Genomic DNA, 57,671 nt, shown 5'->3' with positions numbered 1-57,671 from the left:
GGAAACTTCCACAACGTCCACCATCCAAGCTATCAGCCTAAGCGGGTAAACCAGACAACGCACATTGCCAAAGATCTAGCCCGCTATGGCAGTGGCTATCCGTGGGGGGACAAGCAGATCTTTGTCCAAGTCGCTCGATGGGATATGGGGACCACTGCTCCGGGATCGTCCGGGTCGCCACTTTTTGACCAAAACAATCGGGTTGTCGGTGGACTGACCGGAGGCTACTCATACTGCGGAAATAGGATGTCCGACTACTTTTTTTCGCTGAAAGAGGTCTTTCGGTCGGCTAAGGAGGGAGTAGATGGACCGGGTAAGGAGGGGGCAAAGCTTATCTGTCGACACCTGACTGCCGGCAATACCTCCATCACCGACTGTCCGGGTAGAGAGGAAGGAGGTGGACAGGCACCCAAGTTCAAGCGAATCACTCATATGACCTTTTCGGAGCAGTCGGCCGACCCCTACAAGCAACTGAAAATGATCGATCGAGCCGAGCTCATGGGCTACGAGAGTATCGCTGAGCGGTATGATGTGAATCCGGGTGAAAAGATCACGGGCGTGTATGTGATGCTGGATGTACAGCCCACTCCCCAGATGCGTACCACAAGTGCCCCCCTGACCCTAAAGGTGTATGATGCACTGAGTGCCACACCCAGAGAAGTGGCCTCGGCGATCTTGCCGGACGAACTGCTGAGCGGGGCTGCCCCAAAGCGGATCATACGAGAGGTCTATGTGCCACTGGAGACACTTGCCGTCCCGAATAGCGGGGCGTCCTCGTACTATTTCGCGATCAACACCTCTGCTTTGCCACCGAATATCAACCTGGTCGCACACCAAGGGTCGAGAGAAACAGCTTTTGGTCAAAAAGAGGGAAGGTTCGGCAAAATCAAGGCGACCTTGTGGCTGGATCTAATGGTTGATCGCAAGGACCATGTGCGCTTGGAAGATGCGAAGCACTTTGTGTGCATGCAGTCGATAGCCGAAGATCGGCTGATGCTCATGTTTTCAAAAAGAATGCAGGGAAAGTCCGGGGAACTCAGGATATATACCCTACTGGGACAGCCGGTCTACAGCTGTCCGATCAATCCGGAAGGCACCCCGGGGGGCGGAAGGGTGCTCTTTTTGGACAAGAAACCCTTGGCCGGGCTAGGCGTACTGGTCCTCCAAGTGGAGATAGGGGGCGAACGAGAAAGCTATAGGATAATCATACCTACTACACAAGAAACGAAATGAAAAGAATACTAGCAGTAGCTTTGGTCGGACTTTTGCTGGGCAGTTGTGCCAAGCGAGAACCCACATTTGAGGTCAATGGCACCCTATCCGGTGCGGATGGAGCGACACTCTATCTGGAGCATCGGAGCCTGACCGGAGTGGAGCCGGAGGACTCAGTAGTCCTCAAGGCAGACGGACACTACAAGCTACGAGGAGCCGCACCGCAGTATCCCGAGCACTACCGACTGCGCTTGGGGACAGAGATCATACCCTTTGCGGTTGATTCGATAGAGACTATTACGATCAACGCACCTGCGCAGCGCATGAGCACGGACTATGAGGTGAGCGGTAGCAACCAGTCGGAGCTAATCAAGGAAGTATGGCTGGCAAGTCGGTCGGCCAATAGCCAAGCAAGAGCAGCGTTGGACCGGTACAACAGCGGTGCCGTCTCTTTCTTTGAGTACACAGCACTTCGTGACAGTGTCTTGGCCAACTACAAGCAAGTGGCACTTCGTGTAATCAATGACAACCCCATGTCCCCTGCCGCCTACTTTGCTCTCTTTCAGCAAGTGGACAGTGATCCGGTATTCAGTATCTATGATCCTGCGGATGCGAGGATTTTTGCAGCTATAGCCAATCCCTATAAGGTCTATCGTCCCGATGACCCACGTACCGAGCATCTCTACAAGCTGGCACTCCAAGCCATGGCCGTGGCACGTACTCAGCGTCTCGCCAAAGAGGAAAACGCCAATCCGAGAACCCTAGAGGGTGTGAGTGTGGTCGGCTATATCGACATCAACCTCCCCGATGCTACGGGCAAAACCATCGCACTCTCCAAGGTCGCACAAGGAGCACCCACGGTGCTTTCGTTCACCAGTATGGGCGCCAGTTGGGCTCCGGAGTACAACAGTATCCTCAGATCCTTATTTGACCGATACTCAGGCAAGGGCCTTAGGATCTACCAAGTCGCTTTGGAGCAAGACCAGCATGTCTGGCGCAATACCACGAAGCACATGCCTTGGACCAACGTCATTGATACCAATGGTGCCTACTCGCCGTACATAGGGTCGTACAATATCCAGTCTCTGCCGGCACTCTACCTGATCAACGCACAGGGTGATCTCATACTCCGTGCCTCCGGTGTCGAAGAGCTGGACAAAGCCATTCGTCGCGAACTAAAGTAAATTCACCCAACTGCTACATATAAATAGTACTATGATCTCTTTTTTCAGAAAACAAGACAACGGGCCTACGACAGTCTATGCTGTCAGCCACACACAGTCCATCGGTGGCGAAGACCTGGATGCCCTACGATGGCTATTTGGTGATGCGACACTCGTGGACTCCGATCTGCTCACCGGCTACTATATAGGACCTAGACCCGAGATGATCACGCCGTGGTCGACCAACGCAACGGAGATAACCGAGGTGATGGGGCTGAAACAACGCCTAGGGATCACTCGGATCGAGATGTTTGTGCAAGCTGAGTCGGATACCCCATACGACCGCATGCTTCTGAGAAAATACGATGGCTTTTCGGCAGATGTATTTGAGCGACTGAATCTTGAGAAAGCTCCGATCATAGAGGTCCGAGACATTCGCCAATACAATGCGGAGGAGGGGTTGGCACTCAGTGATGAAGAGATCGACTACCTTATCGGTGTGGCAAAGGAGATTGGACGGCCCTTGACCGATGCGGAGCTCTTTGGCTTTTCACAGGTCAATTCCGAGCACTGTCGCCACAAGATCTTTGGAGGCACTTTTGTCATTGATGGCAAGGAGCAGCCGATGAGCTTGTTTCAGATGATCAAGGAGACCTCGAGGCTCAATCCCAACAACCTTGTGTCGGCCTACAAGGACAATGTCGCCTTCAATGCCGGACCGGAGGTCGAGTTTTTTGCACCCAGACGTGCCGATGCGCCCGACTACTTTGAGACACGCCGAGTGGACTCTGTCCTTTCCCTAAAGGCGGAGACCCACAACTTCCCCACCACTGTCGAGCCATTCAATGGTGCGGCCACCGGTACCGGAGGCGAGATACGCGACCGCCTTGCCGGGGGCAAAGCCAGTATCCCTCTCGCCGGTACTGCGATCTACATGACCCCCTATACACGTCTGGATGGCTCCAAGCAGTGGGAGCAAGCTATCAGCGCACGTCCGTGGCTCTACCAAACTCCACAGGAGCTCCTCACAAAGGCATCCAACGGTGCCTCCGACTTTGGCAATAAGTTTGGCCAACCCCTCATCTGTGGCTCCGTCCTGACTTTTGAGCACACCGAGAGCGATCGCACTTGGGGCTACGACAAGGTCATCATGCTGGCCGGTGGTGTGGGTATGGCTGAGCGTCGCGATGCGCTCAAGGGCAAGGCCGAAAAGGGAGACAAGATCGTCGTCATGGGAGGAGACAACTACCGCATCGGTATGGGGGGCGGTGCTGTCTCGTCGGTCAATACCGGAGTATTCCAGGATGCGATAGAGCTCAACGCCATCCAGCGTTCCAATCCCGAGATGCAGAAGCGTGTCAGCAACGTCATCCGAGCACTTGCCGAGAGTCCCGACAACCCTGTTGTCTCTATCCACGACCACGGCGCAGGAGGACACCTAAATTGCCTCAGTGAGCTGGTGGAGGAGTCCGGTGGAAAGATCTACATCGACAAACTCCCCGTAGGCGATCCCTCTCTCTCGGACAAGGAGATCATCAGCAATGAGAGCCAGGAGCGTATGGGGCTTTTGCTCAAAAGTGGTGACGTGGAGACCATCCAAAAGATCGCTGACCGTGAGCGGGCACCTATGTATGTGGTGGGGGAGGCAACCGGTGATATGGAGCTGGACTTTGTGGACAAGGATGGTCGTCGTCCCTTTGACCTCAAGCTGAGCCACCTCTTTGGTTCTGCCCCAAAGACCATCATGACCGATACCACTCAGGAGCAGCACTTCAGCAACCCCGACCATCTATCCGCTTCCAACCTACTGACTCACCTCAAGGCTGTCCTTAGCCTAGAGGCGGTGGGCTCCAAAGATTGGCTGACCAACAAGGTAGACCGCTCCGTCACAGGCAAGGTGGCACGTCAGCAGTGCCAGGGTGAGCTACAGCTCCCTCTCTCGGATCTTGGTGCAGTGGCACTTGACTTCCGAGGCAAGGAGGGTATCGCCACCTCCATAGGTCATGCCCCACAGGCGGCGCTAATCGATGCTGCAGCAGGGTCCCGCCTAGCCATAGCGGAGGCACTGACTAATCTCATCTCTGCGCCACTCAAGGAGGGTCTCACCTCCGTATCGTTGTCGGCCAACTGGATGTGGCCTTGTCGCAATGCCGGAGAGGATGCACGTCTCTACGAGGCAGTGCAGGCTTGCTCCGACTTTGCCATTGCCCTGGGGATCAACATCCCCACCGGCAAGGACTCCCTCTCCATGACCCAGAGCTACTCCGATGACACCAAGGTACTCTCACCCGGCACACTGATCATATCGGCAGCCGGTGAGGTCACTGATGTCAAAAAGATACCCTCTCCCGTCCTCCGGGATCTCCCCGGCTCCGGGATTATCTACGTGGATCTCTCCTACTGTCCGCGCACACTGGGTGGGTCGGCACTCTATCAGACGTTGGGCAAGATAGGGACCGACGCACCGGACATCATGGATGTGGACTACTTCATCGATGCCTACTCCGCCATCCAGGACCTTGTCCACTCCGAGAAAATACTTGCCATGCACGATATCTCCGCCGGTGGCCTTATCACGGCCCTGCTCGAGATGACCTTTGCCAACACCCATGGTGGCGTACGCATGGAGTCCCACTTCTTGGGAGAGGATACAGATCTACTCAAGGTCCTCTTTTGCGAAAACCCGGGTGTCCTCATGCAAGTGGCCGACCCCGAGAGTGTCGTGGCTGACTTGGAAAAAGCAGGTGTCTCCGCAGAGATCATAGCCCGACCCACCACGGAGCGGCTACTCGTCCTAGGCAACTGCCCATACACCTACGACATTGACCAATTGCGTGAGGCATGGTACGCTCCCAGCAAAGCGATGGAACCCTTCCAAACGACCCCGGAGCAAGCCGAAGAGAGGGCCAAAAACCTATTTGCGCAACCCATACAGTACGCTTTCCCCAAAAACTTCACCGGCAAGATCGACTACTCGCGCTCCGAGCGTCCAACGGCTATACGGGCGGCTATTGTGCGAGACAAAGGCACCAATGGAGAGCGCGAAATGGCCTATGCGCTGTACCTTGCCGGATTTGAGGTCAAGGATGTGCACATGAGCGACCTAATGTCCGGACGAGAGACTCTGGAGGATATCCGGATGCTTGTCTTTTGTGGGGGCTTCTCTCACTCCGACGTTCTAGGCTCTGCCAAAGGCTGGGCCGCAGGGTTTAGGTACAACTCCACTGCTCGGCAGGCACTCACCAACTTCTATGCCCGAGAGGACACACTCTCTCTAGGTGTTTGCAATGGCTGTCAGCTCTTGGCTGAGCTGGGTGTACTCTATGCCGATGGACGAGCATTCAGTATGCGGCACAATGCCTCAGGGAGATTCGAGTCCTCCTTTATTACCCTTGAGATTCCCCAAAATAACTCCGTCATGCTCCACACACTGGCCGGAACCAAGCTGGGCTGCTGGGTGGCACACGGAGAGGGACGCTTCGAGCTCAAGCCCGACCAAGCAGAGTACCACATAGCCGCCAAGTATGCCTATGAGGCCTATCCCGGTAATCCCAACAACTCCGACCTGGCAATCGCTGCACTGACGAGTGACGATGGTAGGCATCTCGCAATGATGCCACATCCCGAGCGGTGCATATTCCCGTGGCAGTGTGGATACTATCCGGAGGGTGACCATGATGTGACACCGTGGCTGGAGGCCTTCCGCAACGCCTACCTCTGGTGCGCTGAGCACAAGTAACCCTATTAGATCTCCCCTAGCACCATCCGGTGCGCAAGAGGGTGTGCCGAAGTAAAGACTTCGGCACACCCTCTCTCATTTTATCTTTTGTCCAAAAGGTGTATTTGCTCGAAAATATCAGGGGAAGCCAATGCGTAAAACAGCCCAACCCCCAAAACACGATTTCGGCTCCTCCTTTTTCTTATGGTACGACCAATTTTTTTCCTTCTATCCGTCGAAGCGATCGCTTCTATCCGTGAAAAGTTTTGCTTCTATCCGTGAAACCGATCGCTTCTATCCGTGAAAAAAAAGAGGCTTTTTGAGAGGTTGAGACACAGATGGTTACGAACCCCAAAAAATAACCTCCATTTTGGCTGTGAGCTACCCCTTGAAAGGTGACTTTTTTTGAGTCTCTGCCGAGGACGGACCTTTTTGGGGTAATCTGTGTATATTTGCGCTGTTTGGATAACATTGGTATGCCCCTATCAACCTCACATACAGACTTTCCGCCCCAGTGGATGCGACGTTACGCCCCGTTGCTGTGGCGCTATCTTTTGCCCTTGGTGGTGATCTCGGTTGTTTGTCTTGGTCTGACTCGGGAAAAAGCACCGGACTTGCCCACGTATGATCTCGAGGCCTTTGAGCGACGAACCCCGTACCGCTATATTGGTTGCTTTAGTAGAGACTTCAATGATCTGAATGCCCTGCAGCTAAAGGCCGCTGGTGTGGTGGGTATCCGTCCGTGCCGGACACGGGAGGAGGTGCGGACGCACAGGGAGCTGGTGCAGGTGACAGATACCAAGGGGGTCACGATTGATGAGCTGACCCACTCGGAACCCTACTTGGTCCCCGCTGCCGCCCGACTCTTGGAGGATATCGGTGATAGCTTTGTGTCACGCCTAGAGCGGGATCGGATGCCACTCTATCGTCTAATCGTGACGAGCGTGACCCGTACAGAGGAGGATGTCCGCTCCCTGAGGCGTGGCAATGCCAATGCCACCACTCACTCGACCCATATGTATGGGACCACCTTTGACCTGTCGTGGAAGCGTTTTGAAAAAGTGGATCCGCAGGATCCTAGGCAGATATCGCCGGATGAGCTCAAGCATGTGCTGGCCGGTGTCCTGCGCACGTACCAGAAGGAGGGGCGTTGCTATATCAAGCATGAGCGTCTTCAGGCCTGCTTTCATCTGACGGTGAGGAGGTAAGGTTTTTTTTGTTTTGGAGGGGTGTAGTAGCACAGTTGTCCGGTTGGATCAACTTACGTCCATTTTGTTTTTCTCGGAGTTGTCTGTAATTCGTTGATTCTTATCTGTTTTGGCCGGTGTTTTCCTCTCTAGGATTTGTCTGTAAGTGGATTGCACATCTGTTTTCTTGTGCATTCTTTTAGTTAATATAGTATATTTGTTGTCCGATTTGGGAAACTTTTGTTGGGCGTACCTCTTTTTTGTTGTTCGCTTTTTTTCTCTTATCGGCATGGGGAAAATCGGGAAACGGCCTTAGTGGCACCGATGGGAAAACCATATAATCCACGTATAATATACATATCAACTCTGCAGGAATGAAACAGAAGACTTACAGCTTCAGCGAAGCTTATGACGCTACCTTGGAGTACTTTCAGGGTGACGAACTCGCGGCTAAGGTGTGGACTTCCAAGTATGCCCTCAAGGACTCGGATAGCACACTTTTTGAAAAAACACCCAAGGATATGCACCATCGCATCGCATCCGAATTGCATAGGATCGAGCAGAAGTATCCCAACCCCCTCAGCTATGAAAAGATCTATGAGCTGATCGATCACTTTCGGTACATCATCCCACAAGGCAGCCCGATGACGGGTATCGGCAACGAAAAGCAGATCGCATCCCTCTCCAATTGCTTTGTGATCGGACTGGATGGAAGTACGGATAGCTACGGGGCAATCTTCAAGATCGATGAGGAGCAGGTACAGCTGATGAAGCGCCGCGGTGGTGTGGGGCATGACCTCTCGCACATCCGCCCCGCAGGATCCCCGGTGAAAAACTCGGCTCTGACCTCTACCGGATTGGTGCCGTTCATGAATCGTTTTTCCAACTCCACGCGCGAGGTGGCGCAGGACGGACGGCGTGGTGCGCTGATGCTCTCTGTCTCGATCAAGCACCCGGACAGTGAGGCATTCATAGACGCCAAGATGGAGGAGGGTAAGGTGACCGGAGCCAATGTGTCGGTCCGGATCACAGATGACTTCATGGACGCAGTCGTGAAGGATGAGGACTATACCCTGCAATTCCCGATAGATGCAGACAAGCCTCTGTACACCAAGACCGTGCGAGCACGTGACCTGTGGAATAAAATCATACACAACGCCTGGAAGAGTGCAGAGCCCGGTGTCTTGTTTTGGGATACCATCATTCGTGAGTCGATCCCGGACTGCTATGCTGACTTAGGCTTTAGGACCATATCGACCAACCCGTGCGGAGAGATCCCCTTGTGCCCGTATGATAGCTGTAGACTACTGGCAATCAATCTTTTTGGGTACGTGGAGAAGCCTTTTACCAAAGAGGCGCACTTCAATATGGAGCTCTTCCGTGAGCATGTGGGCTATGCACAGCGTCTGATGGACGATATCATCGACCTAGAGCAGGAGAAGATCGACAAGATCATTGCCAAAATCGAGTCGGATCCGGAGAATGATGAGGTGAAAGAGACCGAACGTCACCTCTGGGAGAAGATTCGCCGGAAAACACTGATGGGTAGGCGTACCGGACTCGGTATCACCGCCGAGGGAGATATGCTCGCTGCACTCGGACTACGGTATGGCTCGGAGGAGGCAACCGACTTTGCTGAACAGGTGCAGAAGACCCTATGCCTCAGTGCTTACTGGAGCTCGGTGAAGATGGCAGAGGAGAGGGGTGCTTTTGAGATCTATGACCCCAAGCGTGAGGAGAATAACCCGCTGATCCGCCGAATCCGTGAGGCTGATCCTGAGCTGTATGATGAGATGGTAAAGCATGGACGCCGAAACATCGCCTGCTTGACCATCGCTCCTACCGGATCGACCAGCATCATGTCTCAGACAACATCAGGTATCGAGCCTGTCTTTTTGCCCGTCTACAAGCGCCGTCGCAAGATCAATAGTGCCGAAGAGGAGGGAACATCGACCGCAACCTATGTGGATGAGACAGGGGATAGGTTTGAGGAGTTTATCGTCTACCACCACAACTTCAAGACCTGGATGCAGGCCAATGGCTACGACCCCGATAAGGACTACACCTCCGACGAACTGCAGGAGCTGGTCCAAAAGTCACCCTACTACAAGGCGACCTCCAATGACGTGGACTGGGTGGCAAAAGTACGTATGCAGGGACGCATCCAGAAGTGGGTGGACCACTCGATAAGTGTGACGATCAATCTCCCCAACGATGTGGATGAAGAACTCGTGAACACCCTCTACATTACAGCTTGGAAGGAGGGCTGCAAGGGATGTACCGTGTATCGTGATGGATCACGCTCGGGTGTCCTGGTGGCGGCCGAGGAGAAGAAAAAAGAGGAGAAAGAAAAGACCGACCAAAGTGCCAGAACGGATGAGGAGGCTTTTCAACAACTCAAGCGACCGGACGAACTGGATGCCGATATCGTACGCTTCCAAAACAACAAGGAGAAGTGGATCGCATTCATTGGCCTAAAGAATGACAAACCATATGAGATCTTTACCGGGATTGATGACGAAGAGGAGGGACTCAGTATCCCCAAGCGTGTCTCTCGTGGTACGATCATCAAGACTTTTGACAAAGAGGGCCGAAAGCGATACGACTTTGAATTTGCCAACAAGCGCGGCCTGACCGTAACGGTGGCCGGATTGGATACCAAGTTCAACCCTGAGTTTTGGAACTACGCAAAGTTCATATCCAGCGTCCTGCGCTATGGTATGCCCATCGAGCAGGTGATCAACCTCATTCAGGGCCTCGACCTGGACGACGACTCCATCAACACTTGGAAGAATGGCGTGGAGCGTGCACTCAGGCGCTATATGGCATCGGGAACCAAGGCTGCCGGACAGACGTGTCCCAACTGTGGACAGGAGAGCCTCGTCTATCAGGAGGGGTGCTTGATTTGCAAAAACTGCGGTGCGTCCAAGTGTGGATGAGCCGGAGGAGCAATAGCCTCGTAGCAAAAGAGAGAGGGTGTGTCACCGAGTGACACACCCTCTCTCTTTTATTGATTATGCCGAATGGATCAGAAGGTCCACTTCATTGCCAAACTGGGTAGGGCATAAAATTTATTGGATATTGCCGTGTCGTATTGCAGGCGAACCTCTGAGCCAATGGAGAGGTTGAGCGCATCAGGCATGCCTACAAATTGATTGATATTGAGCCAAAACTGTGGTCTCATGAAGAAAATCAGGCTACTTTGCTCTGTCCCTAGGTTGGCACTGCGTACGTTTAGGAAGTTATTGATACTCCATAGACGGTTCCAGCTCGTCCAGCCAAGGATAGAGGAGACCTGGATATTATGGGGCTTGGCGTCCTTGAAGTCGTGGCGATACCCTACAATTGTGCTGAGGGAGAAATCATACTTACTGTGCTTGAAGACGTAGTCCACGCCGGAGGTAATGGCATTGTGGAACGAAGCACTGTTGGTCAACCCTCCGTCGTAGCCCAAGTGAAGTGCTATCGGAGCATCCCAAAACCTCAGGTCACGATAGGCCATTGTCTGCATACGATCCATGCCTTGGCCGGAGATCCCCATATCCATGAGGATGAAGTTTGCCCCCCATGGGTCTTCGGAGTAGTGCACCAAGGTGGACATGACCGGTGTCATGCCTGATAGCTCTTTTTTGTAGAGGTGCTTGCCAAAGTTGTAGTGAAACTGTAGCTCTGTCGTTTTTACCTGTGCCAAAGCGACTCCGCCCCCTAGCAATAGGCAGGCAATGCTTGAGGAAATAAGCGATTTGATGTTCATTGTAGTCTGGTGATCTTATTTGATATTAGCTGACTATGGATGATGGGAGAGGGGTGTATCTCCCCTTTTTCACACGCAAATGTACCAAAAAGTGGTCAGAGTCTTGATGCTTGGTATGGGTGTCTCTTGGGATAAACTCCTCGTGTGTTGATCTGCGAGTGACTCTGTAGCGGAGGACTATAGCTCTTGGTGTGCCAGTCGCTCTTTTGCCAGTTGCTCGTAGGGGGTGCCCGGTGCACCATAGTTGGTATAGGGGTAGATTGAGATGCCTCCACGCGGAGTGAAAAGCCCCTTGACCTCTATATACTTTGGCTCCATGAGCCGGATCAGGTCTTTCATGATGATATTTACGCAGTCTTCGTGAAAGGCTCCATGATTTCGGAAGCTAAAGAGGTAGATTTTCAGACTTTTGCTCTCTACCATCTTGATGTTGGGAATGTAGGCGATGCGTATTTCCGCAAAGTCGGGTTGCCCGGTGATTGGACAGAGACTGGTGAACTCGGGGCAGTTGAACCTCACCCAATAATCCGTGTCGGTGTGTTTGTTGGAAAAGGTCTCCAGCACCTCCGGATCATAGTCTTGGGAGTACTGGTTTTCTTTTGGTAGGAGTAGTGTGAGATGGTCTTGGGAGCGATCTATCTTTTTAGTCATGTGTGGGATGCGCTGTGATAATTAAAAAAAAGCTCAGGAGTCCATAGCACGGAGTCCTGAGCTTTTTAGGTCTTTTTGAAAATAAGTGGGTGTACCTCCCCCGTTTTTGTGGTATGCACTATACCACCACGTTGTCTTGGTATGTGAGGGGTAGGCTCTTTACTTCTTGCTAAAGAAGTCCTTTACCTTTTCATTGGGTACCATTTGCTCTTCAAAAACATAGGCACCTGTCTTAGGGGACTTTACCATTCTGATGACCTTGGAGAAGGTACGTCCTTCACCCTTCTGCAGGGTTGCTACTGTCTTTTTTGCCATGGTTTAGTATCTGATGATCTTGTTTTGAGTGTCTGTTGTTGGCAAGTAGGGGCTTTTCTGCTTACTTGATCTCCTTGTGTACGGTCATGCGCTTGAGGATGGGATTGTACTTCTTGAGCTCAAGGCGTTCGGTCGTATTTTTCTTGTTCTTTGTGGTGATATAGCGGGAGGTTCCGGGGAGTCCACTCTCTTTCATTTCTGTGCACTCTAGGATGACCTGTACTCTATCGCCTTTACCCTTCTTGGACATGGTTCTGTTGTTCTATTGTAAAGTGAATAGTGGACGCTCTCTTTCTTCCCGGGCCAACGTCCCACGTGAGGACGTCCGCCACTTTCTCTATGCGTCAGTCTAGGATCAGGAAGTTGTTGAGGTTTCCTTTTTCGTTGGCGCGGATGAGTGCCGCGTTCAGGCCGATCTTGTTGATCAGGCGTAGTCCGGCAGCTGATACTCGGATCTTGATCCAGCAATCTTGCTCGGGCCAATAAAACCTGCGGTCGAATAGGTTCGCATTGAAGGTCCGCTTGGTGCGCTTCTTGGAGTGCGAAACCTTGTTACCGATGAGTCCTTTCTTGCCCGTGATTTGACAAACTCGTGACATTTTATTTCTCTATTATCTTATTGTTATTCTTTCAATCAGCGGTTGCAAAGGTACCAATATCTTTGCACTTGAGCAACCCTTTTCTCTTTCCTTATTCTGCCGGGGTCTCCTCTGTCGTAGGTGCTTGCTCTACCGGGACTTCGCCAAACGGTTGTGCATCTGCAGGTGCCGGGATAGTCGCCTTCTCCACGTAGTCTGAGATGACGCTGTTGTCTTGTGTCGCTACACTGCGTTGACTGCTGGGTGCCCACTTTGCACAGAGGATACACAGGATGGCCATGACTGCGGCCAAGCCCCAGGTCATTTTCTCAATCGCATTGGTGGTGCGTTGCACACCCATGATGCTGTTGGAGGAGGAAAAACCGGCCGCCAGACCGCCGCCCTTGGACTCTTGGATAATAACCACTAGGATCAAGAGCAAAGCAACGATCGCGATGAGGATGGAAAGGAATATGTACATATCTTAGTTTTAACTGCTAGTTGTTTTTGTCAACAGATACAGTTGGCACGACCTTGATAATTTTCTCAAGGTATGCCACTTGCTCGGCAAAGTAACTATTTTTTTCTGAATAATTCAAATTTAGCGTCTTAAAAATGCGCAATGCTTCTCCGAATTTCCCTTGGCGGATGTAGATCCTTGCGAGGGTTTCTGTGAAGAGTTCTTCGGCCTGGCCCGGTGTGGTGTCGCCATCCGATGGTGGCGGGGTGGGTTTTTCCTCCTCGGTTGGGATCTTTTCGGCGGATTCGCCTTTGGCGAGAAAGGCTTCTATCAGGTCACCGGTGCTTTCGATGGGCTCTTCCGGCACTGTTTCTGCTGCTGTCGGTGGGGTTTGTATCCGGTCCAGCATCTCCTCTACCTCGTGTGCGTCATCCGGATGGTCTTGCAGGAAGTCATCGATGATACTAAAGCTGTCTTGGCTTTTGCCCGCCTCTGGCTCCTGCTTGCGGGGACGTGGTGGGCGGTGGTTGTTGAGGGTCAGGAAGAGCTGTGCCGGATCTGTGATGTAGAGGATCCGTCGGCTCAATTCGCTTGAGTATCGTAGGTCTCCGTTTTTGTGCAGGCAGATCAGGATCAGCCGGTGCAGTGGCTCGCAGTAGGGGTACTGCCGGCTGAGGAGGAGCAGGTCGTCCAAGTGGCTCAGGCTGAGTCCGGAGGGGTCTTCGAGGAGTGAGGCGAGTTCGGTGTAGGTCATTACCAGTTTTCGACTGTTGCGTTGAATATCTGGTTGATCAGGTCCTCAGTCATGCGTGCGGTCAGCTCGTCTTGGACGTCGGAGAACATGAGACTGCTGTCAAATGTCTCAAAGGAAGTGAACTGTCGCTCAAAGCTCTCTTCTTCGTCGACCGTGTTGGTGAATCGGACGTTGATCGTGATGGTCAACTTGGTTTTTGCGGCAAGTGCGTTTTCTTGTACCGCCTCGGCTGTTAGTTCGTATCCGGTGATTTCTCCCTCTATGTTGAGGTCGCCTTGTCCTCCAACTTGTGTTAGGCGTGTGCGTGTCTCAAAACGGTGTTTTAGGTCTTCTGAAAACCTTTGGGCCAGAGGTGGGTAGACGGTTGGTGCGAGGTTCTGAAAGTCATCGATCTTGATGGTTTTGATCCGGGTGTAGTCGATGCTTGCACCGTTGAGCCGGTAGGCGATTGTGCAGCCTCCGATGGTCGGCAGGCAGAGGAGTAGCAATACTCTTACCACGAGGGCTGGGATGGACAGTGTACGCATGGTTATTTTAGTTTGCGGTAGAGGGTTCGCTCGGATATATTTAGGTCCTCCGCTGTTTTTTTGCGCACTCCATTGTTGTGTCGCAGCACCATCTCTATATACTTTTGCTCCATCTCCTCCAGGGTGAGGATGTGTCCATCATCCACGATGTCTTGAAACTCTGCTTCGGCCGCAGTCGTAGCTTTGGTGTTGGACTGTGGGGCTTCTCCGGTGAGTACGACATCGGGTCCCAGGATGGCGGGTCGGGGTGTAATCCCTTGTTGTTGTCCTTGTAGGACGTGGTAGAGGAGCTGTGAGAGGTCGTTGATGCTCATCTTCATCTCCCGCATCATCCCATAGATGGCCCCCATTTGTTGCTGGCTCTCCGAGAAGCCCGGTTCTCCACTTCCACCGATACCAAATGAGCTTTGCCCGGCTGTAATGAGTGCCGGGTGTCTCTGGTCTGCATTTGGGGGGAGCTGGTCGAGGAGTACCTGCTCGGAGATCAGTCGATCCTCAGCGATTACGCTCAATCGCTCGACGAGGTTTTTGAGCTCGCGGATATTTCCCGGCCAGCGGTATCGGAGCATGAGTTGCTCGGCTTCCTCGCTGAGGCGGATAGGGGGCATGTGGTATTTGTCTGCGAAGTCGGATGCAAAAAGCCTAAAGAGGAGGAGTAGGTCTCCGCCTCTGTCGCGCAGTGGTGGAAGTGTGATGGTGACGGTATTCAGCCGGTAGTATAGGTCTTGCCTAAACTTTCCCTGCCGGATTGCCTCCTCCAGGTCCACATTGGTGGCGGCGACTATGCGTATATCGGCTCTCTGTACTTGGGAGGAGCCGACTTTCATGTATTCGCCGGACTCTAGTACGCGTAGGAGCCTTGCTTGTGTGGGCATGGGGAGCTCGCCTACTTCGTCGAGAAATATGGTGCCTCCATTTGCTTCCTCAAAGTAGCCACTTCGCTCCGTTACAGCATCGGTGAAGGAGCCTTTTTTGTGTCCAAATAGTTCGGAGTCGATGGTTCCCTCGGGTATGGCGCCACAGTTGACTGCCACGTAGGGGCCATGCTTGCGTGCGCTGTTTTGGTGGATGATCTGCGGAAAACTCTCCTTGCCTACGCCACTCTCGCCGGTCACCAGTACGCTGACGTCTGTGGGGGCTATGAGGAGTGCCACTTCCACAGCGCGGTTGAGCTCCGGGGAGTTGCCAATCATTCGTTGCCGTTGCTTGGCACGCTGTATTTCTGCTTGCGGGATGCTGTTTTTCATGTCCGAAAGATACCAAATATTCGGGTAACCGAGGAGGGGTGAGGTTGGGTGTGGGGGAAAAAGTTTTTTTCCTGGGAGAAAAACTTGGTGAGGTCGGAGAAAAAGGTGCGCTTGTCCCGGAAAAAGATAAAATCACTGTGTGATTTCTAGAAATCACACAGTGATTTGAATAAACCACTTAGTGATTTGAATAAATCACATTGTGATTTGGAGTTTTTCGTCCGGAGGGTGTGGTTTTTGGACGGTAGGGATGACTTTATCGTCCGTGTGTTTCTTTTTTGGGGCTGAGGGGTGTGGCGTGTGGCTTGTCGTGGGTCACTCGTTGTCCTACATGCGCTCGTCGTCGTCTGTCGTGGTGGAGGAGCTGAGGGTGTTGATGCGGTTGGCAGTGCTGAGTAGCCCTTGTCGTCCGCGGAGGCTGGTGTTGGTGTCGTCGTAGCTTTTTTGGAGGGCGTTGATGCGCTCTTGTATGGTCTCGAATCGCTCGATGAAGCGTTGGGTTCGCTCCAAAAGGAGTGCGACCTGAGTGGTTAGTTCGGCGAAGTTTTTGACTTGAGCGTCTTGTTTCCAGGAGAGTTGTATGAGCCTGAGGAGGACGTAGAGGTTGGCCTCGGAGGTGATGAGGACGTTGGCTTTTTTGGCGTAGTCGATGAGGGATGGGTCGTGTGTGTAGGCGAGTTGGATGGCGGCGGTGTTGGGCACAAACATGAGGATGTACTCGAGTGCTTGTCGTGGTGCCGGGATGTATTGCTGGTATTTGTAGCCGCTAAGCTCCTGTATGTGTCCTCTCAGGCTCTTGGTGTGCCGGTCGAGTGCGTTTTGTCGGTCTTCGTCGTTTTTTGCCTCTATGTAGTCTAGGAATGCTGTGAGGGAGACTTTGGCATCGATGATGACGTCTCTGTTGTCGGGTAGGTGAAAGACGAAGTCGGGGCGGACTATGGTGTTGGTCTCTGTGCGTAGTGTGGGCTGTGTGTCGTAGTGCTTGCCTTTTTGGAAGCCCTCTCGCTCCAGTAGGACTTCGAGCTGTGTTTCGCCCCAGTTGCCTTGTACTTTTGGCTTGAGTCGGAGTGCTTCGGCGAGTGAGTCTGCTTTTTGTCCGATCTCTAGTGATTGCTCGGTGAGTTGCTTGATGGTTTGCTCCAGTCTGGCGGTCCGGTCGGTTTCTTTGGTGGTGGTGTCGGATAGGGATTGTCGGACTTCGCGTATGGAGTCTTGGAGGGGCTGTATGATGGTGGACAGGGTGGTGGAGGTGGTGGTGGTCAGCTCTTCGGCTCGTTGCTTGGTGATGGTCTCGGATAGGACGGTGAATCGATCTTCCATGGCTTTGATCTGTCCGGTCAGCTGCTCTTGCAGGGTGCCTCGGAGGTTGATTTCTCTGTGGTGCGCTTGGTCTTGGTCGATCAGCTGTTGGCTGAGGTGGCTGTTTCGGACGAGAGCCATGAGGTAGAGGATGAGGAGTATTAGGGTGGTAGCTCCCAGGAGTAGGGCTGTGATGGAGATCGGGGTCATGGGTTATTGGATGGCTTGATAGATGACGGACTGGATGTGCTTTCGGATCTTGAGGGTGGAGAGTTTGTTGTTCCACCGCGTGGGTGAGCATCTATTGCTGAGAAAGATGTAGGTGATGTGGTTGGTGGGATCTACCCAAAAGCAGGTGCCGGTGAATCCGGTGTGTCCATAGGTGGATAGGGGGGCTTCCTCGGCGGTATTGCCGGGCTTTTTGGCTCCTCGGTGTCGGTCAAAGCCCATGGCGTATGGGGAGGTGCGGTGTCGTGCTGTGGTGTAGTGGCGGAGGACCTCCGGTGAGCAAAAGTCGATACCTCCGTAGTTGCCACCTCTCGCCAGGAGCTCGACCAGCTTGGCCAAGTCGTGTGCGTTGGCAAAGAGCCCGGCATTGCCGGAGACGCCTCCGAGCATGGCGGCCGCCTCGTCGTCGACATCTCCGTGGAGGACTTGGTGGCGCAAAAATCGATCGTCCTGCCCTTCCGCCACATCGGATAGGGGGAAGTGGACGTAGGGCTTGAAGCAGAGGCGTGTGGTGCCGAGTGGTCGTGCGATCTTGTCGTAAAAGAGGCTGTCCAGTGGCTTGGTGTAGGCTCTCTCGAGGACGTCGCTGAGTAGCAAGAAGTCGAGGTCGGAGTAGCGGTAGCGTCCGGGTCGGAGTGTGGCGTCGCAGATCATCCGGCGTATCATGGACTGTACTTGTGGGCTGAGGTAGTAGCCTTGGGCCATTCGTGTGGGATAGAGGGCTGAGGAGTCGCGGCTGACGAGGTCTTGGCGAAAGTTCCAGTCGGTTTGTGCCCAAGCATTTCGGCCGATCTTGAGGGGGTAGCCGGTGCGCTTTCGTCCGGTGATGAGTGGTCGGTCGTAGGAGGTGGGCTCTAGTAGCTCCTCGTAGAATCGTAGGACGGCCGGTAGGCCGGCGCAGTGGTGGAGGAGGCTCCTGAGTGTGAGGTCTGCCTTGTCGGAGCGATCGGTGTAGTCGAGGTACTTGCGCAGTCGGTCGTCGGGGTGGATGCGTTGCTCGGTCGTGGCTATCATCAGGAGCGGGGTGGTGACAGCGGCTTTGGTGACGGAGGCAGTGTCGTACAGTGTGGTGAGGTCGACCGGTTTTTGGCCGGCCGCATCCTTGGTGCCAAAGGCTTTTTCGTAAATGATGTAGCCGTCCTTGGCGACTAAGACTTGGCAGCCCGGATAGGCTCTTTGGCGTACTCCCTCGGTCGCCAGATCGTCGATGCGACTCAGTACGGTGGCGTCCATCCCGACTTGCTCCGGCGTGCCGTATGCCAGTCGGCTCTTGGTGGTGGTGAGTCCGGTACCTGCCGTGATGTACGGGCTGAGGTCTACCGGAAGCGTGCCCCCAAAGGGGATGGCGCCGGTGAGGGCTTCTCCGAGAGCGGATTGCCCGCCGGCTTTGGCGTCGTAGGCAAAGCAGACGGCACCGGCCAGACTGAGCTCCCGTCCGTACTGCAGAGCGGCGTATGGGGTGGTGAGAAAGGCCAAGACTGAGCGGGTGTCGCTGAGTAGCTCTGTCAGATTTTTGTCCGGTCGGATTTTTTGTCCGGTGACGGCTACGATGACGGTGTCGTACTCTCGGAGCCGGCGGTAGATTGACTGTCGAGTCGCACTGTCGGTGCGTGTGCCGATGGCGAATGCTTTGGTCTCCGGTATTGCTTCTCGTAGCTGTGTCAGCAGGTGCTGGAGTTGGTTGTCGCCGTATCGGAGTAGTGCCAGCCGTGGTTGTCCCTTGAGGGGGAGTAGGTCGCTGTCGTTGCGTGTGAGGGTCATGGCTTGGCGGTAGATCTGTCGGATGAGGTCTTGAGCAGAGGTGGGGTTGAGGTCGGTGGTGAGTTGCCGATCCGATAGGGGTGTCCGATCTGTGGCTCCGGTGAGGTACTTGTAGATCAGTACTTTTTTGGCTCTACGCTCGACCTCCTCGGGGGTGATTTCGCCCGTGTCCAGTGCGTGCATGAGGTCGTCTACGGCTTGGCGTGGGTTTGGCGGTGCCAGTAGGATGTCGCTCCCGGCTCTGAAGACCTCCACGGCTACTGAGCCGCTCCCCACTCCGGCAGTGATACCGCGCATGCCCAGCCCGTCTGTGAAGATGAGTCCGCGGAAGCCCAGCTTGTCTTGTAGCAGATCGGTCACTACGGATCGACTGGCGCTGGATGCTCCGGTGGTGGCTCCAAGTGCCGGGATCTGTAGGTGGGCGATCATCATACCACTGAGTCCGGCTCGGATGTAGGCCTCAAATGGTGGTAGCTCTACTGCCTGAAGCTCTTTGAGACTCTTCGTGATGAGTGGCAGTGCGTAGTGCGAGTCGGCCGAGGTATCACCGTGTCCGGGGAAGTGCTTGGCAGTGGAGAGCACGCCACCCTCCTCCAATCCTCGTGCGTAGGCAATGCCCAGCTTGGAGACTAAGGCTCCGTCGGACCCGAAGCTACGGGTGCCGATCACGGGATTTTGGGGGTTGCTGTTGATGTCGAGCACCGGGGCAAAGTTGATCTGGACCCCCAGCCTTTTGGCCTCCTTGGCCGTTGCCTGTCCGTAAGCATAGGCGAGAGCCTCGTCGTTGGTGGCTCCGAGTAGGATGTTGCGTGGCCACTTGGGCGTCCCGGTCAGGCGCATGGAGAGCCCCCACTCACCATCTATGGCAACGAGCATGGGTATGCGAGCATTTTGGCGCATGTAGTTGGTCAGTCGGAGCTGATCTTGTGGCGTGCCTTTTTGCCAAAGTACACCACCGTAGTCCTCCTGTGTCACCATTCGCTCCCATGCTCTCAGGGAGTGACTGTCGGTCTTTGGCGAGACCATCGGCATGATGAGTTGGGCTACTTTTTGCCGTTGTGTGCAGGTGCTGAGTACTCGGTTGGCGTACTTTTCCGCTTCGCTGTATTGCTTGGGGTTTCGCAGTAGGTTGGGTGTGGTCTGGGCGAGTGCTCCTGTGCCGATGAGGCTCATCAGCAATAGTAGCAGTCGTAGTGGCCTGGAGATCATTTTCGGAGGGTTGGTTGGGCGTCTAGGAGATACTCTGCGATCTGGATGGCGTTGAGTGCAGCCCCTTTGCGGATTTGATCGCTCACGCACCAGAATGAGAGGCCGTTGGGGTTGGACAGATCTTGGCGCACCCGACCGACGTAGACTTTGTCTTTTCCGGAGAGGAAGAGGGGCATCGGGTACTCATTTTGTGCGGGGTTGTCGAGGAGGACGACACCGTTTGCCTTGGCAAAAGCGGCTTGTGCGGCTTGTGTGGTAAGGGGTTTTTCCAGCTCGACCCATATTGCTTCGGAGTGTGCTCTGAGTGTGGGTACCCGTACGCAGGTGGCACTCACCTCAAGGTCACTGTCCATGATCTTTCGGGTCTCGTGGTACATTTTCATCTCCTCTTTTGTGTAGCCGTTGTCGGTAAAGACGTCAATGTGTGGAATGACGTTGAAGAGGAGTTGGTGTGCAAACTTTTGTACGGTCGGGGTCTCGCCTGAGGCGTATTGCTTTACCTGGTGCTCCAGCTCTTCCATCCCGGTTGCTCCGGCTCCACTGGCACTTTGGTAGGTGGCGACGTGTACCTTTCGGATCCGGCTGATGTCGTTGATGGCCTTGAGTGCGACCACCATTTGGATGGTGGTGCAGTTGGGGTTGGCAATGACCTTGAGGGGGTGCTCCAGTGCTGTGTGTGCATTGACCTCCGGCACGACCAGTGGAACCTGTGGATCCATCCGAAACGCACTCGAGTTGTCGATCATGATTGCGCCATACTTGGTGATGGTCTCTCGGAATCGTAGGGATGTACTTGCTCCTGCACTTGCAAAGACTAGGTCGATCCCCTCGAAGTCATCCCCCTCACGGAGTTCTTGGATGGTTAGTTCTTTTCCATTGACAGTGCAATTGCTTCCTGCGCTCCTTGAGCTACCGAATAAGCGAAGGGTGTCGTAGGGAAAATTGCGCTCTTGGATCAGGCGGAGCAGCTCTTGTCCTACAGCTCCGCTGGCGCCTACTATTGCGATATTCATATCTGTGTAAAGTGTGTGGGTGTGTCGGTAAAAGAGACAGTCCTCTCCTCAGGTGTGTGACACGCGGGGAAAGGACTGCCGTTTTATTTGGGGTAAAGTGTACGTTGCTTACTTTTTCTTTCCCTGGTTGGCTACTGCCTCCATGAGTTTTTTGATCTCTTCGGGGTCACCGATGAAGTAGTCTTTGACCAGTTTGTAGCCGTCGTTTTCGTCGAACTCAAAGACATAGGGAATCCCGGTGGGGAGATTGAGGCTGATGATGTCTTCGTCGCTGATGCCCTTGAGTACCTTGACGATACCGCGTAGGCTATTGCCGTGCGCTGCCACGATGACGTCGTCGTGCTTTTTGAGGGATGGGAATATCGTTTGCTCCCAGTAGGGGCGTATGCGTGCGACGGTATCCTTTAGGCTTTCGGTGAGTGGTAGATCCTCGTGTGGCACTCCGGCATATCGTATGTCCTTGTATGGGGAGCGGTCATCGTTGGCATCGAGAGCCTTTGGTGGTATATCGTAGCTGCGGCGCCAGATCAAAACTTGCTCCTCACCGTACTTTTCTGCGGTCTCGGCTTTGTTGAGCCCTTGCAGCATGCCGTAGTGTTTTTCATTGAGTCTCCAGCTCTTCTCCACGGGGATCCAGTCGAGATCCATCACGTCGAGGACGTTGTTGAGGGTTTTGACGGCGCGCTTGAGGTAGCTCGTAAAGGCTTGTGTGAAGTGAAAGCCGTTTTCCTTGAGTTGTTGTCCGGCTTTGCGAGCTTCGCTGATGCCTAGCTCTGTCAGGTCTACATCAGTCCAGCCGGTGAATCGGTTCTCGAGGTTCCACTGGCTTTGGCCGTGGCGTATCAGTACCAGTCTTTTCATGGTGTCGTTCTCTATTTGTATGGTTACTTATCTCTATCTACTATGTAGTCGCATATACCGAGGAGTGTCTCCTTGGCTGGTGATGGTGGCAGTGTCTCGCTGAGTAGGTGCTTGCACTCCTTGATATGGGTGCGCATGACCTTGTCGGCGTAGTCTATTCCGCCACTCTTTATTGCAAAGTTAACAAGAAAGTCGATCTCTTGCTCGCTCAGGCGTTGTTTGCGTAGCAGTTTTTGGGCTTTGGTTGCTTGTGTGCCTTGTGTCCCGAGTGCATGGATCAGGGGTAGGGTGACTTTGTGCTCCTTTAGGTCGTTGGAGGAGGGCTTGCCGAGCTCGGGGCTAGGCAGGTAGTCAAAGATATCGTCCTTGATCTGAAAGGCGATGCCTAGGTGCATCGAGGCTTCGGCCAGTGCATGGAGAGTCCGACCGTCTTGCACCTCTGCTACAGCGGCGCCGGTGATCATGCTGCCCTGCATGAGGGCGGCTGTTTTTTGCTTGATTACCTCCAGATACTGCTCCTCAGTGGTGTCTGCCAGCTGGGATATGTCCAGCTGTAGTAGCTCCCCTTTGCTCAGGTCGGCACCAAGCTCGGCCATCTTGCGTACCAGTAGGGGCAGGTCTAGGTCTAGGGCTAGGTTGAAGGCATGTGACAGGATGTAGTCGCCGAGCAGTACCGCCTTGTGGTTGCCCAGTAGGGCGTTGAAGGAGGCTTCGCCACGCCGTGTCATGCTCTCGTCTACCACGTCGTCGTGGATGAGGGAGGCCATATGTAGCAGCTCCAGTGACACAGCCGCACGGATGACCCGGTCGTTTTGGACCCCATAGCACTCTGCCGTCAGGATGACGATCAGTGGTCTGAGGCGTTTGCCCAAGCCTCGACGCAGGTGAGTCAGTGCCAGTGCGATGGTCGGCACCTCGCTCTGGAGCGACTCGAGGTACAGCTCATCAAATCGCTGCATCGCCTGTGCTGTGTCGGGGGGTAAGGTCGGGAAAAATACTTGTGCCATGCTCTTGTTTCTTGGACTACAAAGTTACGAAGAATAGCGTACTTTTCTCTCGTGGTAGGCCATCATTTGGAGGGGGTCTCTTTGGACTCTTTGGACGAGGTGAGCCCGAGTCGCTCACGGAGCTCTGAGATATTGGGCCGATGCAGGGGCTCATCTGCTTTTAGGGGCTCTTTGATCACGTACTTCATATAGAGTGTGTAGACGATCATGGTGAGTGGTAGGGCAAAGATTAGCCCCAAAAATCCCATGAGCGAGCCCCATACTGTCAGCGAGAGTAGCAGTACGGCCGGTATCATGCCCATTTTTTTGCCCAAAATGGTAGGCGTGAGGTAGGTGTCTTGGAGGAGTTGGGTCAGTCCGAGGATCCCAAAGGCGATCAGGAGAAGGATCCATACGTTTTCGCCTGTCGAGGCCGACTGGAGCATGCAGAGGATGATGATGGGTGGTATCCCAAAGAGCTGCATGTAGGGTACCAGGTTGAGCAGACCAATGAATAGCCCACAGGTGATACCCATAGGCATGCCCATGAGCCAAAAGCCGAAAGCGAGGACGCACCCACAGATGAGTGCTATCAGTCCTTGTCCCTTGAAGTAGTTGGTCACATGCGTGGTCACATTTTGTCCCAGCTCGATGACATAGGGCCTCAACGACTTGGGGAAGAGACGGACGATGCCACGGTTGAGCCGCTCATAGTCCTTGAGGATGAAAAAGAGGTAGAGAAAGAAGAGACCTAGGACGGCAAAACCGGATATGAACGTCAGTGTGCTCGAAAGCACCAGCCATCCACGCTCAAAAAATGAACGGACGTACCCCATGATCTCTTGGATGTCAAATTGCGAAAAGAGGTAGTCTAGGTTGAGTGTCGCGACGACCTCTTGACGGTACTCTCGGGGCACTATACTCAGCAGGAGATCGGGGGTGAAGTAGTCCGTGAAGAGGTTCCAGGCTTTGTTGCCTTCGGAGACAATGGAGGGAATCACCAGTGTGACCACCCCCACAAGGATCCCCACGGCCAGTAGGAGGACCAATAGGATCGAGATGAGCCTACTCCTGACCCTCAGTCGCTTTTGGAAAAAACGCACCGCAGGCATCATCATCACTGCCGTGATCCATGCCAGCCCAAAGGGGATCAGCGCAGAACGGATACCACCGACGACGTAGGCAAAAAGTACCACGAGGGCAAGGGAAAACAGGATGCGGGCAATCCGATCGAGGGTGAAGGGTTTTCTGAAAAAGTCGTCCATTGATTTGGTGGGATTGGTTTGCGTTTCGTTGATCGTAAAGGTACCAAATAATGAGCCTACCCCAAAAAACAACACCTCCTCCGTGGATGATGGACGAACTCAGGGCAAATAGGCGTGAACGACACCTTGGTGCAACAGTATCAATTTTGAGACAAAAAAGTGAGGGTGGTATTTCGTGCGAATTTCATCCACTTCGTGTCGCTTCTTTTTTCCCTATCCGTCTAAGCGATCGCTTCTATCCGTGAAAAGTTTTGCTTCTATCCGTGAAACCGAATGGTTTCATGGATAGAAAATCGGGGTGTTTATAATGGGTTGGGAGTGAGTGGATTGTGAGCCCCCTTTTTTATCCCCTTTTTGGGGGCAAAAAAAAGTGACCAAGGACTTTTTTTGGGGGGGAAAAATGGGGTCAGATAAGTCCGTACTCCACTTGGACACAGATGCGCTCGATGAGGGCGTCCTCGCCATTTGGGTCCCAAGTGGTCTTGAGTGAGGCTCCGAAGATGCTGGCGAAGGTGTTCCAAAATCCGGCCGTAAAACCGCCCAAAAAGGCTTCGATGAGCTGGTAGCTAGAGCTGTTGGTCTCTCTCATGATTAGCTTCATGAGTAGCTTTCCTTGCCGGAGGGTGAGCTTTCGGAGCTCAGGAGAGTATTGCTTGAATAGATCGCGCTCCATGCGCTTGAGGTGCTTGATTTTGTCCTTTTCGGTCGGCAAGGTCTCTATGTACTCATAGGTCTCTTTCAGCGTGGCGGAGACGATCTTGGCATAGGGAAGTACTCGCTTGACATCGTAGACGAGGCGGGTGTAGCGGATCCGCTCCTTTTCGGTCCGGAAGACAATCGGTCGATAGAGAAGCACTTCGCGTAAGCGTATTGTCGGTAGGCTCTCTCCATCGTCTGTCGTGACCGGGACTAGGTAGCCATGGTGGGCTTGACGGCTGAGGCTGTCGGCTCCGGCGATCTCCTGTGCGGAGGCCACCTCTGTGGCCACTTCCCCGAGAAGTATGAATAGGGACCACGCAAAGCACCGTGGTATGTGGTGAAGTAATTGTCGGATCATAGTGCAACGTGTTGCAAGCATTGGCTTGCGATGCTATACGGAGCCCCCTCTTTTTGGGGAAAAGGCCCCATGTGGGGCAAATATAGCTACATGTTGGGAGGTAGTGTCACTTCTTGCACTACGTTATTTTTTTTGAAGTCTCTTTAACAACTTGGCGGGGTGTTGCCAAAAAACAGCAATGAGCACCAAGGCTACATTTAGCCCTACTATGCGCAGCAGGTCACGTAGGGGCCTAAAGTGGCTGACCCTCTCCTCTCCGGGTGCGTAGTAGACTCGGACCGGTATGGAGCGGACCGGTATGTCGCGCCAGATGGCTCGTACCAGGATCTCCATCTCAAACTCGTATTTGCCACTGATGAGCCGGAGGTTGCGCAGTCGTCGTATGGGGTAGAGGCGGTAGCCAGTCTGGGTGTCGGGTAGATGTACGCCGGTGGAGACGGTGAACCAAAAGTTGGAGGTCTTGTTGGCAATGGTGTTTTGGGTGGGCATGTTTTCGGCCTCTATATTTCGTGACCCGACGAGGAGTGCGTCCGGGGTCTCCTCTATGGCTTGGAGGAAGAGTGGAATGTCCTCGGGGTAGTGTTGGCCATCGGAGTCAATGGTGAGGACGTATCGGTAGCCTTGGGCGTATGCCCAGTCGAATGCTGTGCGTAGTGCGGCCCCTTTGCCTCGGTTGACCTCATGTGTGATGACGTGGAGGTCGGGGTATCCCTTGAGGATATCGGCAGTGCGGTCGGTAGAGCCGTCATTGACGACGAGTATGGGCAGTCCTTGTTTTTGGACGCGATCGAGTACGTCTGCCAGTGTGCCACAGTTGTTGTATGTAGGCAGTGCGATCAGTGTTTCGTTCATGGTTGTATGGACGTGAGGTGAGGTCATTTATGGGTTAGATTTCGCCCGATAAAGTACGAAAAAGGTCGCCATTGGACTGAGGATATGGCGCAGTGATGTCGATGACCTCGTGTGAGACGGGGTGTACGAAGGTTAGGCGATAGGCATGCAAAGCAATGGATCCATCCGGCAACGGTCGCCGTGCACCGTACTTGAGGTCACCTCGGATGACAGATCCTATGGCCGATAGCTGTGCTCGTATCTGGTGGTGCCTTCCGGTCAGCAGGGTTACTTCGAGCAGGGTGTAGCGGTCACCATGTCCTACTGTTTTGTACTCGAGTAGGGCTTCTTTGGCCTCTTTGGCACCTGAGGCTGTGGGGTAGGATTTGTTTTGCTTGGCATTTTTGCGCAACCAATGCCTGAGTAGCCCTTGTGGCGGTGTGGGGGCTTGCTCGACTATGGCACGGTAGCGCTTGGTGACTTCGTCCTTCTTGGCAAAGAGGGCGTTCATTCGGGCGAGAGCTTTTCCGGTCTTGGCAAAGAGGACCACCCCCGATACGGGCCGATCCAACCGATGGATCACCCCTACAAATACGTTGCCGGGCTTTTGGTACTTGATGCGGAGGTACTCCTTGACTTTTTCGGAGAGTGGGGTATCCCCAGTCTTGTCGCCTTGGACGATGTCTCCCGGTGCTTTGTTGACAGCGATGAGATGGTTGTCCTCGTAGAGTATCTCTAGTGGTGGTAGAGCTTCAGGCATGGCTGCTCCCTGTCTCTCCTTTACATCTTCATCCCGCCACAGACGTTGAGGACTTGGCCGGTGATATAGGCCGACTCATCTCCGGCAAAAAAGGCCACCACCGAGGCAATATCCTGAGGTGTCCCGGCGCGTTTGAGGGGAATGGCGGCAGTCCAGCTCTTGAGTACCTCATCGGAGAGATCGGCGGTCATGTCGGTCTGGATGAAGCCCGGTGCAATGACGTTGGCACGGATGCCACGGGAGCCAAACTCTTGGGCAATGGACTTGGTGAAAGCAATCATACCGGCCTTGGATGCGGCGTAGTTGGATTGCCCGCTATTGCCATACCTGCCGACCACAGAGGCGATGTTGATGATCGATCCGGTACGTGCTTTCATCATGGAGGGGATGGCGGCTTTGGTGATGTTGTATACGGACTTGAGGTTGCTTCTTAGAACCTCGTCCCAGTCTTCTTCGCTCATCCGTATGAGGAGGTTGTCCCGAGTGATTCCGGCATTGTTGACCAGGATGTCGATCTTCCCAAAGTCCCGGAGTACATCTTGGACAAAAGTCTGTGACGCCTCATAGTCTCCGGCATCGGCGGCGTATGCTTTTGCTTTTTGCCCCATTTGGCTGACTTCTGCTTCGAGGGACTCGGTGTTGGCATTGAGGCTGCGGCCGCTGAAAGCGACATCTGCACCTCGACGGGCAAGCTCTAGGACGATGGCACGACCGATGCCTCGGCTTCCGCCGGTGACGACGGCTACTTTTCCTTTTAGTGTATTATTGGTGTTCATAGTCTCCTTTGTTCGCTGGTGTTTGGTGTTGTTGAGTTATTGTCACTTACACAGCCCATGGCTGATGATGGATCGTACGGTCCGATAGGTTTCGCCGACCGCCTCGTCGGTTTTGCCCAAGTGCCCTCGTATGAAGGGTACTTCGAGTCCTTTCATGCATGCATGTAGGAGTAGAGCGGTCCGCTTGATGTCCAGTCGCTTGAATTCTCCGGACTCTATCCCCTCTTTCAGGATCTGCTCGATGAGGTCTCTCTCGAGGAGATCAAAGCGCAGACGTGCTCGCTCAACGGCGGCAATGTCGTTGAAAAACTCCGCCTCCAGTGAGCCATTCCACCTGACGACATCGTTGACAGCCACTTGCCGACGAGCGATGTACTGCATGAGTTTTTGGATCGGAGAGAGTGGACGGGCCACAAAGGCTTTTAGCTCTTTGTATAGGTTGTGCAGCTCCATCCGGATGACCTCCATGTAGATGTCTTGCTTGGTCCTGAAGTAGGTGTACAAGGTCCGCCTGCTCTTGCCTGTGCTTTGGGCGATGGCGTTCATGGTGGTACCCTTGAATCCCTGCTCGGCGAAGAGTCGGCGTGCGGTCTTGATGAAAGATTGCTTGGTGTTGGCTCTGACGTCTCGTTGCTCCATGAAAGTTACTTTTCTCGAAATACGAGGTTGATAGGTGTCCCACTCAGATCCCATTGCTCCCGGATCTGGTTTTCCAAAAACCTACGGTATGGCTCTTTGATCCACTGGGGTAGGTTGGCAAAGAAGATGAAAGTGGGGATTGCCGCTGTGGGCTGCATGGTGATGTACTTGATCTTGATGTACTTGCCTTTCCACGCAGGAGGTGGTGTGCGTGCAATGATCGGTAGTAGGACGCTGTTGAGCTGTGCTGTGGGGATTCGAGTCTTGCGTTTTTCGTAGATCGCTTGAGCAAAGTCCAGTACTTTCATGATCCGCTGTTTTTCGGTGGCGGAAATGAAGATGATGGGGAAGTCGGTGAAGGGTGCCAGGCGTTCTCGGATCGCATAGATGTAGTGATCCATGACCGCATTGGTTTTTTCCTCGATGAGGTCCCACTTGTTGACGCAGACGATCAGCCCTTTCTTGTTCTTTTGGATGATGGAGAAGATATTGAGGTCTTGCCCCTCGATACCCTTGGTGGCATCGAGCATAAGGACACAGATGTCGCTGTTTTCGATCGCTCTGATACTTCGTAGCACGGAGTAGTACTCTAGGTTTTCGTCCACTTTGCCTCGTCGACGGATTCCGGCTGTGTCTACCAGCGAGAAGCGGTGACCAAACTTGTTGTACTGCGTGTAGATTGAGTCGCGGGTCGTGCCGGCGACATCGGTGACAATGTGTCGATCCTCATCTAGGAAAGCATTGATCAGAGAGGACTTGCCGGCGTTTGGCCTGCCAACGACTGCGATCCTAGGAATGTCCGGCTCGGGGATGTCCTCCTGCAGCTCACCGGGAAGGCTCTCGACAACCTTGTCGAGGAGCTCTCCTGTACCACTGCCGTTGATGGATGAAATGGCAAATGGCTCTCCCAGTCCGAGGCTGTAAAACTCTGCGGCATATAGGCCCATCGCAAAGTTGTCAGATTTGTTGGCGACTAGGATTACCGGTTTTTTGGAGCGTCGTAGCAGGTGAGCCACAGCATCGTCCATCGGGGTGAGGCCGGCTTGGATGTCGACGAGGAAGAGGATCAGGTCTGCCTCCTCTATGGCGATCTCCACCTGTTTGTTGATCTCCGGCTCAAAGGCATCCTCCGAGCGTTCGATCCATCCGCCGGTGTCGACGACCGAGAAGTAGGTGCCGTTCCACTCACACTTGCCGTACTGTCGGTCTCGTGTGGTCCCGGGCTCTTCGGTCACGATGGCTGTGCGGGTCTTGGTGAGTCGATTGAATAGGGTCGACTTCCCTACGTTGGGTTGGCCTACTATGGCCACTAGTCTGCTCTTTGACATAGATTGGGTGCCGGTTTAATCCGGCTTGTATCCAAAGTTTTGTAAAATCGTGTCTCTGTTGCGCCAGTCCTTCTCGACCTTCACAAAGAGTTTGAGGAAGACTTTTTTCTCAAAAAAACGCTCCAGGTCTCGTCGTGCCACAGTGCCTACTTTTTTCAGAGCCACACCTTTGGGGCCAATCAGTATCCCCTTTTGGGACTCTCGCTCGGTGTAGATCACAGCCTCGATCCGGAGGAGGTCCGGACTATCCTTGAAGCTCTCTACGACCACCTCGGTGGAGTAGGGAATCTCTTGCTGATAGTATAGAAAGATCTTTTCTCGGATGATCTCGGAGACAAAAAAGCGTGCCGGACGATCCGTGAAAGCATCTGTCTCAAAGTAGGGCGGGTTTTCCGGCAGTAGCTCCACCACTTTTTGGCGGATGTAGGGGAGACCGGCACCGTGCGATGCGGCTATGGGTAGTATCTCTACGGCATTGGGGAGCGTCTTTTCCCAGTAGTGGATCAAGCGCTCCACCTCTTCGGGGTTGGGGGCAAGGTCTACCTTGTTGATCAGCACGAGGAGCGGGACTTTGGAGTTGCGGACAGCGAGGAGGAAGTCGCTGTTTTTCTCCGGTTCTTCTTGCGTGTCCGTCATGTAGAGTAGGATGTCGGCGTCAGCCAGTGCACTCTTGGAGAAGGAGAGCATCTGCTCCTGCATCTTGTAGGCCGGTCGCAATACTCCGGGAGTGTCGCTGTACACGATCTGTAGGTGCTCCTCGTTTACGATACCGATGATGCGGTGCCGTGTCGTCTGAGACTTATTGGTGATGATGCTCACCTTGTCCCCGACGAGCTTATTCATGAGGGTGGACTTCCCTACGTTGGGGTTGCCTACGATGTTGACAAATCCGCTCTTGAATGCCGTTGTCATCTCAGTATGCCCACTTGAGGTAAATGCTTCCGAATGTGAATCCGGCACCGAACGCTGTCAGAATCAGGTTGTCTCCCTTCCGAATCTGTCGCTCGTAGTCCCACAGGCAGAGAGGGATAGAGGCGGAGCTGGTGTTGCCGTACCGCTCTATATTGAGCATGACCTTGTCTAGGCTGAGGTTCATCCGCTTTGCAGTGGCACTGATGATCCTCATATTGGCTTGGTGTGGGACTACCCAGGCGATATCTTCGTGGCTCAGGCCGTTGCGCTCCATGATCTCTGCGGAGACATCCCCCATCTGGGTCACAGCGGCCTTGAAGACTTGTTGCCCCTCCTGGTACACAAAGTGTAGGTCTTGGTCCACTGTCTCGTGTGATGCAGGACAAGCGGAGCCTCCGGCTTTCATGATCAGGTGAGAGGCGTTGCCGGTGTTGTCGTTGCGCAAAATGACATCTTGTATACCGTTGCCATCGATCGTCGGCTCCAGTACCACGCATGCCGATCCGTCGCCAAAGAGAGGCAGTGTCGCACGGTCGCGGGGATTGGTGATGGTACTCATCTTTTCGGCAGAGATGAGGAGGACCTTCTTGTATAGTCCACTCTCTATGAATCCTCGAGCAATCTGGAGACCATACAAAAATCCCGTACATGCGCCCTGAAAGTCAAAGCAAGGAACCCCGGTTGGGATACCCACCTGATCCGCAATGATCGATGCGGTGGTCGGAAAGGGGTAGTCCGGAGTGTTGCTGGAGACCAGGACTAGGTCGATCTCATCCTTGTGGATATTGGGGTGACGTGCCAGCAGATCCTCCACTGCTTGGACGCCCATGTAGGATGAGCCCTTGGAGGGATCCTTGAGTATTCGGCGCTCCTTGATGCCGACGCGGGTTGTGATCCACTCATCCGAGGTGTCGACCATCTGTGCGATATCTGCATTAGTGAGGGTGTCCTCCGGGACGTAACCACCCACAGCGGTTATGGCCGCTCTTACTTTATTCTCCTTTGTCATGATGTTGTATCTTGGTTCTGTATTGTCCTTTTTTTGACTGTGTGAAGTCCGCTTTTCTCAAAGTGTGTAATTTGTAGAAGCGCAACTATTTCTTGCAAAGGTACCAAAAAGATGGCATTTTTATCCTGAGTGTGTAGTCGATTTTTTGGAGAGTGTGTCCGAGAAGGTGCTTGTACTCAGCCCCCTGCACCGATGGGTACCTCCCGCCTTAGGCCGGGACGATCAGTCGGACGGTCAGATAGCCGATGACCACCAGCCAGATGCAGAGGAGCAGTGCCAGAATGAACGGACGCACACCCGCTTGTCTGAATCGTGACACCTGAGCATCCATCCCAATAGCTGTCATCGCCATCGTGAGCAAAAAGTCGTCACCCACCTTTAGACCGGAGGTCATGGAGCGATAGAGGTCCTGCCAGCCTTGTTGATGTGCCAGGTAGAGTAGACCGGTGTTGACTAGGATAGCGACGACAAAGTAGATAGCGAACCAAGGGAATGAGATCTTGGTACTCTGCTGTTTTTGTAGGGTGGACTCAGTGGAATCTTGCTTGAGGCACAGGGCAAGGAGGAGCAGTACCGGAGCTAGTAGGATGACACGGATCATCTTGGTGATGGTTGCCAGCCCCGCTATCTCCGCTCCCATGCCGGCTCCTGCACCGGCCACGTGTGCCACTTCGTGCAGTGTGGCGCCCGTATAGATTGCCATTTGATGGTCGGACAGCCCTAGCCACCCGCTATGGTACATCACTGGGTACAAAAACATCAGGAGGGTGCCAAAGATCACCACCGTACTTACCGCTATCACGGTCTGGTCGGTACGTGTCCGTAGCACTGGTTCGGCCCCAAGCACGGCTGCGGCACCACATATCGCACTACCGGTGGCGCAGAGTAGTGAGAGTCGGTCATCCATGCCAAGCCAGCGTCCGATCATCCGGCCTAGGAGCAGTACGCTGGCGACCATGATGAGATCGACGACGAGGGCTTGCCAGCCGGCATACAGGACATCGGCAAGGGTCAGCCTGAAGCCGTACAAAATGATTGCCAGCCTGAGAATCTGCTTGCTCGCCAGAGCGAGTCCGGCATGCCATCCTTTCGGGATTCGGTGGTGCACGGAGTTGGCTATGAGCATGCCGAGAAGGATGCCGAGTATGAGTGGGGAGAGCCGGAGTGTGTCGCTAAAGAGAGGGAGTTGGGCAAGGGCATAGGCCACACCTCCCAGGGCTCCGGCGAGTAGTAGCCCCTTGATTTGGCCGGGATTGAGTCGGGTCATGATTTGATCTTGAGTTGCTTTTTGTGTGATTGTGTAATCTAGACAGAGTGCAAATCTAATCAAAATAGCCGGTGCGACCTCTCATCCACACGGCACATTGTCCTCTCTTGTCCACACCTCTCCGTCGAGAGCGTGCGGAATTTGTCGGAGCGTATTCGTTTCTTCTGAGGGACTTTTTTGATATATTTGTGTCGTGACCATGGAGTAACCAACGAAGTCAAAGAAACTATCATACAAAAACCATCACATGAACTACGATCTCATCATCATCGGAGGCGGCCCGGGGGGGTACAACGCAGCCACACTTGCCGCAAAGAATGGGCTCAAGACAGCCCTTTTTGAGAAAAACAAGCTAGGCGGAGTGTGCCTCAACGAGGGGTGTATCCCGACCAAGACCCTGCTATATTCCGCCAATATGTTGGACACCATACGCAGCTCCCAAAAGTACGGCATCACGATCGACGGATCGGTCGGAGCCGACTATGGCAAGATTGTCTCGCGCAAGAATAAAATTGTCCGGAAGCTGGTCTTGGGCGTGACTCAGAAGCTCAAGACTGCCGGAGTGGACGTGATAGAGGCGACAGCCAGGCTTGCCGGCTCCGGCGATGAGGGCATCCGGGTCGAGGCCGACGGACAGATCTACACTGCTCGTGACGTACTACTATGTACCGGGTCCGAGACCTCTATTCCGCCGATCGAAGGACTTGCCGAATCCGGCTACTGGACGAGCCGAGAGGCCCTTGAGGCAAAAGAACTCCCCGAGTCCATCGTCGTGATCGGTGGGGGGGTGATCGGCATGGAGTTTGTGAGCATCTACACCAGCTTGGGTGTCAAGGTGACTGTGGTCGAGATGTTGCCCAAGATATTGGGGCGAATGGACACGGAGATCTCGACTGCGCTGATGCACGAGTACGAGAGGAGGGGTGTCACCTTTTTGCTCAATACACGTGTTGTCAGTGCTTCGCCCAAGGGAATTACGGTGGAGACCGCCGATGGGGAGACCCGGAGCATAGAGGCGGATCGTATCTTGCTCAGTGCCGGACGTCGAGCCATTACCAAAGACCTCGGAGTGGAGGAGCTGGGGCTAAGTCTCCACCGTGGTGCCATCGTGACCGATGAGTACATGCAGACCTCACACCCACATGTCTATGCGGCAGGTGATGTCACCGGTCGCAGCATGCTGGCCCATGCGGCGATCCGTATGGGGGAGGTGGCTGTCCATCACATCCTGGGTCGCAAGGACGATGTGATGCGCTACGATGCCATACCGGGAGTCGTGTATACACACCCCGAGATAGCGAGCGTGGGGGTCACAGAGGACGAGATGATCGAGAGAGGCACAGCATACCGTGTCCTAAAGTTGCCCATGACCTTCTCCGGACGATTCGTCGTCGAAAACGAGGGTGAGACCGGGATATTCAAGGTCATTGTGGACGGTGAGGATCGCATCATCGGGGGACAGATGCTTGGTAATCCGGCTTCCGAATTGATCGTCATGATTGGGATGGCCATCACCGAGCGACTGACACTGGAGGATCTCCGCAAGCACATTTTCCCTCACCCAACAGCGGCAGAGATTCTGCACGAGGTTATCTACGAATAACAGCGTACCAACGTAACTATCCTAGAAAAGGGGGGCGGAATTCATCCGCCCCCCCTTTTTTTCATCCTGTCCCCCCCCTTGGGCAAAATCATACTTCGTATAAGGTTTTGGGGCACATTTTTGGACCATGAGCGAGGCGGGTACTTAGGACATTATTTTTCTCCTTTGGTTGGACTTTGCTTTTTATTCTATCCGTCTAAGTGATCGCTTCTATCCGTGCAAACTTTTGCTTCTATCTGTGAAAAGTTTCGCTTCTATCCGTGAAACTCAAGGTTATCTGTAAGTTTTTGATTTACAGTCTCTAATTGTGTGTGCATTCTCAAAATATTGGGCAACAATCATTTCCAATCGAATTAAAATGAGTATCTTCGTACATTGGATATGTTGTACGTTATCCCAAAGTCAAAAATTACCAATGGACCATTTGACAAAGGAACAACGCCATAAAAATATGGCTGCAAACAAAGGCAAAGGAACCAAACTTGAAATAATGTTTGGGAAATTCCTGTGGAACGCCGGAATAAGGTATCGCAAAAATGATAAGTCGGTATTCGGTAAACCCGATTTTGTCATTAGAGGGCCTAAAATTGCGATATTTTGTGACGGTGAGTTTTGGCATGGTAAGAATTGGGATATTAGAAAGAATGACCATAAAAGCAATTGTGAGTTTTGGCACTCTAAAATCGAGCGAAATATAGAACGCGACAAGGAGGTCAATGAAGAATTGCGCAAACAAGGTTGGAAAGTCTTTCGATTTTGGGAGACAGAAATAACAGCGAATCCTGATGTGTGTTTAAATGAGGTTTTGAATTATATGAATAGAAAATCAATAACTGACGATAAAATAGCCATCACAAAAATGTGTGGCGGAGGAAAAGTTTCGATGCAAATGTACGGACCTCATTCGCTAAATGAGGATGGAAGTATAATTTCATTTGAAGAACAAATGGCGATTGTGTCTCACTACCTGCACAATCAAGGATACAAATACGCTAAGCCATACGAGGTAAAAGCAGAAGGTCTGATAGAGGATATATACAACATTCATCAAAAGAATTCTGACGCACAATGTGTGTCAGATGTTTGTGTGCAGTATTCATTGTTCTCTGATTTGTTTGCCGTCCCGTTCTTACCGATAGAAAAGCCCCAATTTACATTCATTGATTTATTTGCGGGTATCGGTGGATTTAGAATGGCAATGCAAAACCTTGGTGGCAAGTGTGTGTTCTTCCGAATGGTATGTCTAGGCGCAAAAAACCTATCTGTTGAATTATGGTGAAGTTCCGTTTGAGGATATTTTATATAATCCACAAAATCAAAAGTCTATGAAAAATTGGACTCGCAACGAAACAATAATAGCGTTTAATATCTATTGCAAGATTCCTTTTAAAAATAGCAGCAAGATGCACCCAATGATAATCAAATACGCCAACTTGCTTGGTCGGTCTCCAAGTGCATTAAATATGAAAATTGGTAATATTGGACGATTAGATCCAGATTTAAGAAAACAAGGGATAAGCGGATTGATTCATGGTGCAAAAATGGAGGAGGAGGTTTGGAATGAATTTTATGGAGATCCAGACCGTCTTGCCTTTGAAAGTGAAAGATTGCTTTCAGAAATCACAGGTCAAAGTATCGATCAATATGCAGACATACAAATAGATGAACTACCATGTGGAAAAGAAAGAGAAGTACTAGTTAAACAACGAGTAAATCAATCTTTTTTCAGGGCTGCTGTAATGAGTTCATATAACTTTCATTGCTGTATATCAGGGATTACAATTCCTGAATTATTAGAAGCTTGCCATATTATAAATTGGGCTGATGATGCAACACACAGAACCAATCCTAAGAATGGGCTTTGCATGAATGCTTTTTTCCATAAGGCGTATGATAGGTATTTATTGGCAATTACGACAGATTTGAAAATAGAAATATCTGAAAAGTTATTGCAAAACACGGAGGATAAGGCATTTTATACATACTTAAAGGGACTAAACGGGCAGGAAATTATAAAACCTGACAGGTTTTTGCCTCGGACAGATTTTTTGGAAGTACATTACAATAAATACAAGACAAGACAAATATGATGGCATATTGGATTAGATTATTGGCTATGATATGGGAACAGAATAAGATTCAAGATTTGTTTTATCCTATCATAATGATTCTTCGTCAAGAAAAAGACGGAGGCTTCAACTATAAACTGCATGATAAAGATGTTGTTATTCAAACCCCTGAAGGAGATGAGTTATTGAGAATCCCGGCATCAGTGTTCTTAGTGGAAGCCGAAAATTTATTGAAAGCTATCAATGAAAACGATGGAGCATTTGCCGTTCCGAAAATTGAAGCCTTCATGAATCGAATTTATTGCCATTCTTTGAAGGCAAAATCATCGGATAAAACAGACATACGGATTATTTTGCACGACCGTAGAACCAAGATAAACTCCGAAATGGGATTCAGTATAAAATCCCAACTCGGAGGGGATTCAACACTATTAAATGCAAGTAAAGCCACGAACTTTAATTTTAAGATAGAGGGGACTTCTCTTTCTGATGAAGATATTGCAAAAATCAATTCTTTGAATCCAACAAGAAATAAGGTTATAGAGAGATATAAAGCAATAACAAAGAAAGGTTGCAAATTGATATTTGACAAAATGGATAATGCTACATTTCGTAATAACCTCATTATGCTTGATGGAGACCTGCCGTCCATCATTGCCAATTTGCTTTTAGAACAGTTGAATAGTGGTGTATCCACATTGAAAGAATTGGTAGAACAGATTACAGAAACCAACCCTTTGGGGTACGATACAGAACAGGCATCACCTTTTTATGCATATAAAATCAAACATCTTTTGACTTCGGCAGCATTAGGTATGATGCCCACAACTGCTTGGAGCGGAAAATTTGATGCGAATGGTGGTTATTTAGTCGTAAAGAAAGATGGTGAAATTCTTTGTTATCACTTTTACGACCGTAATCGTTTTGAAGACTATCTTTTCTCTAATGCATATCTGGAACGTTCTAGTACATCACGTCATGAATACGCATCAATAATAAAAGAAGAAGACGGTACTCTGTCATTTAAACTCAATTTTCAAGTCAGATTAAAGTAAGGTTATGAAGTTAAGACTATATACTTAATCTACGCAATGTATTTGGCCAACTCAAAGGAGTGAAAAACAACGAAATACTTTATCGAGTGGCATACGCACTGGCGAATCAATCGGGAAATGTTGTGGAGATATACCCACCCCCCCCCACTTACCGGGATACCTGCGCAGGGGCTATACAGGGAACAGTGGTCTTCCCGACAGTTCCCGAAGGGGAGTATCAAGAAAGGGTTTTGGTGAATCTGGTCGGGGAAAGAGAGTGGTATGATCTGCCAATTCTTGAAAAGCATGCAATTAGTATTCTTCCAAACTTATTGAATGGGAGGAGATCGGACGAGCTTCGGTGACTATAAATCCATCTATGGATGGGGAAAAGGTGGTTATCCCATGCGATGGATCAAGAATTAGCAAACACCCTTATTTGAAACTAACGACAACTATGAACAGTGGAGACTTCACGTTCTATTGGGTGCCGGAGGGGTCGTCCGAGAGGTGGTTTATGATGCAAGCTAACCACAAGGCTCTAAACTTCCAGGAGAAGTCATCTATCCCTTGGGATGGATGGTTCATCGGTAGCTATACCCCCCCCCTCAATGGGGCATCCCAATCAAATCAGACTCCCAAAAAGCCTTTATGACGGAAGCACTGAACTCGGAAATCGAGTTATAATAGGGTCTTTTTATTAAGGTCGTATCTAGTTTGTGTCGCTGTTATGCTGATGGAGTAATAAATATGGTTGCAGAAAACATACGTGAATATGGAAAATAATATTCAAGATTTTATTAATAAGGTTTTTGAGAAGTGGAACAAGGGGTATGTCCTCCAAATTTTATAGTACTAATATAGTAGCTTGTACTAGCTAGCACTGTATGATAAAGATATGGTATATTTGTGCCGATTAGAATACTGAGACATTACTGAACTATCATGGCAAAAGAAATAAAAGCACTGACTCCACGAAGTGAAAACTACTCACAGTGGTACAACGATCTAGTGATCAAGGCCGACCTTGCCGAGAATGCGGCGGTACGAGGCTGTATGGTCATCAAGCCCTATGGCTACGCCATCTGGGAAAAGATGCAGCAGACTCTGGATCGGATGTTCAAGGACACCGGGCACCAAAATGCCTATTTCCCGCTCCTGATCCCTAAGTCTTTTCTCAGCAAAGAGGCTGAGCACGTAGAGGGCTTTGCCAAGGAGTGCGCTGTAGTGACCCACTACCGACTCAAGACGAACCCCGATGGCGATGGTGTGATCGTGGACCCGGCGGCCAAGCTCGATGAGGAGCTCATCATCCGCCCAACCTCCGAGACCATCATCTGGAATACCTATCGTGGCTGGATCCAATCCTGGCGTGACCTGCCTCTGCTTGTCAACCAATGGGCCAATGTCCTGAGGTGGGAGATGCGGACACGACTTTTTTTGCGCACAGCTGAGTTTTTGTGGCAGGAGGGACACACTGCGCATGCCACCGAGGAGGAGGCTATGGAGGAGACAGTGCGTATGATCAATGTCTATGCCAACTTTGCCGAGAAGTACATGGCCATGCCGGTGATAGAGGGCGTGAAGACCGAGACCGAGCGATTTGCCGGCGCACTCGAGACCTACACCATAGAGGCACTGATGCAGGATGGCAAGGCATTGCAGAGTGGGACTTCGCACTTCTTGGGACAAAACTTTGCCAAGGCCTTTGACGTCACGTTTGCGGACAAAGATGGTGACCAGAAGTACGTATGGGCTACCTCCTGGGGGGTATCCACACGACTGATGGGAGCACTGATCATGACCCACTCGGATGACAATGGACTGGTACTTCCGCCACACTTGGCACCCATCCAGGTGGTCATCGTGCCGATATATCGCAATAACGAGCAACTCAACACGATCAGTGAGAGAGTAAGGCCCATCGTCGAAAAACTACGAGACCTCGGACTCAGCGTGAAGTATGACGACAATGACAACAAAAAGCCCGGGTGGAAATTTGCAGAGTATGAGCTAAAGGGAATCCCGGTGCGGTTGGCCCTCGGTGGCAGAGACTTGGAGAATGGCACGATAGAGGTGATGCGTCGTGACACGCTACAAAAAGAGACCAGATCCATAGAGGGCATAGAGGAGTATGTACGCGACCTACTGGAGGAGATCCAAAACAATATCTACCAAAAGGCGGCCGACTACCGTGCCTCACACACCTATGTGGTAGATACGTACGAGGAGTTCAAGGAAAAGCTGGATGAAGGTGGCTTCATCTTGGCACACTGGGACGGGACACCCGAGACAGAGGCCAAGATCAAGGAGGAGACCAAGGCAACCATCCGTTGTATCCCACTTGAGGGCGATACCACCCCCGGGACCTGCATCTACTCCGGTAAGCCATCGGCACGCCGTGTCCTTTTTGCACGCGCCTACTGATCCTTATTCGCAATTGACTATAATGGTGTCGGCAGAGAGGCCCATGGTATCACTCTTTTCGCATTAGATACCGATCGTGTTTTTTGCCTACATTTTCGCAACGCTCCTCAGCCTACTCTTGATCGGCCTCTCGATCCGGTGGCTGAGGAGCTTTTTTGTCACCAATCAGTCGCAGAGTACACTACCGACTCCACTCGACCCCAATAGGATTATTGATCCCGAGTGTATCTTTGCCACAGGAGTGATCGGTGGCGGAGAGCCGGAGTATGCGGTCATTGACTTCCAGGCCACCGGACTCTCGACTATGCCCGGCAAGGAGGACCGAGTGCTACAGGTGGCCTGCCTTTTGCTCGACAAGGAGCTGACACCGGTGGATAGGATGATTGCACTCGTGCGACAAGAGACTCTGGGACCGGCTCAAGCGCAAGCGGTACACCATATCCATGCCTCCGACCTAGAGGCGTATGGACAGCCGGAGGAGCAGGTGATGAATCGCCTATGGTCCAAAGTGAGGGAGGTGCCGACCCTGGTCTTTCACAATGCTGAGTACGACCTCGCAATATGGCTAGGGAGCCTGCGCACCTTTGCCCCCGAGCGAATCCCACTGCTACAAGCCAAAAAGACCGTCTGCACTATGTTGCACTTCACTGCTGAGGCCGGCGAAGATACCCACTATCCATCGCTGATCGCACTGACCTCTCGCCTGAGCGGACTGCCTCCTAGAAGTCTCTACACTGACCTACCGGTGGCATGGCGAAATGTGTGCTTGACACGCTATTGCCTCAGTCGTATCATAGGAGAGAGGAGCCACCTGACAGAGCCCACTGCTCCTCCGAGCGTCTAGGCGCAACACGGCTACCCAAGGGCCAAAGCCATCGCAAAAAAAAATAGTAACTTTGCCCACAAAAGGTGTCTCATGCCTTGCCGGAGGAGAGCACCCGAAGTGCCACGCTTCCACATTTGTTGGATGTGTCCTGAGTCTTTGCTCCGGCCGGTTGCCTTTTGTAGTACTTTTTGTTTCCCATAGTCTCACCGATAGATCCCTAGTGCCTTGGAAAGTCTACCCTTCATTGAATGGTGTCTCGACAACCTCAATTACCTCACGATATTCATCTTGATGATTATTGAGAGTTCGTTCATCCCATTTCCCAGTGAGATTGTCATCCCTCCCGCCGCCTACATGGCCGCCTCCGGAGGCGATATGCACTTGGGGCTTGTCGTCCTTTTTGGGACTCTCGGGGCACTCATCGGGGCACTCATCAACTATTGGCTGGCCGTCTTGCTCGGTCGCTCCATCGTCTACCGCATTGCTTCCGGGCGTGTGGGAGCCCTCCTATTGCTGGATCCCCAAAAGGTGGCCAAGGCGGAGCGTTTTTTTGTGAAGTACGGCGCTGTCGCTACCTTTACCGGTCGGCTGATCCCTGGGATCCGTCAGTTGATCTCCATACCCGGTGGGCTTGCTCGGATGCCGATCTCCACATTTTTGGCCTACACGACACTGGGCGCAGGCCTCTGGAACCTAGTCCTCGCACTGATCGGTTACTACTTGGCAGGAGTGGTGCCACCGGAGGAGCTGAATGCCTATGTCTCGCGCTACTCGCATGAGATCGGTCTAGGTGTAGTGGCAGTGGTGGTCGTCGCTTTGGGGGTGGTCCTCTACAAGGCGAGCCGTAGGCGCAGGGTCGATCTCGTGGACACCGATCACGATACAGAGGAGTAGCCCACTTTCTCATCAGAAATGGGTAACTTTGTCGCTACTTGAGAGAAAATAAACAACATAGAAGATAAACCATCGTTCAATGGACATTCAATTTTTAGAGAGAACGGATAGCCGAGCTGAGATTAAGATAGTACTTGCAGAGAGTGACTATGCTGAAAAAGTGGCCAAAGAGGTCAGCGAACTGAGAAAAAAAGCCAACGTCAAGGGCTTCCGCAAGGGTCATGTCCCGGAGGGAATCATTCGAAAAATGTATGGTGAGAGCATCGAGGCTGATGCAATCCAAAACACTGTGAGCGAGCAGCTGTTCAATACTCTGCGTGATGAGAAACTGTCAACGCTCGGACAACCGGTCCTGAAGAGCAGCGACCGCAAGGAGGACAAGAGCTTTGAGGCGATTTTCCAAGTCGCACTGCAACCGGAAGTCTCCGATCTTTTGAGCAAAAAGGATACGATCACTCGCTACATTCCTACGATCGAGGATGAGGATGTCGCCAAGGTACTCCGGCAGACCCTCGAGGACAGTCAGGAGGTGGTAGAGGTCACAACCGCAGGAGAGCGGGCTATGTTTTACGGTACGCTTGCTGAGCTTGATGGCGATGTCCCCAAGGAGGGTGGCTTCGTGGATGACAATTCGATCCTGTTCCCAGAGTTCATGAAAGATGCCGAGGAGAAGAAAAAGTTTGATGCAGCATCGGTCAACGACATCATCGTATTCCAACCCTTCAAGGCTTTTGAGGGCGAACCATCGGAGCTGAAATCGCTTCTAAAACTTGAAAAAGCAGAGGATCCCAAGCGTTTTGAGGGTGTGGACTTTAGCTTCCAGATCCAGAAGATCCGCGAACCTCACAAAAGCGAGATGAACCAAGCGTTTTTTGACAAAACTTTTGGGGAAGGAAAGGTCAAGAATGAGGAGGAAGCCTTGGCAGAGATCCGCAGAGTGATGGAGGATAGAGTCAAGGGTGATGCAGACTACAAGTTTGCGCAGGATCTGTCCAACTACGTCATGGAGCAAAAGTCCTCCAAGATAGAGCTTGCAGAGGACATCCTCCGGAAGTGGATCGAAAGTGGTGATACCGGCCTGGAACTCGGAGCCAATGGCACCGATCCGGATGAGCACTTTGCCAACATCATCAAGAGCCTAAAGCACGACCTATACTACCAAGCTCTTGCCAAGAAGCTAGACCAAGAGGTCAAGCCCGAGGATGTCAAGGGCTATGCTATAGCGTTCACTCGCCAACAGTTCGCGCAGTTTGGCTGGACAAACGCACCCGAAGAGATCGTGGAGAAGCAGGCTGAGCGTGTGATGAAAGAGGATCAGAACTTTGCCTACACAGCAGAGAAGCAGATCCTGCTCCAAAAGGTGGCCAAAGCCGTAGAGGAGCAAGGTATGATCACCATCAAGGAAGAGAAGATCACCGAGAAGGACCTCCACAAACTCATGACTCCGAAAGAGGAGGACAAGGAGGAGGATAAGGTGGTCGAGGAAGCAGAGCAATCCGCTGCTGAAAAAGACGAGCCCGGCAAGTAATCTCTTACGACCGGACCCACCAATAAAAGGCTAGGGAGTGCCGACAACAGTCGGCACTCCCTAGCCTTTTATTGGTTATATCTGCGGGGAAAGCTCAGGGTAGCTCTATCGTGAGACCATCATAGGCGGCGTAGACTCCTTGGGGGAGGTGGGCCTGGATCTGATCATGGGTCCCAAAGGTGTGGGCAAAGTGGACAAGGTAGCTTCTATTGGGCTTGATTTTTTCAATCTCCGCCAGTGCTTCCTCCAAGTCTAGGTGTGCGGCATGGGGGTAGAGTCGGAGGGCATTGATCACCAGTGTGTCACAATCCTTGATCAGCTCGTAGGTCTCCGACGGAAGGGTCTTGCAGTCGGTGATGTAGCAGAGTCCGCTTGTCCGAAACCCCACGATCGGTAGCTGACCGTGCATAACTCTGAGGGGCATGATGGTCGTCTTGTCGGACAGAGGTATCGCAGTACCGGGTGTGATAGGGATGAGCTGCATATCCGGCACTCCCGGGTAGCGGTGTTCTGCAAAAGCGTAGGGCATACGGGTACGAATGGCCTCGATGACGTTTTGCTCGGCATAGATGTGACAAGGCTTGTGCTCCCTAAAGAGTGGGCGGATATCATCCAGCCCACCTACATGGTCGTAGTGCTCATGGGTAAGGAAAATGGCATCTAGATGATCCACCCGGCTGGCAAGCATCTGCTCCCTAAAGTCCGGCCCACAGTCTATGGCGATCACTTGGTCCTCGGTCCTAATAAGCGCGGAGGTCCGCAGCCGATGATCTCTCGGGTCGTGACTCATGCATGTAGGACACTGACAACCAATCTCGGGTACACCGGTAGAGGTGCCTGTTCCCAAAAATGTGAGGCGAATCATAGGGTGTCTATAGCTTTGGACTCAATGCTCCGAACAAACCGTACCTCAGGGCTGATCTCGATCCCAAACTCTCGGTGTACAGCCTCCTGTACCTTTTTGGAGAAATCCACCACTTCGCGGGGAGAGGCACCCCCGTAGTTGACCAGCACGAGTGGTTGATTGGGGTAGGTCCCCACGTTGCCCTTTCGCACGCCTTTCAGCCCCGCCTGCTGGATCAACCATGCAGCGGGTATCTTTACTCCGCTAGCGGTACTGTAGTGTGGTAGGTCTTGGTACTTCTTTTGCAATGCTTCAAAAGCTTCGGTCGTGATGATTGGGTTTTTGAAAAAACTGCCGGCATTGGGGAGGCGTGAGGGATCCGGTAGCTTTTGCTCCCTGATACCGATGACAAAGTCTGCCACAACCCTTGGCGTGAGGTCGTCCCGTCTCTTTAGGTCGGAGAGGCCATGATACTCGAGCATGGGAGTCGGGACTTTGCTTAGCTCCAACTCTACACCGGTGATCAGCGCATAGGCTAGATCAGGGTCCTTGAATATAGAGTCGCGATAGTCGTAGCCTATCTCCGATGCTTCCACGCGGATGGAGTCTCCCGTGCGCAGATCCGTGTAGTGGACTGCCCGAATCACATCCTTGATCTCTCGCCCGTACGCGCCTATGTTTTGGACAGCGGCGGCACCAGTGTCACCCGGTATGAGTGCGAGGTTTTCGATTCCCCACAGCCCTTTGTCAGCGCACGCCAAAACTAAGTCGTGCCAGCACTTACCCGCATCTACCAAGAGAGTGACCGTAGTGGCATCCTCGTGGATGGTCTGTACCTCTGAAGGAGTGTAGCGCAATACAGCCCCCTTGAAATCACCTACAAATAGTAGATTGCTCCCACCGCCTATGGTGATGAAAGGGAGTGACCGAAAGTACTCATCCCGACTCAGTGTCTGTACATCATTGAGAGACTCCAGCTCTATGTAGTAGGTGGCTTGGATGTCGAGTGCCAGCGTGTTGTTTTTTGTTAGTCGGTGGTTGGGCGTGATGATCATATGATAGATGATGTCTATGAAAAAAAGAAGTCGGATGGAGTATATCGGGCACCCGATATGTCTCCTCCGACCTCTGTCTCTTTAGTAATCGTCAGTCTACTCTCTGTGTCGCAAGTGGATGGGTATATCTCTGGAGACGACACTGAGCGAAACTATGCGATGGTATCAGTAGGCTTGCTGTAGGATCCACGCATCCTGGAATAGTGGCGCAAAGCGAACTTTGATGCTTTCGCGAGAGCGGATGGCCTCAGCCTTGTTGTCAAAGCTGGTGACAATCACACGATACATCCCTTGCTCGTTTTGAGCCAATACCGCATCTGTGAATCCTTCGCCATTCATCCGCTCCTTGAGCGAACGGGCATTGGTGACGTTTTGGAAGCTACCAATCACGACACTAAAAGCCTTGATCCCGGTGGCCGACTCGCCTGCGGCCGGTGTCACGCGCTCGCGACGCACTGTGCCCTCAGAGGCATACGCATCCGACACAGGCTGTACTTGGTCAGCATCTTGGAGGATAGGCTTTTGTTGGGCGCGCTCATAGGCGGCGCGGTAAGCACTTTTCTTGGGCTTGCATGAGGTGAAACCGGCTACAAGTGCAACCATGGTCAGTATCGTAAGTACTCTTCTCATAATACTTTTGTATTTGAATTCTAAATGTTTTAATGTTCAAGTTTCTTGCTCGGGACAAGGCCATTCCCCTAGCTGATGGGTAGAGGTCACAGAGTTGTCCGTCCAAACAAAGATACCAAATTTATATTCTCAAAAGTGTCTTCTCAGTTGAGTTTCCACTCGGCTCCCTCTTTCGTGTCCTTGATCACAAAACCGAGTTTGGTGAGCTCGTCCCTGATCTGATCGGATTTTGCCCAATCTTTCATCTCTTTTGCTTCGTGTCGTATCTTGAGCAAAAGCTCCATCGCACCGGCGAAAGCCTCTTCGTGCCCCTTTGATCCATTTGCACCGTGAGGAAGCATCCCGAGGATTTCAAAAAGGAACGTGTCAAAGAATGAGCGCAGTAGGTCTATCTGCTCTTGTGTGAGGCCGGCATTGGGTTCGTTTTTGGCTGAGTTGATCCGCTTGGTGGCATCAAATAGCTCGGCAATCACGACAGCGCTGTTGAGATCGTCGTTGAGAGCCGCATAGCTTCGTCCGAAATAGTCGGGTAACTCTTGCACGACGGACTGTGTTGGGGTCAGTTTGTCGAGCTGGTCGTAGGCATCGAGCAGTCGTTCCAGCCCTTTCTCGGAGGCCTGAAGTGCTTCGTTACTAAAGTCGATCGTACTGCGGTAGTGTGCCTGAAGCATAAAGAAACGGATCGTCATAGGGTGATAGGCCTGTGCCAAGGCCGGGTGTTCACCGCTGAAAAATTGCTCCAGAGTGATAAAGTTGCCCAAGGATTTTCCCATCTTTTGTCCATTGATGGTCACCATGTTGTTGTGCACCCAAAAGTTTACGATCTCCTTGCCTTCGGCGGCTACGGCTTGAGCGATTTCGCACTCGTGGTGTGGAAAGATCAGGTCCATGCCACCACCGTGTAGGTCAAAGTCCTCACCCAAGTACTTTCGTCCCATTGCAGTACACTCGCAGTGCCACCCGGGAAAGCCCACACTCCATGGGCTTGGCCAGCGCATGATATGCTCTGGCTTGGCTTTCTTCCAGAGGGCAAAGTCTACCGGGCTTCTTTTTTCGTCCTGGCCGTCCAGCTCTCGAGTTTGGGCCAGCATCTCATTGATGTCGCGTCCGGAGAGTACCCCGTAGTCGTGCGCTTGGTTGTACTTGGGGACATCAAAGTAGATGGACCCCTCCGACTCGTACGCAAAGCCCGCTTTCAGGATCTCTTCGATCAGCTGTATCTGCTCGATGATGTGTCCGCTGGCCATTGGTTCGATAGATGGGGGCAGTACATTCATGGCATCCATGTCGCGGTGGTAGCGTGTGAGGTAGTGCTGGACCACCTCCATTGGTTCCACTTGATCCAGGCGTGCCTTCTTGGCGATCTTGTCTTCGCCGTCATCGCTGTCGTGCTCGAGGTGTCCGACATCCGTTATGTTTCGCACGTAGCGTACTTTGTAGCCGAGGTGCGTGAGGTATCGAAAAAGTAGGTCAAAGGTGACTGCCGGGCGCGCATGCCCGAGGTGGGCATCACCGTAGACAGTCGGACCACAGACGTACATTCCCACGTGCGGAGCATGCTTGGGGCGAAAGTGCTCTTTCGTCCTTGTCCGTGTGTTGTGTAGGACAAAGTCTTCTTGTAGCTTCAGTTTGTCGTTTCCCATGTCGATCACAGCTCAAGGGGCAGTACACCCTCTTCGTGGATGAGTAGCCCTTTGGCCACCTCTTTTGCTTTCTCTTTGCCCTCCAGCAGTGAGAGGATCGCCACACCATACGCCAGCCCATACACAGGACCGCGTGCGGTGACGATCTGCCCGTCGATCACAGCTTCGGCAGCCACGTACTTGGCTCCTTTCAGTTGGGGTTCAAAACCCGGATAGGCAGTGGCTCTTTTCTGATCCAAAAGTCCCAGTTCGGCCAGCACGATCGGTGCGGCACACATGGCGCCCACCACACGACCCTGCTCGTGGTGACGTAGGAGAAACGCCCCCACTTCTTTCGAGGTTTTCAGGTTGTTGGCTCCGCCCAGTCCTCCCGGCAGAGCCACGGCGTCGAATAGCTTGTCTTGGACTTCACTTAGGGTCTTGTCTGCCGTAAACCGCAGTCCGTGTGCTCCCTCCACTGCCGTTGTGGTGTTGATGGACACAAATTCGGCCTCCACGCCTCCCCGGCGGAGGGCATCCCAGGTTCCCATTGCTTCGGTCTCCTCGTAACCATTGGCGAGGAGTATGATTGCTGTCTTTTTCATAGGCTTTATTCGTTCTGTGTTATCTTAGTCTGTATCGGTAGGTGATGCTACCCACTTGGTTTCCCAGCCCACTGCTTTCTGTGAAGCGTGCCTTTTTGGCAGCGGCCAGTGCACTCTCTCGCATCTTGAGGTCGGCGATGGTGGTCCCCACACCGTATATTGCGTCGATCACTTTTCCGGATGGGTCGACTGTGATTTGTACCACGATAGTTCCCTCCACCTGTGCCGAAAAGCTGGGCCTTGGCAGGTGTCCCACGAGCCGTCTGCCATCCAGGCTGTAGGAGCCAAATCCTCCTTTGCCACTTGGGGCGCCGCCACGCTCCACGTTGCCATCCACCGATCCTTCACGACCATAGGTCTCCCCACCGGTCGTCTCTCCGGATCCTTGGTTGTCCTTGGCCTTGCCAAAAGCACCCGAGACGTTTTGTCGGATGCGTTCTTGGCGTCGCTTTGCCTCGGCTTGCTCTCGTTGCTTGCGGAGGGCTTCTTGTCGCTGCTGCTCGGCTTGGCGTTGTTGCTCGAGAGCTTCCTTGGAGGGTTGTTGATGTATGGTCGGGGCCTCCTCACTCTCTTGGGTCAGTAGTGTGTTGTCTGTGGGGTGCTCTTTGGCCGGAGTCACCTCCGGTTCCTCCTCCAGTGGACGTATCGGAGCGGGGTTGGAGCTACCTTCTACAGCGATCATGTCACCGATATTCACCAGGATTCCCCCCATCTCTTCCACCGGTTTGTGGTAGGGAAGGTAGAGGTACAGGAGTGCCACTACCAGTGCTGCGTGTAGCACCAAGGTCGCTGTGAGTGCGGTGATCTGCTTTTTATCCCACTTTGGACTGCTCATCGTTTACTTCTTGAGGGGTCTGGTCGCCAGTACCATCTTGTAGTTGTTTTCCACTGCGATATTCAGAGTGCGTACCACCTCTCGGTAGGGCACCGACTCATCGGCATACAGTGCGATGTACATATCCGGGTTTTGTGCGATGGTGGACTTGAGGATGTCTCCCAGTTCGTCAAAGACCACCTCCTCGTCCTTGCCGTTGCCCACTGCTATATAGTAGCGTCCGTCGGCATCAAGTGTGATCCGTGTGACCGGAGTGGCGGAGGTCTGTTGGCTGCTCTGCGGCAGGGTTACCTTTAGCGCACTTGGGACCACCAGCGTGCTGGTGACCATGAAGAAGATCAGTAGCAAAAAGATTACGTCCGTCATGGAGGCCATGCTAAAGTTCTCCATGACCCTGCTTTTCCTTTTCAGCTTCATTTCTGTATGGGCTCGTTCATGAGGTCCATGAAGTCCAGGGCTTCTGCCTCAGACTTGGTGACTACCTTGTCCACCTGTGCCACCAAGTGGTTGTACATAAAGAGGGCAAGGATACCCACCACCAGCCCACCAACCGTCGTGACGAGGGCTTCGTAGATGCCGGAGGAGAGTAGGGCCACATCGATGTTGCTGCCGGCGGTGGCCATGTCATAAAAGGCGCGCACCATACCGGTCACTGTTCCCAAAAAACCGATCATCGGGGCACCCGAGGCGATCGTCGCCAGTGCGGGGAGGTTTTTCTCCAGTTTGGCGATCTCTATGTTGCCCACGTTTTCGATAGCGGTCATGATATCTTGTGTCGGACGACCGAGTCGCTCGATACCCTTGGCGATCATACGAGAGCCGGGGGTGTTTTGCGTCTCGCAGAGGTCTCTGGCACTCTGGAGCTTGCCGTCGCGGATGTAGTCGCGTATCTTTTGCAAAAAAGTGTCGCCCGGTTTATTCATCTGACGCAAAAGTAAGCTACGCTCGATGAAGATGTAGACGGCTAGGATGCTCAGCACCAGCAGGACGATCATGATCCAGCCACCTTTCATGGCGAGATCGAGGATGGAGAGGCTCTCCGTTGTTGGGGTTGTGATCTGAGAGAGCTGAGGCATCGCCCCGCCCAGTGTGTCTCCGGCTGCTATTTGTAGTAAGTGCATGATAGTTGTGTTGGATAGTTGTTGTATATCTTTTTGTCCAAAAAAAGTCTCTTCTGCTACTTTCCCAGGCAGGCCAAGTAGCGACGCACCGTCTCCCGGAAGCCGAGGTACAGAGCGTCACAGATCAGTGCGTGACCTATGGAGACTTCGTCAAGAGACGGGATCGACTCCTTCAGGTACCGTAGGTTGGTCAGGTCCAGATCATGACCGGCGTTGAGCCCCAGCCCGATCGCCTTGGCATGATTGGCCGCACGCACAAAGGGGGCCACCGCTTGGACCCGATCCAGCCCAAATGCCGCAGCGTATGGCTCTGTATAGAGCTCGATGCGGTCAGCGCCTACCGCCTTGGCATCATCGATATTGTCGAGATCGGTCCCCACAAAGATACTCACCCGTATCCCCCGGGACCGAAAGTGCCCCACCACCTCTTGTAGAAAGGAGCGAGCGGAGGCGACATCCCAGCCGGCATTGCTGGTCAGGATTCCGGGCGGATCCGGGACTAGTGTCACCTGATCGGGATGGACCTCACTCACCAGGTCGATAAAACTTTCGGAGGGGTAGCCCTCGATGTTGAATTCCGTACTCACCACCTCCCTGAGCGCACGCACGTCCGAGTATCGGATGTGCCTTTCGTCCGGACGAGGGTGGACCGTGATACCTTCGGCACCAAAGGCCTGGAGGTCTTTGGCGACGAGGAGCACATCCGGGTTGTTGCCACCGCGAGCGTTGCGCAGGGTGGCCACCTTATTTACATTGATACTTAGTCTTGTCATGATTCCGTTGTGGGCTTTTGCACGAAAGTGATCCGCAGCGTCGTTCCCGCATCGGTACGCTCCTTTGTGCGATATTTTCCACCCCACAAAAGTAACGAGAATATCCGACCTTTCCTAAAAGAGACGCACGTCCTGAGGCGGATCCCCACGTCGCTCTCCGACTCCGCACGAAGTCCATCCGGAAGGACCCCCAACCCCCAAGAAAGACCCCATGTGGCCAAAGAATGTTATATTTGAGGCTACAAAACAGCTATTTTCCCACACCTCATTACCAAAAACAGACATGAAGTCAGATATCCAGATTGCGCACGAAACAACCCTGCTCCCAATAGGAGAGGTAGCCGCTTCCATCGGCATACCGCCCCAAAAACTAGAGCCATACGGCCACTACATGGCCAAGATCAGCCCTGATCTACTCAAGGAGGAGCATCACCCCGGCAAGCTCATACTCGTCTCCGCCATCACCCCCACACGCGCCGGGATCGGTAAGACAACCGTCTCCATAGGCCTGGCACTCGGCATGAACAAACTGGGCAAAAAAGCCATCGTCACCCTCCGCGAACCCTCCCTGGGTCCCGTCTTTGGGATGAAAGGTGGAGCCGCCGGAGGAGGCTATGCTCAGGTACTCCCCATGGACAAGATCAACCTCCACTTCACCGGAGACTTCCACGCCATCACCGCTGCCAACAACACCCTTGCAGCTCTGCTGGACAACTACGCCTACCGCAACCGAAACAACCCCGACGGGCTCAGCCGCATCACCTGGCGCCGCGTCCTCGATGCCAATGACCGCAGCCTGCGCAATATCATCACCGGACTCGGTGGCACCGCCAATGGCATTCCCACCGAGACAGGCTTCGATATCACACCCGCATCCGAGATTATGGCGATCCTCTGTCTCGCCAACGACCTCGACGACCTCCGTCGACGGATCGACAATATCCTCCTGGGGTACAAAAAAGATGGCTCCCCCTTCACCGTCCGAGAGCTCGGTTGCGGTGGAGCAATCGTCGCACTCCTCCTCGATGCACTCTCGCCCAATCTCGTCCAGACCACCGAAAACACACCCGCACTCATCCACGGAGGCCCCTTTGCCAACATCGCTCACGGCTGCAACTCCATCATCGCCACCAAGATGGCGATGCGCTACGGAGACTACGCTATCACCGAAGCCGGATTCGGCGCCGACCTAGGGGGCGAGAAGTTCTTTGACATCAAGTGCCGCCATGCAGGGCTCAACCCCGCACTGACCGTCCTAGTCGCCACCGCACAGTCACTCAAGCTCCACGGTGGCAAGGATCGCACCCTCCTAACCGACGAAGACACCGAGGCACTTCGAGGTGGCTTTGCCAACCTAGACCGCCACATCGACAACCTCCGACAGTTCGGCCAGACCGTCGTCGTCTGCATCAATAGATTCCCGAGCGATACCGACCGCGAGATCGACACCATACGCACCTACTGCCAAGAGCGAGGTGTACCATTTGCCGTCAATACCGCCTACGCCGAAGGATCGGACGGAGCACTCGAGCTAGCCAAGGTGGTACTCGAGACGATCGACCGAATCCCCTCGGCGCCCCTCTCCTTTGCCTACGACCTCCAAGACACCGTCACCGAAAAAATCCGCAAGGTGACCACCAACCTCTACGGTGCCACCGATGTACGCTACGAGAGCAAGGCACTCAAAAAGCTCAAGCAGATCGAAGCACTCGGCTACGGCCACTTCCCGATCTGTATAGCCAAGACACAATACTCCTTCTCCGACGACCCCGAGCGCATCGGAGCACCCACAGGCTTCAGGCTGACCGTCGAGGACCTCGTCATCAATGCCGGTGCCGAGATGATCGTCGTCATCATGGGTGACATCCTGCGCATGCCCGGCCTGCCCAAGGAGCCGAGCGCCAATCGGATCGATGTGGTTGACGGACAGATCATCGGCCTCAGCTAGCACGGCACCCCCATCCCACTACACACAACGACCCCCGCCAAGTATCCCCCCAAAAAAAAGAGGGCCTTGGCGGGGGTCACTTATTTCACCGGCACCGCAAAAGCTATTTCAGCCGATACCGGAGCGAAGGACCAAGCCCCGTCTTGACCAAAATAGCCTCCTCCCCTTGTGCAAAACGTCTCAGCTCACGACCGGACGACGAGCGACTCAGCCCCGTCAGCTTGCAGTACTCTTGGATAGAGATACTCCGCTCACGCTCCAGATGTCGTACGAGCAACAGACGGCGCCGCTCCGGATCCATAGCGACAGTGCTGTACTCCCCCTCTCTCGGCCGCACCCGCTCAAGGTCGGTGCGCTCGTTGCACATTCGCAACAACCAATTGTCAGCCACAAAGGAGACCTTGCCGATCTCCACACCGGCCCGATTGCGTCGTTGCTCGTCCCCTGCCAGCTCCGGCTCGGCCCCCTCCCGCATCCGCAAGAGCGGCCGAAAGCTCCCCAGCCCCTCCAGCTTCACCGAATAGCCCATCGCCATCTGCTTTGCCAGCTCCTCGGACAGCGCCACAAGCAACCCTTTCACATCTCCCTGAGCAAACGAACTCTTCTTGCTGATCTCCTCCGCAATCGTGTCCGTATCCACCACCCCATGCAGAAGCATGCGGGGAAAAAGTGTCTCCGGATCAGCCGACAGTTTTCCTGCCACCTTTTGCATCTTAAACTTAGCCATCTTCTTTTCTCACGTTACTAGGTTAAAAACTCCTCCCTATGTGTCCCAAAACTTCCTCCTCCTGTCCCAAAACTTCCTCCTCCCGTCAAAAAACTCAAAATCACACAGTGATTTCTTCAAATCACTTAGTGGTTTCAACTATTTCTTGTGACAAGATACTCTTTTCCTCCGACATCGCTACTTTTTCCTACCCGCTCCCCAAAACCCCCATCACGTGTGCTAAACCATCAGGGTGGAGCGGCTTTGATCCCTTTTGAGGCCAAACTATTTTAGGTCGCTCTTTCTTCTCTCTCATAGATGTTGGCATTCTATAGAGTGTTAGCGAACGTGTTGCAGGGGGAGAAGGTTAGTGGCGAGTTTTTCTCCACTTTATTAGGCAAAAGAGAATCTGCGGTAACTCCGGTGTTTTCGAACGAATAGAGAGAAGGGGCACCGAGATAATCCCGATGCCCCCTTTGTACCTTCTGTGGAGGTGAGTCGTTACTCGATGGAGAGAGTCACAATCACGGGGTTGTGGTCCGAGAGGTAGACGTGCTCCGGCTCGTCTGTCTCATCGACGATCTCGTGTGCTTGGATGGTGAAGGAGCCGTTGCGTACAAAGACGAAGTCGATCAGCGGGCGTTGGTCGGCCGGTATCTTGCCAAAGTCGTGGAAACTGTCTTCGGTGCCCGATTTGTTTTCGGCCGCCAGGGTGCGAGTGTCGGTGACGGATAGTGGGTTGTCGGGGTCCGTAAGGGCAACCACTACGCCGGAGGTGGGCTCGGCATTGAAGTCTCCGGTGAGGATGATGGGGCGTCCGGCGGCTAGTTCGTCCATGCGCTTGAGGAGGAGCTCGACGCTATTTGTGCGTGCCACCTGCCCCATGTGGTCGAGGTGGGTGTTGATGAAGAGGAGCTCCTTTTGGGTCGCTTTGTCCTTGAGGACCACCCATACCGCTGTGCGTTCGCAAGCCGCATCCCAGCCTAGACCGGGTGTCTCCGGGTTTTCGCTGAGCCAAAAGTAGCCTTTATCGAGTACGTCGTACTTCTCCTTTTTCCAAAAGACGGGGCAAAACTCCCCTGCCTTGTCGCCATCTTCACGGCCGATGCCGAAGCCCTCGTAGTCGGGGTGGTTGTTTTTGAGGTCGGTGAGCTGGTTGTGTAGCACTTCCTGTAGGCCCATGACATCCGCATCGGTGTCGGTGATGAAGCGATTGACCAAGGGTAGGCGGTTTTGCCAAGTGTTGATGCCATCGTCGGGGTTGTCGTAGCGGATGTTGAAGGTCACGACTTTTAGTTCGGTCACCTGGGGCTTGGTCGTCTCGCATGACGATAGGGCTAGTGGTAGCAGGGCTAGTGCAAGGAGTGTTTTTTTCATGTCAAGTGCAAACTCTATTTGGTGATAAAAAAGTGGTCAAAGGGTTGGGTCTCTCCTTTGTCGTACGCTGTGTAGATGAGAGAGTCCTGTGTGACGCGTATGTACTGGTAGTAGCGTCCTCCGGTGGTGGAGAAGTCGTGCGCATCGGGGTTGCCGACGGCGTAGTGCTTGACGGCGGCGGTACTGACAATGTAGACAGGGTCGTGGCCGTCCCTGGCGTAGGCGTGGTCATGCCCCTGGAGGACCAGGTCGACGCCACACGACTCGTAGATGGAGCCGAGGAGCGTGCGGATCAGGAGGTTCACTCTGCCGGCGCGCACGGAGTGTACGGCGTGGTGACCCACGACGATGAGGAAGGGGTCATCGGTCCGCTCGGTGAGCACTCGTCGGAGCCAAGCGTTGGTGCGGAAGAGGTTCCACTCGTAGGTGTTGGTGTCCACGCAGACGATTCGGACATTGGGGTAGTCGATGTAGTAGGTGATCCCTTCGCGGAACTTGGGCCCATTTTGGGGCATCACAAAGGTGTGGACCCACCGATCGTCCAAGTCGAGATTGAGCCCCATTTCGTACTCATGGTTACCGGTGGCCGGGATGAGTGGTGTCGATGGAGCCACTGTGCGCATGGCATCGTAAAAGAGGGCCCAGTGCTCGTCGTGTGGTCGCTCAATAGCGTCTCCGCCTAGGATCCATGCGTCTACTCCCGGGAAACGACCTTGAGCCTCCATGACCAGTGTGTCGCTACCACTGGGCCAACGATCTTGTAGATCGCCAATGTAGACAAAGGACTGTACGCTACTATCTGTGTCGTGAATCCTAAACTTTCCTCTGTACTTGATCCCCTCGTCTTTCACTAGGTAGGTGTAGTCTCCTCGGGGCAAAACACCGGTCTTTACATGGTAGAGGTGGGTCGTGCCACCACCACTCCTGACCTCGGTGTGCTGGGCGACAAACTCCTCCCGAAAGGTGCTGTCCGAATTGAAAAGCACCAGACTGTACGGACGATTTGCCCCACTGACCCACGACAAGGTGCGCTCCTGCAACCCGTTTTCGCCGGGGGTGATGAAGAGCCGCTGTGGACTGTCCGATAGCGCAAAGTCCGGCTCCGGGAGGTCGCCAAACCAATGGTCCCAATTGCTGATGAGGGTCAGGATTACGACTAGGAGTATTAGCCAGGTTGTCTGCTTTTTTTTCATGCCTCAAAAAATAAATGACTACTCAAATCTCATACTGTCCGCCGGACGTATGCCGGAAATGATGCTCGTCGGCACCAATATCAATAGGTAGATCACGAGCACCACCAAGGTGTTGATCACACAAAGTGTCACCGGATCTATGACGATGGGAACATACGACATATAGTACTGGCTCGGATCAAGCGTGATAGGCTTTGCCAGTTTTTGGATCAGTCCCAGAATCACAGCGGCAGTGTTTCCCCACAGCACCCCGCGCCACAGGACCTCCAGCGCCATCAGTCTGAAGACTTTGCGGAGCGATGTGTTTCTTTGTCCGAGAGCCTTCAATGTCGCTATGGCCTTGACTTTTTGGAGGATCAGGACCACCACACCGGTAATCATTGTCATGCCGGCCACAGCGACCAGCAGTCCCAGTATCAGTGCCACATTCGCATCTAGGAGCGACAGCCAGCCCAGTATGCCACGGTTCATCTCCGCTGCACTGTGCATCGTGTACTCCTCTCCATATTTGGCGTAGCGGTCTGCAAAGTACCCATAGAGCCGATCGTAGGCTTCGGCCGATCCTTTGGCACTGAGCCCGTGCAACTCCACACCACCTACTTGCTCCGGACGCCAGCTATTGACCCCGCGAAGTAAACGCACATCCGTGAGTGCCAGGAGCCGATCGTACTCCGGAAAGCCGGTGTCAAATAATCCCTCCACCGATACTTTCCGAACCTTCATCCCAGACTCCCCCAGAAAATAGACCACGACCTCATCCCCCACTTTTAGCCCCAAGTGATGCGCCAGAGCCTCTGACAGCAATGCCTCACGGCTCGTGGAGCCGGAAAAGGACGGGAGCCGACCCTCGGTCAGGTATTTGGTATAAAAAGCACTGTCGTAGAGCGAATCCACCCCGTGCAGTAGCACACCACTGTATGCGGAGTCAGTTTTTAGCAATCCCATTCGGTCAATGAAGGTTGAGACTTTTGAGTGGCCACAACCCCGACGAATATCCTCCAAAACCCCCTCGGGCAAAGTCAATGGGTCGCTATATTGACCATATACATTGGAGGGAGAGGAGATCCGAATAGCACCAAAAAAACCATTGATCTTGGAGTGAACCTCTTGCTTGAAGCCGTCAATGACGAAAAACGAAAGCAGAATCACCGCCAATCCGAGCCCAATCCCCAAAGCTGATAATCGAACAACCGGACGCAACCGCTGTTCTTTCGGAGGAGCCTCGTAGATAAATTGCTTGGCCAGCTGTTTCTCTATACTCATTTATTGCTGTTGATATATTGTCGGGTAGTCAATCACATAGGACCACAAAGTTACCCCTTATTTGAGAATGTTGCGGGGTGGTTTGGGGCCGATGGGGTGGGGAATAGGGGTGAAGTGGGTGTCGGAAAGAAGGGGCATTTACCTTCTTTTGGCGGTCTTTTGTCGGTCGTTTTTGGGTTTTTGTGGGGTGGGTTGAAATTTTATTTGTTTGGTTTTTAGCGAGTTGTCAGTTTTTGTGTGTTGGTAATTTGTTCAGGTCGGAAAATGTTTCTATCTTTGCACTCGCAAACGAGACAGAGAGCTTGTCCGCAGATCTTCGACAGTGAAGAGAATTGACTTTTTTGAGTCGGTTGTTTTTTTTTGAAGTTTTGCAGAGAAAGAAACTTTTTGTACCTTTGCAAAACCGACGCCGAAAGAGGTGGCGGTTTGAAAGAGGAGGTCATAGACATAATGAACAAGGGCATCGCGCCAAAGAAAGCTGAAGGTGCGATGCGAACAAACAAGTAGTACAAGGGATATTTTTATAGATATAAGAATGTGCCACGTCGATT

The 57,671-nt window shown here is 52.9% G+C and carries 53 protein-coding genes (1 of these 53 running past the window's edge); 15 read left to right on the top strand and 38 right to left on the bottom strand.

The features are described 5' to 3' along the window. From AC1EK1_RS04320 to AC1EK1_RS04300, 5 genes are all read left to right on the top strand, one after another. Positions 1–1,233, top strand: partial view of a trypsin-like serine peptidase gene (locus AC1EK1_RS04320; RefSeq protein WP_480306799.1) — the 3' portion only. Its footprint begins 1,092 nt before the window's first position; only the last 1,233 of its 2,325 coding nucleotides appear in the window; its start codon lies beyond the left edge, outside the window; the stop codon is at positions 1,231–1,233. Then, complete coding sequence (locus tag AC1EK1_RS04315) at positions 1,230–2,396, top strand: DUF4369 domain-containing protein (protein WP_480306797.1); 1,167 nt, start codon at positions 1,230–1,232, stop codon at positions 2,394–2,396. The genes AC1EK1_RS04320 and AC1EK1_RS04315 overlap by 4 nt, the downstream gene beginning before the upstream one ends. Before the next feature lie 31 nt (positions 2,397–2,427). Next, positions 2,428–6,114, top strand: coding sequence for a phosphoribosylformylglycinamidine synthase (gene purL / locus AC1EK1_RS04310; RefSeq protein WP_480306796.1), 3,687 nt, complete (start codon positions 2,428–2,430; stop codon positions 6,112–6,114). A gap of 497 nt (positions 6,115–6,611) precedes the next feature. Continuing rightward, positions 6,612–7,301, top strand: coding sequence for a DUF5715 family protein (locus tag AC1EK1_RS04305; protein WP_480306795.1), 690 nt, complete (start codon positions 6,612–6,614; stop codon positions 7,299–7,301). A 353-nt stretch (positions 7,302–7,654) separates the two neighbouring features. After that, complete coding sequence (locus tag AC1EK1_RS04300; RefSeq protein ID WP_480306793.1) at positions 7,655–10,219, top strand: adenosylcobalamin-dependent ribonucleoside-diphosphate reductase; 2,565 nt, start codon at positions 7,655–7,657, stop codon at positions 10,217–10,219. A gap of 89 nt (positions 10,220–10,308) precedes the next feature. On the opposite strand, the gene AC1EK1_RS04295 is transcribed toward AC1EK1_RS04300, so the two are convergent. From AC1EK1_RS04295 to AC1EK1_RS04180, 24 genes are all read right to left on the bottom strand, one after another. Beyond that, the gene (locus AC1EK1_RS04295; protein WP_480306791.1) at positions 10,309–11,034 is read right to left on the bottom strand and encodes a DUF5020 family protein; all 726 of its coding nucleotides are present in this window, start codon (positions 11,032–11,034) and stop codon (positions 10,309–10,311) included. 177 nt (positions 11,035–11,211) lie between these two features. Further along, positions 11,212–11,685, bottom strand: a complete 474-nt coding sequence (gene queF / locus AC1EK1_RS04290; RefSeq protein ID WP_480306790.1) for a preQ(1) synthase — start codon at positions 11,683–11,685, stop codon at positions 11,212–11,214. 159 nt (positions 11,686–11,844) lie between these two features. Further along, entirely contained in the window at positions 11,845–12,000 is a 156-nt protein-coding gene (locus tag AC1EK1_RS04285; protein ID WP_480306788.1) for a DUF4295 domain-containing protein, read from the bottom strand. A gap of 61 nt (positions 12,001–12,061) precedes the next feature. Continuing rightward, a complete protein-coding gene (gene rpmG / locus AC1EK1_RS04280) occupies positions 12,062–12,250 on the bottom strand; it encodes a 50S ribosomal protein L33 (protein ID WP_480306786.1) in 189 nt (62 codons plus the stop codon). 94 nt (positions 12,251–12,344) lie between these two features. Beyond that, positions 12,345–12,599, bottom strand: a complete 255-nt coding sequence (rpmB, locus tag AC1EK1_RS04275; protein ID WP_480306784.1) for a 50S ribosomal protein L28 — start codon at positions 12,597–12,599, stop codon at positions 12,345–12,347. 91 nt (positions 12,600–12,690) lie between these two features. Next, complete coding sequence (secG, locus tag AC1EK1_RS04270; protein ID WP_480306782.1) at positions 12,691–13,059, bottom strand: preprotein translocase subunit SecG; 369 nt, start codon at positions 13,057–13,059, stop codon at positions 12,691–12,693. A 16-nt stretch (positions 13,060–13,075) separates the two neighbouring features. After that, positions 13,076–13,792 (bottom strand): hypothetical protein, encoded by a 717-nt coding sequence (locus AC1EK1_RS04265; RefSeq protein WP_480306780.1) that lies wholly within the window; start codon positions 13,790–13,792, stop codon positions 13,076–13,078. Then, entirely contained in the window at positions 13,792–14,319 is a 528-nt protein-coding gene (gene lptE / locus AC1EK1_RS04260) for an LPS assembly lipoprotein LptE (RefSeq protein WP_480306778.1), read from the bottom strand. The genes AC1EK1_RS04265 and lptE overlap by 1 nt, the downstream gene beginning before the upstream one ends. Positions 14,320–14,321: 2 nt before the next feature. Next, a complete protein-coding gene (locus tag AC1EK1_RS04255; protein WP_480306776.1) occupies positions 14,322–15,566 on the bottom strand; it encodes a sigma-54 interaction domain-containing protein in 1,245 nt (414 codons plus the stop codon). Positions 15,567–15,893: 327 nt separating this feature from the next. After that, positions 15,894–17,075: a DNA recombination protein RmuC gene (locus AC1EK1_RS04250; protein WP_480306774.1), complete on the bottom strand. Its 1,182-nt coding sequence runs from the start codon at positions 17,073–17,075 to the stop codon at positions 15,894–15,896. Positions 17,076–17,078: 3 nt separating this feature from the next. After that, positions 17,079–20,063 (bottom strand): serine hydrolase domain-containing protein, encoded by a 2,985-nt coding sequence (locus AC1EK1_RS04245; RefSeq protein ID WP_480306772.1) that lies wholly within the window; start codon positions 20,061–20,063, stop codon positions 17,079–17,081. Continuing rightward, the gene (locus AC1EK1_RS04240; RefSeq protein WP_480306770.1) at positions 20,060–21,076 is read right to left on the bottom strand and encodes an aspartate-semialdehyde dehydrogenase; all 1,017 of its coding nucleotides are present in this window, start codon (positions 21,074–21,076) and stop codon (positions 20,060–20,062) included. Before AC1EK1_RS04240 ends, AC1EK1_RS04245 begins: the two co-directional genes overlap by 4 nt. 108 nt (positions 21,077–21,184) lie before the next feature. Continuing rightward, the gene (gene gpmA, locus AC1EK1_RS04235; RefSeq protein ID WP_480306768.1) at positions 21,185–21,937 is read right to left on the bottom strand and encodes a 2,3-diphosphoglycerate-dependent phosphoglycerate mutase; all 753 of its coding nucleotides are present in this window, start codon (positions 21,935–21,937) and stop codon (positions 21,185–21,187) included. Between the two features lie 23 nt (positions 21,938–21,960). Beyond that, complete coding sequence (locus tag AC1EK1_RS04230; protein ID WP_480306766.1) at positions 21,961–22,944, bottom strand: polyprenyl synthetase family protein; 984 nt, start codon at positions 22,942–22,944, stop codon at positions 21,961–21,963. Between the two features lie 62 nt (positions 22,945–23,006). After that, positions 23,007–24,188 (bottom strand): AI-2E family transporter, encoded by a 1,182-nt coding sequence (locus AC1EK1_RS04225; protein ID WP_480306764.1) that lies wholly within the window; start codon positions 24,186–24,188, stop codon positions 23,007–23,009. 406 nt (positions 24,189–24,594) lie between these two features. Next, positions 24,595–25,245, bottom strand: a complete 651-nt coding sequence (locus AC1EK1_RS04220) for a DUF4294 domain-containing protein (RefSeq protein WP_480306762.1) — start codon at positions 25,243–25,245, stop codon at positions 24,595–24,597. Positions 25,246–25,368: 123 nt separating this feature from the next. Then, positions 25,369–26,097 carry a glycosyltransferase family 2 protein gene (locus AC1EK1_RS04215; RefSeq protein ID WP_480306760.1) on the bottom strand — a complete coding sequence of 243 codons (729 nt, stop codon included), beginning with the start codon at positions 26,095–26,097 and terminating at the stop codon, positions 25,369–25,371. A 34-nt stretch (positions 26,098–26,131) separates the two neighbouring features. Then, positions 26,132–26,836, bottom strand: a complete 705-nt coding sequence (locus AC1EK1_RS04210; protein ID WP_480306758.1) for an RluA family pseudouridine synthase — start codon at positions 26,834–26,836, stop codon at positions 26,132–26,134. A 20-nt stretch (positions 26,837–26,856) separates the two neighbouring features. Next, positions 26,857–27,612 (bottom strand): 3-oxoacyl-[acyl-carrier-protein] reductase, encoded by a 756-nt coding sequence (fabG, locus tag AC1EK1_RS04205; protein ID WP_480306757.1) that lies wholly within the window; start codon positions 27,610–27,612, stop codon positions 26,857–26,859. Positions 27,613–27,654: 42 nt separating this feature from the next. Next, positions 27,655–28,251, bottom strand: a complete 597-nt coding sequence (locus AC1EK1_RS04200) for a TetR/AcrR family transcriptional regulator (RefSeq protein WP_480306755.1) — start codon at positions 28,249–28,251, stop codon at positions 27,655–27,657. Between the two features lie 5 nt (positions 28,252–28,256). Further along, positions 28,257–29,579, bottom strand: coding sequence for a ribosome biogenesis GTPase Der (gene der, locus AC1EK1_RS04195; RefSeq protein ID WP_480306754.1), 1,323 nt, complete (start codon positions 29,577–29,579; stop codon positions 28,257–28,259). A 15-nt stretch (positions 29,580–29,594) separates the two neighbouring features. Next, positions 29,595–30,491: a GTPase Era gene (gene era, locus AC1EK1_RS04190; RefSeq protein WP_480306752.1), complete on the bottom strand. Its 897-nt coding sequence runs from the start codon at positions 30,489–30,491 to the stop codon at positions 29,595–29,597. 1 nt (position 30,492) lies between these two features. Continuing rightward, positions 30,493–31,500 carry a beta-ketoacyl-ACP synthase III gene (locus AC1EK1_RS04185; protein ID WP_480306750.1) on the bottom strand — a complete coding sequence of 336 codons (1,008 nt, stop codon included), beginning with the start codon at positions 31,498–31,500 and terminating at the stop codon, positions 30,493–30,495. A gap of 208 nt (positions 31,501–31,708) precedes the next feature. Then, positions 31,709–32,767 carry a YeiH family protein gene (locus tag AC1EK1_RS04180; RefSeq protein ID WP_480306748.1) on the bottom strand — a complete coding sequence of 353 codons (1,059 nt, stop codon included), beginning with the start codon at positions 32,765–32,767 and terminating at the stop codon, positions 31,709–31,711. 247 nt (positions 32,768–33,014) lie between these two features. On the opposite strand from AC1EK1_RS04180, the gene lpdA reads away from it, so the two are divergent. The 9 genes from lpdA (at position 33,015) to AC1EK1_RS04135 (ending at position 43,148) form a co-directional block, all read left to right on the top strand. After that, positions 33,015–34,370, top strand: a complete 1,356-nt coding sequence (gene lpdA / locus AC1EK1_RS04175) for a dihydrolipoyl dehydrogenase (protein ID WP_480306747.1) — start codon at positions 33,015–33,017, stop codon at positions 34,368–34,370. 358 nt (positions 34,371–34,728) lie between these two features. Continuing rightward, entirely contained in the window at positions 34,729–35,649 is a 921-nt protein-coding gene (locus AC1EK1_RS04170) for a very short patch repair endonuclease (RefSeq protein WP_480306745.1), read from the top strand. Then, positions 35,636–36,460 (top strand): HNH endonuclease, encoded by an 825-nt coding sequence (locus tag AC1EK1_RS04165; protein WP_480306744.1) that lies wholly within the window; start codon positions 35,636–35,638, stop codon positions 36,458–36,460. The genes AC1EK1_RS04170 and AC1EK1_RS04165 overlap by 14 nt, the downstream gene beginning before the upstream one ends. Further along, the gene (locus AC1EK1_RS04160; RefSeq protein ID WP_480306742.1) at positions 36,457–37,494 is read left to right on the top strand and encodes an HpaII family restriction endonuclease; all 1,038 of its coding nucleotides are present in this window, start codon (positions 36,457–36,459) and stop codon (positions 37,492–37,494) included. The genes AC1EK1_RS04165 and AC1EK1_RS04160 overlap by 4 nt, the downstream gene beginning before the upstream one ends. Positions 37,495–37,553: 59 nt before the next feature. Then, a complete protein-coding gene (locus AC1EK1_RS04155) occupies positions 37,554–37,838 on the top strand; it encodes a hypothetical protein (RefSeq protein ID WP_480306740.1) in 285 nt (94 codons plus the stop codon). A 580-nt stretch (positions 37,839–38,418) separates the two neighbouring features. After that, on the top strand, positions 38,419–39,900 hold the full coding sequence (gene proS / locus AC1EK1_RS04150) for a proline--tRNA ligase (RefSeq protein WP_480306738.1): 1,482 nt from the start codon (positions 38,419–38,421) through the stop codon (positions 39,898–39,900). Between the two features lie 76 nt (positions 39,901–39,976). Then, positions 39,977–40,744: a 3'-5' exonuclease gene (locus tag AC1EK1_RS04145; protein ID WP_480306736.1), complete on the top strand. Its 768-nt coding sequence runs from the start codon at positions 39,977–39,979 to the stop codon at positions 40,742–40,744. A gap of 207 nt (positions 40,745–40,951) precedes the next feature. Continuing rightward, positions 40,952–41,620: a DedA family protein gene (locus tag AC1EK1_RS04140; protein ID WP_480306734.1), complete on the top strand. Its 669-nt coding sequence runs from the start codon at positions 40,952–40,954 to the stop codon at positions 41,618–41,620. A 79-nt stretch (positions 41,621–41,699) separates the two neighbouring features. Then, positions 41,700–43,148, top strand: coding sequence for a trigger factor (locus AC1EK1_RS04135; protein ID WP_480306732.1), 1,449 nt, complete (start codon positions 41,700–41,702; stop codon positions 43,146–43,148). 94 nt (positions 43,149–43,242) lie between these two features. Here the strand turns inward: AC1EK1_RS04135 and AC1EK1_RS04130 are convergent, their stop codons facing one another. The 9 genes from AC1EK1_RS04130 to AC1EK1_RS04090 form a co-directional block, all read right to left on the bottom strand. Then, a complete protein-coding gene (locus tag AC1EK1_RS04130; RefSeq protein WP_480306867.1) occupies positions 43,243–44,010 on the bottom strand; it encodes an MBL fold metallo-hydrolase in 768 nt (255 codons plus the stop codon). Then, a complete protein-coding gene (murB, locus tag AC1EK1_RS04125; RefSeq protein WP_480306730.1) occupies positions 44,010–45,047 on the bottom strand; it encodes a UDP-N-acetylmuramate dehydrogenase in 1,038 nt (345 codons plus the stop codon). Before murB ends, AC1EK1_RS04130 begins: the two co-directional genes overlap by 1 nt. A gap of 165 nt (positions 45,048–45,212) precedes the next feature. Further along, on the bottom strand, positions 45,213–45,677 hold the full coding sequence (locus AC1EK1_RS04120) for an SPOR domain-containing protein (RefSeq protein ID WP_480306727.1): 465 nt from the start codon (positions 45,675–45,677) through the stop codon (positions 45,213–45,215). A gap of 143 nt (positions 45,678–45,820) precedes the next feature. Then, positions 45,821–47,320 (bottom strand): cysteine--tRNA ligase, encoded by a 1,500-nt coding sequence (cysS, locus tag AC1EK1_RS04115; protein WP_480306725.1) that lies wholly within the window; start codon positions 47,318–47,320, stop codon positions 45,821–45,823. Positions 47,321–47,325: 5 nt separating this feature from the next. Next, positions 47,326–47,904 (bottom strand): DJ-1 family glyoxalase III, encoded by a 579-nt coding sequence (locus AC1EK1_RS04110; RefSeq protein WP_480306723.1) that lies wholly within the window; start codon positions 47,902–47,904, stop codon positions 47,326–47,328. A gap of 19 nt (positions 47,905–47,923) precedes the next feature. After that, a complete protein-coding gene (locus AC1EK1_RS04105; RefSeq protein ID WP_480306721.1) occupies positions 47,924–48,739 on the bottom strand; it encodes an energy transducer TonB family protein in 816 nt (271 codons plus the stop codon). Between the two features lie 3 nt (positions 48,740–48,742). Then, positions 48,743–49,156: an ExbD/TolR family protein gene (locus tag AC1EK1_RS04100; protein WP_480306719.1), complete on the bottom strand. Its 414-nt coding sequence runs from the start codon at positions 49,154–49,156 to the stop codon at positions 48,743–48,745. Next, positions 49,153–49,860: a MotA/TolQ/ExbB proton channel family protein gene (locus AC1EK1_RS04095; protein WP_480306717.1), complete on the bottom strand. Its 708-nt coding sequence runs from the start codon at positions 49,858–49,860 to the stop codon at positions 49,153–49,155. Before AC1EK1_RS04095 ends, AC1EK1_RS04100 begins: the two co-directional genes overlap by 4 nt. A 56-nt stretch (positions 49,861–49,916) precedes the next feature. Then, positions 49,917–50,633, bottom strand: a complete 717-nt coding sequence (locus tag AC1EK1_RS04090; RefSeq protein WP_480306715.1) for a pyridoxine 5'-phosphate synthase — start codon at positions 50,631–50,633, stop codon at positions 49,917–49,919. A gap of 283 nt (positions 50,634–50,916) precedes the next feature. Here AC1EK1_RS04090 and AC1EK1_RS04085 point away from each other — a divergent pair, with 283 nt between their 5' ends. Further along, complete coding sequence (locus AC1EK1_RS04085; protein WP_480306713.1) at positions 50,917–52,581, top strand: formate--tetrahydrofolate ligase; 1,665 nt, start codon at positions 50,917–50,919, stop codon at positions 52,579–52,581. Between the two features lie 103 nt (positions 52,582–52,684). Here AC1EK1_RS04085 and AC1EK1_RS04080 read toward each other — a convergent pair whose 3' ends face one another. From AC1EK1_RS04080 to AC1EK1_RS04060, 5 genes are all read right to left on the bottom strand, one after another. Then, on the bottom strand, positions 52,685–53,308 hold the full coding sequence (locus tag AC1EK1_RS04080; RefSeq protein WP_480306711.1) for an HU family DNA-binding protein: 624 nt from the start codon (positions 53,306–53,308) through the stop codon (positions 52,685–52,687). 480 nt (positions 53,309–53,788) lie between these two features. Continuing rightward, entirely contained in the window at positions 53,789–54,664 is an 876-nt protein-coding gene (locus AC1EK1_RS04075) for an endonuclease/exonuclease/phosphatase family protein (protein WP_480306709.1), read from the bottom strand. A 14-nt stretch (positions 54,665–54,678) separates the two neighbouring features. After that, positions 54,679–55,857, bottom strand: coding sequence for a metallophosphoesterase family protein (locus AC1EK1_RS04070; protein WP_480306707.1), 1,179 nt, complete (start codon positions 55,855–55,857; stop codon positions 54,679–54,681). 18 nt (positions 55,858–55,875) lie between these two features. Beyond that, positions 55,876–57,120 carry an ABC transporter permease gene (locus AC1EK1_RS04065; RefSeq protein WP_480306705.1) on the bottom strand — a complete coding sequence of 415 codons (1,245 nt, stop codon included), beginning with the start codon at positions 57,118–57,120 and terminating at the stop codon, positions 55,876–55,878. A gap of 270 nt (positions 57,121–57,390) precedes the next feature. Continuing rightward, a partial coding sequence (locus AC1EK1_RS04060) for a hypothetical protein (protein WP_480306703.1) occupies positions 57,391–57,671 on the bottom strand: 281 nt, incomplete at its 5' end.

The sequence above is a fragment of the Porphyromonas sp. C0026D3 genome (genome assembly GCF_056590775.1).
Note: the sequence above shows the minus strand (reverse complement) of the source record. Positions and strands in the feature narration are given on the sequence as shown.

Excerpts from the sequence above, each read along its gene's own strand:
- AC1EK1_RS04315 (WP_480306797.1), top strand. The coding sequence starts at position 1,230 with ATGAAAAGAATACTAGCAGTAGCTTTGGTCGGACTTTTGCTGGGCAGT.
- purL (WP_480306796.1), top strand. The coding sequence starts at position 2,428 with ATGATCTCTTTTTTCAGAAAACAAGACAACGGGCCTACGACAGTCTAT.
- AC1EK1_RS04305 (WP_480306795.1), top strand. The coding sequence starts at position 6,612 with ATGCGACGTTACGCCCCGTTGCTGTGGCGCTATCTTTTGCCCTTGGTG.
- AC1EK1_RS04300 (WP_480306793.1), top strand. The coding sequence starts at position 7,655 with ATGAAACAGAAGACTTACAGCTTCAGCGAAGCTTATGACGCTACCTTG.
- AC1EK1_RS04295 (WP_480306791.1), bottom strand. The coding sequence starts at position 11,034 with ATGAACATCAAATCGCTTATTTCCTCAAGCATTGCCTGCCTATTGCTA.
- queF (WP_480306790.1), bottom strand. The coding sequence starts at position 11,685 with ATGACTAAAAAGATAGATCGCTCCCAAGACCATCTCACACTACTCCTA.
- AC1EK1_RS04285 (WP_480306788.1), bottom strand. The coding sequence starts at position 12,000 with ATGGCAAAAAAGACAGTAGCAACCCTGCAGAAGGGTGAAGGACGTACC.
- rpmG (WP_480306786.1), bottom strand. The coding sequence starts at position 12,250 with ATGTCCAAGAAGGGTAAAGGCGATAGAGTACAGGTCATCCTAGAGTGC.
- rpmB (WP_480306784.1), bottom strand. The coding sequence starts at position 12,599 with ATGTCACGAGTTTGTCAAATCACGGGCAAGAAAGGACTCATCGGTAAC.
- secG (WP_480306782.1), bottom strand. The coding sequence starts at position 13,059 with ATGTACATATTCCTTTCCATCCTCATCGCGATCGTTGCTTTGCTCTTG.
- AC1EK1_RS04265 (WP_480306780.1), bottom strand. The coding sequence starts at position 13,792 with ATGACCTACACCGAACTCGCCTCACTCCTCGAAGACCCCTCCGGACTC.
- lptE (WP_480306778.1), bottom strand. The coding sequence starts at position 14,319 with ATGCGTACACTGTCCATCCCAGCCCTCGTGGTAAGAGTATTGCTACTC.
- AC1EK1_RS04255 (WP_480306776.1), bottom strand. The coding sequence starts at position 15,566 with ATGAAAAACAGCATCCCGCAAGCAGAAATACAGCGTGCCAAGCAACGG.
- AC1EK1_RS04250 (WP_480306774.1), bottom strand. The coding sequence starts at position 17,075 with ATGACCCCGATCTCCATCACAGCCCTACTCCTGGGAGCTACCACCCTA.
- AC1EK1_RS04245 (WP_480306772.1), bottom strand. The coding sequence starts at position 20,063 with ATGATCTCCAGGCCACTACGACTGCTACTATTGCTGATGAGCCTCATC.
- AC1EK1_RS04240 (WP_480306770.1), bottom strand. The coding sequence starts at position 21,076 with ATGAATATCGCAATAGTAGGCGCCAGCGGAGCTGTAGGACAAGAGCTG.
- gpmA (WP_480306768.1), bottom strand. The coding sequence starts at position 21,937 with ATGAAAAGACTGGTACTGATACGCCACGGCCAAAGCCAGTGGAACCTC.
- AC1EK1_RS04230 (WP_480306766.1), bottom strand. The coding sequence starts at position 22,944 with ATGGCACAAGTATTTTTCCCGACCTTACCCCCCGACACAGCACAGGCG.
- AC1EK1_RS04225 (WP_480306764.1), bottom strand. The coding sequence starts at position 24,188 with ATGGACGACTTTTTCAGAAAACCCTTCACCCTCGATCGGATTGCCCGC.
- AC1EK1_RS04220 (WP_480306762.1), bottom strand. The coding sequence starts at position 25,245 with ATGATCCGACAATTACTTCACCACATACCACGGTGCTTTGCGTGGTCC.
- AC1EK1_RS04215 (WP_480306760.1), bottom strand. The coding sequence starts at position 26,097 with ATGAACGAAACACTGATCGCACTGCCTACATACAACAACTGTGGCACA.
- AC1EK1_RS04210 (WP_480306758.1), bottom strand. The coding sequence starts at position 26,836 with ATGCCTGAAGCTCTACCACCACTAGAGATACTCTACGAGGACAACCAT.
- fabG (WP_480306757.1), bottom strand. The coding sequence starts at position 27,612 with ATGAACACCAATAATACACTAAAAGGAAAAGTAGCCGTCGTCACCGGC.
- AC1EK1_RS04200 (WP_480306755.1), bottom strand. The coding sequence starts at position 28,251 with ATGGAGCAACGAGACGTCAGAGCCAACACCAAGCAATCTTTCATCAAG.
- der (WP_480306754.1), bottom strand. The coding sequence starts at position 29,579 with ATGTCAAAGAGCAGACTAGTGGCCATAGTAGGCCAACCCAACGTAGGG.
- era (WP_480306752.1), bottom strand. The coding sequence starts at position 30,491 with ATGACAACGGCATTCAAGAGCGGATTTGTCAACATCGTAGGCAACCCC.
- AC1EK1_RS04185 (WP_480306750.1), bottom strand. The coding sequence starts at position 31,500 with ATGACAAAGGAGAATAAAGTAAGAGCGGCCATAACCGCTGTGGGTGGT.
- AC1EK1_RS04180 (WP_480306748.1), bottom strand. The coding sequence starts at position 32,767 with ATGACCCGACTCAATCCCGGCCAAATCAAGGGGCTACTACTCGCCGGA.
- lpdA (WP_480306747.1), top strand. The coding sequence starts at position 33,015 with ATGAACTACGATCTCATCATCATCGGAGGCGGCCCGGGGGGGTACAAC.
- AC1EK1_RS04170 (WP_480306745.1), top strand. The coding sequence starts at position 34,729 with ATGAGTATCTTCGTACATTGGATATGTTGTACGTTATCCCAAAGTCAA.
- AC1EK1_RS04160 (WP_480306742.1), top strand. The coding sequence starts at position 36,457 with ATGATGGCATATTGGATTAGATTATTGGCTATGATATGGGAACAGAAT.
- proS (WP_480306738.1), top strand. The coding sequence starts at position 38,419 with ATGGCAAAAGAAATAAAAGCACTGACTCCACGAAGTGAAAACTACTCA.
- AC1EK1_RS04135 (WP_480306732.1), top strand. The coding sequence starts at position 41,700 with ATGGACATTCAATTTTTAGAGAGAACGGATAGCCGAGCTGAGATTAAG.
- murB (WP_480306730.1), bottom strand. The coding sequence starts at position 45,047 with ATGATCATCACGCCCAACCACCGACTAACAAAAAACAACACGCTGGCA.
- AC1EK1_RS04120 (WP_480306727.1), bottom strand. The coding sequence starts at position 45,677 with ATGAGAAGAGTACTTACGATACTGACCATGGTTGCACTTGTAGCCGGT.
- cysS (WP_480306725.1), bottom strand. The coding sequence starts at position 47,320 with ATGGGAAACGACAAACTGAAGCTACAAGAAGACTTTGTCCTACACAAC.
- AC1EK1_RS04110 (WP_480306723.1), bottom strand. The coding sequence starts at position 47,904 with ATGAAAAAGACAGCAATCATACTCCTCGCCAATGGTTACGAGGAGACC.
- AC1EK1_RS04105 (WP_480306721.1), bottom strand. The coding sequence starts at position 48,739 with ATGAGCAGTCCAAAGTGGGATAAAAAGCAGATCACCGCACTCACAGCG.
- AC1EK1_RS04100 (WP_480306719.1), bottom strand. The coding sequence starts at position 49,156 with ATGAAGCTGAAAAGGAAAAGCAGGGTCATGGAGAACTTTAGCATGGCC.
- AC1EK1_RS04095 (WP_480306717.1), bottom strand. The coding sequence starts at position 49,860 with ATGCACTTACTACAAATAGCAGCCGGAGACACACTGGGCGGGGCGATG.
- AC1EK1_RS04090 (WP_480306715.1), bottom strand. The coding sequence starts at position 50,633 with ATGACAAGACTAAGTATCAATGTAAATAAGGTGGCCACCCTGCGCAAC.
- AC1EK1_RS04085 (WP_480306713.1), top strand. The coding sequence starts at position 50,917 with ATGAAGTCAGATATCCAGATTGCGCACGAAACAACCCTGCTCCCAATA.
- AC1EK1_RS04080 (WP_480306711.1), bottom strand. The coding sequence starts at position 53,308 with ATGGCTAAGTTTAAGATGCAAAAGGTGGCAGGAAAACTGTCGGCTGAT.
- AC1EK1_RS04075 (WP_480306709.1), bottom strand. The coding sequence starts at position 54,664 with ATGAAAAAAACACTCCTTGCACTAGCCCTGCTACCACTAGCCCTATCG.
- AC1EK1_RS04070 (WP_480306707.1), bottom strand. The coding sequence starts at position 55,857 with ATGAAAAAAAAGCAGACAACCTGGCTAATACTCCTAGTCGTAATCCTG.
- AC1EK1_RS04065 (WP_480306705.1), bottom strand. The coding sequence starts at position 57,120 with ATGAGTATAGAGAAACAGCTGGCCAAGCAATTTATCTACGAGGCTCCT.